A 57671-nucleotide genomic window follows, 5' to 3' on the forward strand; every position below is an offset into this window, starting at 1 on the left:
TGTAATTAAACAAGGGCACACTTCAATTCTAATTACAGATGAAGGTGCAGCAAAACAGTTAACAAAGGGTTTTACCCTTTAATATAATCCCCCAAGGAGGAAATTCAAATGACTAAAATTGGTATTAATGGATTTGGACGTATCGGACGTAACGTATTCCGCGCAGCTCTTAACAACTCTGAGGTAGAAGTAGTAGCAATCAACGACTTAACAGATGCTAAAACATTAGCTCACCTTTTAAAATATGACACAGTTCACGGAACTTTAAATGCAGAAGTATCTGCTAACGAAAACAGCATCGTTGTTAACGGTAAAGAAATTAAAGTTATCGCTGAGCGTGACCCAGCTCAATTACCATGGAGCGACTACGGAGTAGAAGTAGTAGTAGAATCTACTGGCCGTTTCACTAAAAAATCAGATGCTGAGAAACACTTAGGTGGATCAGTTAAGAAAGTTATCATCTCAGCTCCAGCTTCTGACGAAGATATCACTGTAGTTATGGGTGTTAACCACGAACAATACGATGCAGCTAACCACAACGTAGTATCTAACGCTTCTTGTACTACAAACTGTCTAGCTCCATTCGCTAAAGTATTAAACGAAAAATTCGGCGTAAAACGCGGAATGATGACAACAATTCACTCTTACACTAACGACCAACAAATCTTAGACTTACCACACAAAGATTTACGTCGTGCTCGTGCAGCAGCTGAAAACATGATCCCAACATCTACTGGTGCAGCTAAAGCTGTAGCATTAGTATTACCAGAACTTAAAGGTAAATTAAACGGTGGCGCTGTACGTGTTCCAACTGCTAACGTTTCTCTAGTTGACTTAGTTGTTGAACTTGACAAAGAAGTAACAGTTGAAGAAGTAAATGCAGCATTCAAAGCAGCAGCTGAAGGCGAATTAAAAGGTATCCTTGGATACAGCGAAGAGCCATTAGTATCTATCGACTATAACGGATGTACAGCTTCTTCTACAATCGATGCATTATCTACAATGGTAATGGAAGGTAACATGGTTAAAGTACTTTCTTGGTACGATAACGAAACTGGTTACTCTAACCGCGTAGTAGACCTAGCAGCTTACATGACTTCAAAAGGTCTTTAATTCTTAATTATATAAGTTATCAATGACAAAACGAGGGAGAGGGTTTGTTCCCTCTCTCTCTTCTTTCGTTTTAAAAGCAAATGTGTTAAGCTTTTGAGTGGGTTTTGTCAATCCTAACTAGTAGTCGGAGGGAAATCCAATGAACAAAAAATCAATTCGTGACGTAGATTTAAAAGGTAAGCGTGTATTTTGCCGCGTTGATTTCAACGTACCTATGAAAGAAGGCAAAATTACAGATGAAACTCGTATCCGTGCAGCTCTTCCTACAATTCAATATTTAGTAGAGCAAGGTGCGAAAGTTATTTTAGCAAGTCACTTAGGCCGTCCAAAAGGTCAAGTAGTAGAAGAAATGCGTTTAACTCCAGTAGCAGCACGTTTAGGCGAGCTTCTTGGTAAAGACGTTAAAAAAGCGGACGAAGCATTCGGACCAGTTGCACAAGAAATGGTTGCAGCAATGAACGAAGGCGACGTATTAGTTCTTGAAAACGTACGTTTCTATGCGGGCGAAGAAAAGAACGATGCAGAACTTGCGAAAGAATTTGCAGCACTTGCTGACATCTTCGTAAACGATGCATTCGGTGCAGCTCACCGTGCTCACGCTTCTACAGCAGGTATCGCAGACTACCTACCAGCAGTATCTGGTCTATTAATGGAAAAAGAGTTAGATGTACTTGGTAAAGCACTTTCTAACCCAGAACGTCCATTTACAGCTATCATCGGTGGTGCGAAAGTAAAAGATAAAATCGGTGTAATTCGTCATCTATTAGACAAAGTAGATAACTTAATCATCGGTGGTGGACTTGCTTACACATTCGTTAAAGCTTTAGGTCATGAAATTGGTCTATCTCTATGTGAAGACGACAAGATCGAACTAGCTAAAGAATTTATGCAACTTGCAAAAGAAAAAGGCGTAAACTTCTACATGCCAGTTGATGTTGTAATCACTGAGGAATTCTCTGAAACTGCAACAACTAAAATCGTTGGTATCGACTCTATCCCTTCTAACTGGGAAGGCGTGGACATCGGTCCTAAAACACGTGAAATTTATGCAGATGTAATTAAAAATTCTAAGCTTGTTGTATGGAATGGACCAATGGGTGTATTCGAAATGACTCCATTCGCAGAAGGTACAAAAGCAGTAGGACAAGCATTAGCAGATGCAGAAGATACATACTCTGTTATCGGCGGTGGTGACTCTGCAGCAGCTGTTGAAAAATTCGGTATGGCTGATAAAATGAGCCACATTTCTACTGGCGGCGGTGCGTCATTAGAATTCATGGAAGGTAAAGAGCTTCCAGGTGTAGTTTGTCTTAACGACAAATAAGTAGCAGCCAAAGAAAAAGGACGGTGCAAAGCATGCGTAAACCAATTATCGCAGGTAACTGGAAAATGAATAAAACTCTATCTGAAGCAGTTAGCTTCGTAGAGGAAGTTAAAGGTCAAATCCCAGCAGCTTCAGCTGTTGATGCAGTAGTTTGCTCTCCAGCTCTATTCTTAGAGCGCCTTGTAGCAGCAACTGAAGGAACTGACTTACAAGTAGGTGCACAAAACATGCACTTCGAAAAAAATGGTGCATTCACTGGCGAAATTAGCCCAGTAGCACTTAGCGACTTAAAAGTTGGCTATGTAGTACTTGGCCACTCTGAGCGTCGTGAAATGTTTGCTGAAACAGATGAGTCAGTAAACAAAAAGACTATCGCAGCATTTGAACATGGTTTAACACCAATCGTATGTTGTGGTGAGACTTTAGAAGAGCGCGAAAGCGGAAAAACATTTGATCTAGTAGCAGGTCAAGTGACAAAAGCACTTGCAGGTTTAACAGAAGAGCAAGTTAAAGCAACTGTTATCGCTTATGAGCCAATCTGGGCTATCGGTACAGGTAAATCTTCTTCTTCTGCAGATGCAAACGAAGTATGTGCGCACATCCGTAAAGTTGTTGCAGAAGCTGTTTCTCCAGAAGCTGCAGAAGCTGTTCGTATCCAATACGGCGGTAGCGTAAAACCAGAAAACATTAAAGAGTATATGGCACAATCTGACATCGACGGCGCTTTAGTTGGCGGTGCTAGCTTAGAGCCTGCTTCGTTCTTAGGTCTTCTGGGGGCGGTAAAATGAGAAAGCCAACAGCTTTAATCATTCTTGACGGTTTCGGACTTCGTGAAGAAACTTACGGGAATGCTGTAGCACAAGCTAAGAAACCTAATTTTGATGGTTACTGGAACAAATTCCCTCACACAACGCTTACAGCTTGTGGCGAGGCAGTAGGTCTTCCAGAAGGTCAAATGGGTAACTCTGAGGTTGGTCACTTAAATATCGGTGCTGGCCGCGTAGTATATCAAAGCTTAACACGCGTTAACGTTGCAATTCGTGAAGGCGAGTTCGATAAGAACGAAACTTTTCAAAATGCAATTAAAAGCGTAAAAGAAAAAGGTACTGCACTTCATTTATTCGGTTTACTTTCTGACGGTGGTGTGCACAGTCACATGAACCATATGTTTGCTCTTCTTCGCTTAGCAGCAAAAGAAGGCGTGGAGAAAGTTTATATCCATGCATTCTTAGACGGCCGCGATGTTGGACCACAAACAGCAAAAGGTTATATCGATGCAACGAATGAAGTAATTAAAGAAACAGGAGTAGGACAATTCGCGACTATCTCTGGTCGTTATTACTCTATGGACCGTGACAAGCGTTGGGATCGCGTAGAAAAATGTTACAGTGCTATGGTGAATGGTGAAGGCCCTACTTATAAATCAGCAGAAGAGTGTGTAGAAGACTCTTATGCGAACGGTATCTATGATGAATTCGTATTGCCGTCTGTAATTGTTAACGAAGATAACACGCCAGTTGCAACAATCAATGATGATGATGCAGTTATCTTCTATAACTTCCGTCCAGACCGTGCAATTCAAATTGCTCGTGTATTTACAAACGAAGACTTCCGTGAGTTCGATCGTGGTGAAAAAGTACCTCACATTCCAGAATTCGTATGTATGACACACTTCAGTGAAACTGTAGATGGTTACGTGGCATTCAAGCCAATGAACCTTGATAACACTTTAGGTGAAGTTGTTGCGCAAGCGGGATTAAAGCAACTTCGCATCGCGGAAACTGAAAAGTATCCGCACGTTACATTCTTCTTTAGCGGTGGTCGTGAGGCTGAATTCCCAGGAGAAGAGCGTATCTTAATTAACTCACCGAAGGTTGCAACGTATGACTTGAAACCTGAAATGAGCATTTACGAAGTAACGGACGCTTTAGTAAATGAAATCGAAAATGATAAACATGATGTTATCATTCTTAACTTTGCGAACTGTGATATGGTTGGCCATTCTGGGATGATGGAACCAACAATTAAAGCAGTAGAAGCAACTGACGAATGTTTAGGAAAAGTTGTAGAAGCGATTCTTGCAAAAGATGGTGTAGCACTTATTACTGCTGACCATGGTAATGCTGATCAGGAGTTAACTGCTGATGGCGGTCCTATGACAGCTCATACAACTAACCCGGTTCCTTTCATCGTTACAAAAAATGATGTAGAGCTTCGTGAAGGTGGTATTTTAGGAGATATCGCTCCAACAATGCTTACACTTTTAAATGTGGAACAACCGAAAGAAATGACAGGTAAAACAATTATTAAATAATTTGCTTATATAAAAAGGAGAGAATTTATTATGTCAACAATTATTGATGTTTATGCTCGCGAAGTCCTTGACTCTCGTGGTAACCCAACTGTAGAAGTAGAAGTTTACACAGAAAGCGGCGCTTTCGGACGCGCTATCGTACCAAGTGGTGCATCTACTGGTGAGCACGAAGCAGTAGAATTACGTGACGGTGACAAATCTCGTTACCTTGGTAAAGGTGTTGTTAACGCAGTAAACAACGTTAACGAAATTATCGCTCCAGAAATCGCTGGTTTCGATGTAACTGACCAAGCTGGTATCGACCGTGCTATGATCGAATTAGATGGCACTCCAAACAAAGGTAAACTAGGCGCTAACGCTATCCTTGGTGTATCTATGGCAGTAGCTCACGCAGCAGCTGACTTCGTAGGTCTTCCATTATACCGTTACCTTGGTGGATTCAATGCAAAACAATTACCAACTCCAATGATGAACATCATCAACGGTGGTTCTCACGCTGATAACAACGTTGACTTCCAAGAGTTCATGATCTTACCAGTTGGTGCTCCAACATTCAAAGAATCAATCCGTATGGGTGCTGAAGTATTCCATGCACTTAAAGCTGTATTACATGACAAAGGTCTTAACACTGCAGTAGGTGACGAAGGTGGATTCGCTCCAAACCTTGGTTCTAACCGTGAAGCTTTAGAAGTAATCATCGAAGCTATCGAAAAAGCTGGTTACAAAGCTGGCGAGAACGTATTCTTAGGAATGGACGTTGCTTCTTCTGAGTTCTACAACAAAGAAACTGGTAAATATGACCTTGCAGGCGAAGGCCGTACTGGCTTAACTTCTGCAGAAATGGTTGATTTCTATGAAGAGCTTTGCAAAGACTTCCCAATCATCTCTATCGAAGATGGTTTAGACGAAAACGACTGGGATGGTCACAAATTATTAACTGAGCGTATCGGTGATAAAGTACAATTAGTTGGTGATGATTTATTCGTAACTAACACTCAAAAACTTGCTGAAGGTATCGAAAAAGGTATCTCTAACTCAATCTTAATTAAAGTTAACCAAATCGGTACTTTAACTGAGACTTTCGAAGCTATCGAAATGGCTAAACGTGCTGGTTACACAGCAGTTGTATCTCACCGTTCTGGTGAAACTGAAGATGCTACAATCGCTGACATCGCAGTTGCAACTAACGCTGGCCAAATCAAAACTGGTTCTATGAGCCGTACTGACCGTATTGCTAAGTACAACCAATTATTACGCATCGAAGACGAACTAGGCGAAATCGCTGTTTACGATGGTATCAAATCTTTCTATAACATCAAACGATAATTGTAGAAAATAAACGACAGACCGTGAGAAATCACGGTCTGTTTTTTTATGCTAAAATTGTTCACCCGTCATAAGTGACATGAAATGTTTGAAGAAGCGGTTATAGTCAAAATCAATTGCGATTTGATGAACCGGCCAATCAATAAATGGCTTCTGGTTCACTAGAGAACGAAATTCCCCTATGCTTGCTCCTTGTGCAGAGGATTCTGTCATGACAACAATAGGTGATTTATGATACGTGAACATAGAGTTATCAAATAAAGCGAGTATTGGCATTGTGTCATGGAAGGGGCTCCCCTTTAAATGTGGTAGGGCGTCTTTATAATATCCGTAGTAATAATGATCAAATAACGGTTTGACAAGTGGAGCTTTTCCTTTTGCCTCAATGTATTCTGCCATTTCTGGTGTAATGATGGAGTATTGAGTGACGTTTAATGGGTATATGTACATGTTAACTGCGGATTGAAGGACTATATTAGCAGCAGTAGGATCGCCATAAAAGTTTGCTTCGGAAATAGGGGTAACATTACCAGGATGTAAAAAGGCACCGCCCATTACGTAGTAAGATTTAATTTGTTTCATTAACTGTTTGCACATGATAAACAAAATTGCTAGGGAGGTAAGTCTTCCTAAACTCACAATGATTAATTCATCTTTATACTGTTCAATAAGAGGAATGACTTCAAAAAAATTCTCCATTTCTCCGTTAGTCACATTCACCTTTGGAATAATTGGACCGAGCCCCTGTTTCCCATGTACATCCGTAAAAAACGCAGGTGAGGCACCAGTAAGGGGACGTTCTGAACCACCGAATATCTTGATATTTCTATTCTTTGTTTCGTTATTAAAAAAATGAGCATTTTCTACGGCCGTTTTTTTTGGAACATTGCCGTAATCAGCAACGATACCGACGATTTCTATTTCATCGATAAAGAATGCTAAGAGGAGAGCCATCGTATCATCAATCCCAGGATCACAAAAAATGAGAACTTTTTTGGGCATATGTTCACCACCTATCTTGTTTATCCGGTACAAATCCGCTTGGTGAGGGCTAATAATTAATGGGGATGAGGAAAACCTCAATGATTAAAGTTTCACTTTATATATATGTAAGTTTAAGGATAAAAAGATTATTTTATTGAAATAATAGTCTTTTAAATTCAGAAAATAAAAACTTTTTATATTAGGTCAAGGTTTTTGACGTAATTTTCGTTTAGAAATGCAGTCATATCAAGGTTGTAAGCGTATAACATAGGCTGTTTTTGCTGTCAAGTTGATAAATTGCAGCTTTTTACAATTTATACTATGATAAAGATATTAACAGAAGATCGTATAAACATGAGGGATGATGAACATGAAATTTACAAAGATTCTTGTCCAAATTGCTGCTCTTTACGTGTTTTATATGGTTGGAACTTGGGTGCAAGAAATGTTAAATATTCCGATTCCAGGAAGTTTGATTGGAATGTTCCTCTTACTTGTTTTACTTAGTCTAAAAGTTCTTCCAGTGAAATGGTTCGATTTAGGAGCAGAAACACTCGTTGCTATTATGCCGTTTTTATTAATTCCGCCAACGCTTGGCCTAATGAATTACGGTGCTTTTTTTATGAGTAAAGGAATTTCTCTTTTCATTACAGTTGTAGCGAGTACATTTTTAATTATTATTGTCGCAGGACATACAGGACAATATCTTGCGAATAGGAAGGAAAGAGAGTCGCGATGAGCCAAATATTAATCGGAATCGGTTGGGTTCTTTTTACGGTGCTATTATATCAATTATCTAAAAAAATCTATAAATTATTTCCAACACCATTCACCATTCCAATGCTTGTAGCAACTGGATTAATGGCTTTCCTATTTATCGTGCTTGATATACCATATCAACATTATATGGAAAGTGGTGGTGGCTGGATTGCAAAGCTACTTGGACCCGGTGTTGTAGCATTTGCAATTCCTCTTTATAAACAACGTCATGTTCTGCAAAAATATGTTGTACCGATTGCTGGCGGGGTATTAGTAGGTACAACAGTTGCAATCGCTAGTGATTTTGCGATTGCTTCACTTATGGGAACGGATAAAAGCTTAATCTTATCGTCATTACCAAAATCGGTGACAATGCCAGTTGCGATGAGTGTTTCTGAGCAAGTCGGTGGTGTACCTTCCTTAACAGCAGCTTTCGTTGTTATCGCAGGTATTACTGGAACGATTACAGGACCTCTTTTATTAAAATGGAGCCGTGTTACAAACTCAGTTGGTAAAGGTATCGGATTTGGATGTGCTTCTCATATTATGGGTGTTATGAGAGCGATGAAAAATAACGAACATGAAGGTGTTATTGGATCGGTAACAATGACATTAACAGCAATTTTGACATGTTTACTTGGACCGTTATTTGCGATGATGTTTATGTAATAGAAGAAAAGCGAGAGCGCCTCTATAGCTCTCGCTTTTCTATAGAATTTATGCTACAGTTACAATAACTGAATCTTTGTAGGAGGTACGCCAAGTGCATACGTTATTATCAGTTTTACTTATTATTGTATCGATTTTAATGATTGTTATGGTACTTATGCAATCTAGTAATAGCTCAGGCCTTTCAGGTGCAATTTCAGGCGGTGCGGAGCAATTATTTGGTAAGCAAAAGGCACGTGGAATTGAAGCGGTATTAAACCGTATTACAATTGTTTTAGCTGTATTGTTCTTTGTATTAACAATTGGTGTTACGTACTTCAATTTATAGAATTGAAAGAAGAAGCGTTAGTGAATGGTACTAATGGTTCTTCTTTTTTTGTTTTGCTATTTGAAAGATGTTTCTAATTAGATTATAGAAATACAAATATGGTACACTAGATATAGAAAGAATACGACTAGATTACAGAAGAGAAAGAGGAGAAATACATGATGAAATTAGCATCTCCGAAACCATTTACATTTGAGGGTGGAGACCGCGCTGTTTTATTACTACATGGATTCACAGGGAACTCAGCTGATGTACGTATGTTAGGGCGTTTCTTAGAAAAGAAAGGCTATACTTGTCATGCGCCAATTTATAAAGGGCACGGTGTACCACCAGAAGAGCTTGTTCATACAGGGCCTGAAGATTGGTGGCAAGATGTAACGGAGGCATATCAGCTTTTAAAAGATAAAGGTTTTGAGAAAATTGCTGTTGTTGGATTGTCACTTGGCGGCGTATTTTCTTTAAAATTAGGTTATACAGTACCGGTTTTAGGTGTAGTACCAATGTGTGCACCGATGTATATTAAGAGCGAAGAAACGATGTACCAAGGTATATTGGCATATGCCCGCGAATATAAAAAACGTGAGCAAAAATCACCTGAACAAATTGAACAAGAAATGTTGGAATTCCAAAAGACACCGATGAATACATTAAAAGCATTACAACAATTAATTGCTGACGTACGTAACAATGTGGATATGATTTATGCGCCAACATTTGTTGTACAAGCACGTCATGACGAAATGATTAATACAGATAGTGCTAACATTATTTATAACGGTGTAGAATCTACGTTAAAAGACATTAAATGGTATGAAGACTCTACGCATGTCATTACACTTGATAAACAACGTGACGAGCTACATGAGGATGTATATAACTTCTTGGAGCAACTAGATTGGTAAGATCTAGTTGCCTCTTTTTTTCATAAGGAATTTTTTGTGAAAACTGTAAAAATCATAAGGGGAGTATTGAAGTTTCACTTTATACATCCCCTATCTTTCGGATACACTAAATAATATAAGGTTTTAAAGGAGGTATTTTTGCTTGGAAGAAATCATACAAGAACATATTGATAAGTTGTTATTATTTATGAGAGAAGAAGCGTATAAACCGCTAACGATACAAGAGTTAGAAGAGGCATTTGGGATTGAAGGTTCTGAGGGCTTTAAAGATTTCGTAAAGGCACTTGTAACGATGGAAGAAAAGGGACTTGTTATTCGTACTCGTAGCAACCGTTACGGTCTTCCTGAAAAGATGAATTTAGTAAGAGGTAAGTTAATTGGACATGCACGTGGTTTTGCATTCGTTGTACCAGACGAGAAGAAAACGGGAGACGATGATCTTTTCATCCCGCCTACAGAATTAAACGGTGCACTTCATGGCGATACAGTATTAGCACGCCTTAGTTCTCAATCGAGCGGTTCGCGTCAAGAAGGTTCAATTGTACGCATTTTAGAGCGTGGAACGAAAGAACTAGTTGGTACATATACAGAATCGAAAAACTTTGGATTCGTTATACCTGACAATAAGCGCTGGACGAGTGATATCTTTATCTTGAAAAGCGCATCGATGGGTGCTGTAGAAGGTCATAAAGTAGTTGTGAAAATTACGAGCTATCCAGAGAATCGTTTAAGTGCAGAAGGTGAAGTTATTCAAATTCTAGGTCATAAAAATGATCCAGGAGTAGATATTTTATCTGTCATTCATAAACATCATTTACCTTTAGCATTCCCTGAGGAAGTGATGGAGCATGCAAACAGTGTACCAGAAACGATTTCAGAAGAAGATTTAAAAGATCGCCGCGACCTGCGCGATCAAATGATCGTAACGATTGATGGTGCAGATGCGAAAGACTTAGATGATGCTGTTACAGTAACGAAGCTTGAGAACGGTAACTACAAGCTAGGCGTTCACATTGCGGATGTAAGTCATTACGTTCAAGAAGGCTCTCCAATTGATGTTGAAGCAGCGGAAAGAGCGACGAGTGTATATCTTGTTGACCGTGTAATCCCGATGATTCCGCATCGTCTATCTAACGGTATTTGTTCATTAAATCCGAAAGTAGACCGTCTGACGTTATCTTGTGAAATGGAAATCAACAACTTAGGTGATGTTGTTAAACACGAGATTTTCCAAAGTGTGATTAAAACGACAGAGCGTATGACGTATGCTGACGTAAGAAGCATTTTAGAAGATGAGGACGAAGAGTTAATTAAGCGTTATGAGCCGCTCGTACCGATGTTTAAAGAGATGGGTCAATTGGCACAAATTTTACGTGAAAAACGTATGCGCCGTGGTGCAATTGACTTTGACTTTAAAGAAGCGAAAGTATTAGTGGATGAAGAAGGAAAACCGACTGATGTTGTTATGCGTGATCGTTCTGTTTCAGAGAAGTTAATTGAAGAATTTATGCTTGTTGCGAATGAAACAGTAGCAGAGCACTTCCACTGGATGAACGTACCGTTTATGTACCGTGTCCATGAAGATCCGAAAGAAGATAAGCTTGAGCGTTTCTTCGAGTTTGTAACGAACTTCGGATATGCGGTAAAAGGACGTGCGAATGAAGTGCACCCTCGTGCGCTGCAACAAATTCTTGAAATGGTTCAAGGACAGCCAGAAGAAGTAGTTATTTCAACAGTTATGCTTCGTTCTATGAAGCAAGCTCGTTACGATGCGGATAGTTTAGGACATTTCGGTTTATCAACTGAGTTCTACACACACTTCACATCACCAATTCGTCGTTACCCAGATACAATCGTTCATAGATTAATTCGTGAATACATTATTAATGGTAAAGTCGACAATGAAACGCAAGCAAAATGGCGTGAAAAATTACCTGAGATTGCAGAGCACTCTTCTAATATGGAACGCCGTGCTGTTGAAGCAGAGCGTGAAACAGATGAGATGAAAAAAGCAGAGTATATGGTTGATAAGATCGGTGAAGAGTATGACGGTATGATTAGTTCTGTAACAAACTTCGGTTTATTCGTAGAGCTTCCAAATACAATTGAAGGTCTTGTACACGTTAGCTACTTAACGGATGATTACTACCGTTATGACGAGCAACATTTCGCTATGATCGGAGAACGTACAGGAAACGTATTCCGCATCGGTGATGAAATTACAATTCGCGTTATTAACGTAAACAAAGACGAGCGTGCAATCGACTTTGAAATCGTTGGCATGAAAGGCACACCTCGCCGTAAGTTCAAAGATCGTCCAGTCGTTATCGAACAGCCAAGAACAGGCAGAAAGAAACGCGGTGGACGTAGCGAGCGCAGTAATGAGCGCGGCGGTGAACGTGGCACAGGTAGAAAATTTGACCGTGGTGGCAAAGGAAAAGGAAGAGGATCTGCATCTGCATCCGCTTCTGCTAGCCAGCCAGGAAAAAAAGATGGTAACGGTAAGAAGAAAAAAGCATTCTTCGAAAACGTACCAGGATTCAAGAAGAAAAAGAAAAAGCGTAAGTAAGAAAAGAGTGGCTTCGCTTTGATGAAAAGCGGGGCCGTTTTCTTTTTTCTTCGTGGCTTGAGAGCGAGCCACTTTCGCTTTTTGTTGGAATCCAGCTACAGTGGCTAGAATGTTCGGCGGCTTCACTTCTTCCCGAGAGGCAAAGAGCGCCTCAAGGTCAGAAGCTCCATCCACCTCACATTCTGAGCGAGCCACTTTCGCTTTTAATGGAATCCAGCTACAGTGGCTAGAATCTGTTGGCCATTTCACTCCCTCGGCCGAAGCAAAAAGCGCTTCTCTGTCGGGAGTTCCAATGTCCAAAGATTCTGAGCGAGCCACTTTCGCTTTTTATTAACATTTGTTACAATAGTAAAAATAGAGGAGGGACGTTATATGCCAAAGGGTACAGGTAAGGTTATTGCACAGAATAAAAAAGCATTTCATGATTATTTCATCGAAGAAACATACGAAGCAGGGCTTGTCCTTCAAGGAACGGAAATTAAGTCGATTCGCGCTGGACGCGTAAACTTGAAAGATGCGTTTGCACGTGTACATAATGGTGAAGTCTGGGTTCATAATATGCACATTAATACGTACGAACAAGGGAATCGTTTCAACCATGATCCACTTCGTACGAGAAAATTACTTCTGCATAAAAAAGAAATTGATAAACTAGCGGGCGCTGCGAAAGAAACAGGTTACGCATTAGTTCCACTTAGAATTTATTTAAAAAATGGATTTGCAAAGATGGCACTTGGTTTAGCAAAAGGTAAGAAGCAATACGATAAACGTCACGATTTAAAAGAGAAAGAAGCTAAACGTGAAATTGCACGCGCGTTCCGTGATCGCCAAAAGATGTAATACAGATATTTACATTTGTAAAACGACGCGCGTATGTTATAATAACTTATGTAAGGTTGTTGCACATTGAAAAACAGCTCTTAGTAGCTATCACGATATTTTCTTCGTATGCTCCATTTTTATCATGGGGACGTTACGGATTCGACAGGGATAGTTCGAGCTTAGGTTGCGAGTCGAGGGGATCGGCCTCGTTAAAACGTCAAAGCCTATAATTGGCAAACAAAACAATCTTTCTTTAGCTGCTTAATTGCACTAAAGGTTCCTCCCTCCATCGTCCATGTGGTAGGGTAAGGGACTCAAACTAAGTGGACTACGCCGGAGTTCGCCGTCTGAGGACAAAGGAAGAGAATAACCAGACTAGCAACTTGGAAGCCTGTCGATAGGCCGAAGAGTTCGCGAAATGCTAATATATCGACTACACTCGTAGAAGCTTAAGTGCCGATATTTTTGGACGTGGGTTCGACTCCCACCGTCTCCACCAATACATATTTGGTGGTTTTTTATTTTGTATAATATGAACCATAATTTTGCCAGGTTGGTGAGGTTATGGTTCTTTTTGTTTGTGGTTTTATAGAATGCTGAAGTTGATGGGACGGTATCCCTGAAAGAGAGAATAAAAAATGGTTATTGATGATAAGCGGGTAGATACTATAGCAGATTGTAAACGCTCAATTGTTAAGTAGTTATTATTTTTTTACTTTATTCGAATCTCCATATGTTTTGTGTTTTTATCCATACCTATTGTAAGATTATATAGAGTTCTCCTAATAAACTGTTTTAATGGATTATTTAGGGGTTTTAAATTTATAAATCTTAAATTGTTTTTTCGGGATAATTTTTTATCTAAATAATTTATATTGAAGTAGAGGTGAACCATCGGTGAAGCAGGTGTTGGTGATTAAAAATGAACGGTCTTCAGCAAAGAAAATCGTAAGCGGTTTAACGCAAGAGGGCCATTTCATTTTAAAACTTCACAATGAAAACCAAGGTTTAAATATAGCATATGAGCAAGATTGGGATATTATCATATTGGATTGGGATTCATTAAGTATATCGGGACCAGAAATTTGTAGACAAATACGACTTGTTAAAACGACACCAATCATTATTGTGACCAACAATATTTCTAGCGAGGATTGCATAGCAGGGTTACAAGCAGGAGCAGATGATTATATTAGAAAACCATTTGTGAAGGAAGAATTAGTAGCGAGAGTTCAAGCTATTTTAAGAAGAAGTGACTATAACCAGCAAAATGAGACAAACTTTTTTCAGTTTAAAGATCTCTTTGTTGATGCATCTAGCAATATTGTGAAAAAAGGTGGCAAAAATCTCTCGCTTACGAAGCGCGAGTATGATTTACTTGTATTTTTAATTAAGAATAAAAATACGATATTAAGCCGTGAAATGCTTTTGAATCAAGTTTGGGGATATGACGTAGTAGTAAATCCGAATGTAGTAGACTTATATATTGGGTATGTAAGAAAAAAGCTAAAGTGCGAGAAGAAAGATAGATATATTCAAACGATACATGGCAGAGGCTATTCAATGGTTGAATGATAAAAATAAGATAATAAAGTAGTTTCTGTGAAATATTAGCTATTACTGCGCGTATTTTGTAAGGGAAGGTCTCTGTCCCGTATTCGTTGAGAAAGTATTTAATGAAGGTTAATCAACAGTCCTGACCGCACATATTACTTTTTATGCTTGATTTTATGAATTCATACGATTCACAAGATTTTCACAGAATTAATGACTATACTAATTAACAGGATGTTCAAATGAAAATGATTATCAATAGCGATTCAATTGAATAAAAGTTACTTTCTAATTCAATCTATGGATGTCATCATTTTCGAAATAAATCACACTATAAGGAGTATACATATGAAAAAATCTATGCTTTTAAAATTAGTGAGTATTCTAGCAATTTTTACTTTAATGTTAGTGGCTTGCTCAGATTCAAGTAAAGAAACTTCGAAGGCTAATAATAAAGATAATGGTAGTGATAAGCAAAAAACGGTTGAAATCACTGATGCTCATGGAACTGTTAAAGTACCTGTAAACCCAAAGAATGTAGTTGCTTTGGATAACAGAACTTTTGAAACTTTATCTGATTGGGGAATTAAATTAGCGGCTGCTCCAAAGGATATCATGCCTGCTGATTCAGCATATAAAAAGGATGAAAAAGTTCAAAATATTGGGAATCACCGTGAACCAAATCTAGAAATTATTGCAGCGGCAAACCCTGACCTTGTAATCGTTGGTCAAAGATTTGCTGATCATTATGAAGAAATCAAAAAATTAGTGCCAAATGCAGCTGTTATTGATCTTAATTTTGATGTTTCTGAGAAGGCTACTAAGCCTGGAGAAAACTTAGTAAAAGGACTTAAAGATTCTACAACTACTTTAGGTAAAATCTTTGCTAAAGATAAAGAAGCTAAACAATTAGTAGCTGATTTCGATAAATCTATTGAAAAGGCAAAATCTGCTTATAACGGAAAAGATAAAGTTATGAGTGTTATCGTTACTGGTGGAAATATTGGCTTTGCTGCGCCGCACTCTGGTCGCGTTTGGGGACCTATGTATGAAATTTTCGGTTGGACTCCAGCATTAGAAGTTTCGAATTCTACTGCAGGTCATAAAGGTGATGATGTTTCTGTTGAAGCTATCGCACAAACAAATCCTGATTGGCTTTTCGTATTAGATCGTGATGCTGCAACATCTGATGCAGCTAAGTCAACACCTGCTAAGGATGTTATTTCTAAATCACCAGCTCTTCAAAACACAACTGCTGTTTCTAAACAACAAGTTGTTTATGCACCAGAAGATACTTACACAAATGAATCAATTCAAACTTATATAGAGTTATTTGGAAATCTTGCAAAAACTTTAGCTAAGTAGTGTAAAGGGGTACGAAACAGTGTCAAAAAATATGATTTCTAGGGTTGAGAATATTTCTCAACCCCAGTTTTATAATCACAATAAAATATGGACAAAACCTTTTATAATAGCGGTTATAGTTGTTATAATTTTAGGGATTATATCACTGTTTACTGGAGTTTATGATATACGTGGACAAGAGGACGGAATGGAGATGTTTTTCATCACTCGTGTTCCGAGAACAGTTGCATTAATGCTTACTGGAGCTGCAATGGCGATGGCAGGACTCGTAATGCAATTAATTACACAGAATCGTTTTGTTGAACCTACTACAACGGGGACGATTGAATGGTCAGGCTTAGGCCTGCTTTTTGTGTATTTATTATTTCCTGCCCCGACTTTAGTTCAAAGAATGACTGGTGCAATCATTTTTTCTTTTATAGGAACTATGATTTTCTTTCTATTTTTAAGAAGAGTTAAGCTTCGTTCGTCTTTAATTGTTCCGATTATCGGATTGATGCTTGGAGCAGTAATTTCTGCAGTGTCCACTTTTTTAGGACTCCTTTTTCAAAAGACGCAAAGTATTGAAACTTGGTTTGTAGGTTCATTTGCTAACATTCAGGTGGGAAGATATGAATATTTATGGCTGATTGTTATCATTACTTTTCTTATTTTTATGTATGCTAATAGATTGACTTTAGCTGGACTAGGAGAAGATGTCGCAACAAGTCTTGGAGTTAATTACAATAGAATTGTTCTTTTTGGGACTGCTCTGATCTCTGTTGCAGTTGGAATTGTTGCAGCTGTTATTGGACACTTACCTTTCTTAGGATTAATTGTGCCAAATATCGTTTCAATGTTTAGAGGTGATGATCTTAGGAGTAATTTACCTTGGGTTTGTGTGATCGGAATGGGATCAATAACTGCCTGTGACATCATTTCTCGAACAATTATACAGCCTTTTGAATTACCTGTTTCTTTAATACTTGCAACAGTGGGAGCAGTCGTGTTTATTACTATTTTATTGAGACAAAGAAAACCAAGGAGGCTACGATGATCACATTAGAATATAGAAAAAAAGAAAATGTCGAAATCGATTCTAGCCTTCATAATGAAAGTAGATCAGCTAGCGCTTTTCGGTCTAAGAAGGAAGCAAGACGTTATTGGATTTTACTCATAACATTGATTGCTTTAGGTCTTCTTTCTTCATATGGACTTTTAGTTTATAACAATCCAGTTCCGATAGATTCACCTTCTTTTATCCCAGTCGTTAAGAGAAGGATAGTAGCTATTGTTGCAATGATTATTGCTGCGGTTTGCCATAGCTTGTCGACAGTTGCTTTCCAATCTATTACGAATAATAAAATTATTACTCCTTCACTTTTAGGTTTCGAATCACTTTATTCAGCAATTCAAACGAGTACAGTATTCTTCTTTGGTGCTAGTGCGTTAATAAATTTTAATGGAATTGGATCATTTTTATTCCAAGTTGTTGTTATGGTCTTCATGAGTTTGATACTTTATGGATGGTTACTTTCCGGTAAATACGGGAATTTACAACTTATGCTTTTAGTTGGAATTATTATTGGTACCGGGCTAAATTCTGTGTCAACTTTCATGAGAAAACTACTTGCGCCTTCAGAATTTGATATTTTACAAGCAAGATTATTTGGTTCTGTTAATCATGCAGATCCTGCATATTTTCCTATTGTAATTCCGATGATCATAATTGTAGCAGTATTAATTTTTGCTCATTCTAAGAATTTGAATGTTTTGTCACTAGGAAAGGATGTTGCTACTTCTTTTGGAGTTAAATATCAACCTAGTGTAATTTATACACTTGTATTAGTTGCTATTCTGATGTCCATTTCAACCGCTCTAATTGGGCCACTTACTTTCTACGGCTTTTTAGTAGCAACTTTGAGTTATCAGGCAGCGGCAACTTATGATCATAGATATATTTTTCCGATGGCTTTTGCTATAGGATTTTTAATAATGACGAGCGCATACTTTTTAATGTATCATGTATTCCATGCTCAAGGTGTAGTTTCAGTTATTATTGAATTATTTGGTGGAATCATATTCTTAACTATAGTTTTAAGGAAGAGGGCTTTATGATAAAAATTGATAATGTTAAAAAGTTCTATACTGATAAGGTAAAAATAGGACCTTTGGATATTGAAATACCAAAAGCAGGCTTTACTTCTTTAATTGGACCAAATGGTGCTGGAAAGTCAACGACACTTTTGATGATTGGCAGACTTTTAGATATGGATGAAGGCCAAATTCAGGTAGCAAATATGGATGTTTCTGAATCTAAATCGAAAGACTTAGCAAAAGTTTTGACTATATTGCGACAAGAAAATCATTTTGTAACTAGGCTTACAGTTAGACAATTAGTTGGATTTGGGCGCTTTCCTTATTCAAAGGGAAGATTGACTAAAGAAGATGAGGTTATCATTTCTAAATATATCGATTTCTTAGATTTAACTAGTTTAGAGAATAGATATTTAGATGAGCTTTCTGGTGGTCAAAGACAAAGGGCATATGTAGCGATGGTATTGTGCCAAGAGACGGAATATGTACTTTTGGACGAACCTCTGAACAACCTTGATGTTGCTCGTTCTGTTCAAATGATGGAGCATTTAAGACGTGCAGCTAATGAATTTGGAAGAACAATTTTGACTGTTATGCATGACATAAATTTTGCAGCTAAATACTCGGATAAAATTTGTGCTATGAAAGATGGACAAATTGCTGCTTTTGGAACAGTAGAAGAGGTTATGGACTCAACACTTTTGACAGATATTTTTGAAACAAAAATAGAAATTATTAATGGTCCTTATGGGCCAATCGCAGTTTATTAGTTATAAAATGTGAAAAAATACCGTAGCTTGTGTAGATTATGCAAGCTACTCTAGTTGAAGTTGCTGTCTGTATTTTATAGGCAGCAGCTTTTTTATGTGACTACTCATAAAATGCAAAAGAATGCTTCACCTTTTCAAGTATGTACTAAACGAAAAAAATATCCCTGTATAACTTTTTAAAAGAATTCAGCTTGTTTTTTGATATGTAATATTGCATATCAGAGTGTATTGATAAAAGTGTAAGGGGTCACTATAATGAGGGCATAAAGATAAATCACATTTTCGTAGCAATAAAAAGGAGGAAATAATATGGAAATCGCAATGACAGTTTTAAAATTTGTAGGTGGCGTAATCCCGTTAATTCAAGAACTTTTAAAAGCATTTATGTAAGTTTATTAGTTAGCTATCATTTATCGATCATTATCATATTTTACTAAAAAAGAACGGGGTGATTTTTCTGAATATTAAGAAAAACACTAAAAGAAGAAAGTTCCTTGCATGTTTATTAGTTAGTTTATGCACTATTAATTATTCATCTATTTCCTTCGCAGAAACACAAGCAAGTAATGCAACTGATGTAACCAAAAATGCTAGTGGCATTGATACTGGTATAGCAAATCTTAAATATAATAATCAAGAGGTTTTAGCTGTAAATGGTGATAAAGTAGAAAGTTTTGTTCCGAAAGAAAGTATCAATTCAAATGGTAAATTTGTAGTAGTGGAACGCGAGAAAAAATCACTTACAACGTCACCAGTCGATATTTCAATTATTGATTCTGTAGTGAATCGCACGTATCCAGGAGCTGTACAACTTGCAAATAAAGCTTTTGCAGACAATCAACCAAGTTTATTAGTGGCTAAGAGAAAGCCTTTGAATATTAGTATAGACTTACCGGGCATGAGAAAAGAAAATACAATCACTGTCCAAAATCCGACATATGGTAATGTAGCTGGAGCAGTAGACGATTTAGTATCTACTTGGAATGAAAAGTATTCTACAACACATACGTTACCTGCAAGAATGCAGTATACGGAATCTATGGTTTATAGTAAATCACAAATAGCAAGTGCTCTTAATGTTAACGCTAAATATCTTGATAACAGTCTAAACATTGATTTTAATGCGGTTGCAAATGGAGAGAAAAAAGTGATGGTAGCGGCGTATAAGCAAATATTTTATACGGTAAGTGCTGAACTACCTAACAATCCATCCGACCTTTTTGATAATAGCGTTACTTTTGACGAGTTAACTCGAAAAGGCGTAAGTAATTCGGCTCCACCTGTTATGGTTTCAAATGTAGCTTATGGTAGAACGATTTATGTAAAATTAGAAACAACATCTAAGAGCAAAGATGTACAAGCTGCTTTTAAAGCCTTACTTAAGAATAACAGCGTTGAAACAAGTGGACAGTATAAAGATATTTTTGAAGAAAGTACCTTTACTGCTGTAGTATTAGGCGGAGATGCGAAAGAGCATAACAAGGTTGTTACTAAAGATTTCAATGAAATCCGAAATATCATTAAAGATAATGCTGAATTAAGTCTTAAAAATCCAGCATACCCAATTTCATATACAAGCACTTTCTTAAAAGATAATTCAACTGCTGCTGTTCATAACAATACAGATTATATTGAGACGACAACTACAGAATATTCAAGTGCTAAAATGACACTTGATCATTACGGTGCTTACGTTGCTCAATTTGATGTATCTTGGGATGAATTCACATTTGACCAAAAGGGTAACGAAGTACTAACACATAAAACGTGGGATGGTAGCGGAAAAGACAAAACGGCTCATTACTCTACAGTTATCCCACTCCCACCAAATTCAAAAAATATAAAAATTGTAGCAAGAGAATGTACAGGTCTTGCATGGGAATGGTGGAGAACAATTATTAATGAACAAAATGTTCCATTAACAAATGAAATAAAAGTTTCAATTGGAGGAACAACATTATACCCAACAGCTAGTATTAGTCATTAAGTATAAAACAAGCGCCCTATAAGTAGGGCGCTTTTTACTTGGTCACAAATTTTATTTTGTATCGGTATGTTTTTAAGTTTTGTAAATCATCAACTATAAGGTGGGAATATTGTGCAGACGAAAAGCTACATGTTTTTCGTCTTTTTGTTCTCTTGCTTAATAAGAAAGATCCTGTAACTCAGTACAGGATCTTTAATCAAACGTTTTTAAAAGCTAAATTGTGGTTTCATATCACCTTTATAAGGTTCATGTTCAACGAATATAGTTATATCCTTACCAGCTTGGTCTTTACCAGTTCTCTTATACGTAAATTTATTCTTATTTAGTTCAGTAAGTTCAAGAGCAGCACCGTATTTGTTATTTCCAATTGAAACATGGGCTCTTATTTTATTTTCGTGTACAACATCGAAGTAGCCATAATCACCGCGGCTTTGACCTGTTTCGCTATTGAAGAACTCATATTTATTAGATTTGTCATCAAATTTTGCTAGACTTATAAAATTCGAATTAAACTGTGTTACATCGTTACCAGTTTCGTCTAATACCTTTGTTCCGTGCCAAAGGGTACCGCCTAAAATTTTATCTCCATCAACGTTTTTAACAATATCTCCTGTAGTCGTGTTCAGCTGCTTGTCCGGATCAGTGAAAGAAAGTTCTTTTTCTTTATATGGAACATGTTCAACGAAAACTTCTACATCTTTACCGTTAGCGTCTTTCCCTATTCGTTTATAAGTAAATACATTTTTATTTAGTTTTGTCATGTCAACGACAGCTTGATACTTCATTGATTCTGAAATTAATATTCTCTTTTTCCCATCATTTGTGATAAAGAAAGTTCCTTTATCGCCACGACTTGCACCTGTTTTAGCATCAAAAAATTCATATCTGCCGGACTTCGCATCATATTTTGCAAGACCAATGAAGTTTGCATTCTCTTTTGTTAAGTCATTCTTATCTTTGTCATACACTCGTGTACCTTGCCAATTTGTCTCGCTAAGAATATTAGCCATTTTTTGCCCTTTAGTTAATTTATTTTCCTTTTTTGTTTCTTTAGCAACTTGTTCTTGCTTTTGTTTCCCATGATTTTCTTCAGCTTTAGTACCAGCACACCCTGTTAATGCTAATGTGAATCCGAGCAGTACGGATGATAGTGCTTTTGTTTTTTTGTTCATGTTTTATCGTCTCCTTATTTTATGATTTCAAGTAGTACGGTTAGCGATTATAGTAGCAGTGCGTCATATATAAACTTAATTGCTACGTTTCTTATGTTAATCCCCGACTATAAACTGCCTCTAAATAAAACATTAAAAAAAGATAAACTAATTCCTAAATTTTTTTCATACTTATAAAAAGGTCTTTTACATGGGGGGAATGTAAATTTCTTATTTTGAAAATGGCGTAATCACATTGGGGTATACACATTATGCTTACATTGCGATTTTAGATGTGATGTTATACTGTGTATAAGATTTTATGTGTGTATGTTGTGTCGGTTTTTGTCGGTAAGTTGATATATTTCGAAAATCGCTGATATATTTGGAGTTGCGCCGATATATTTCGAAAATCGCCGATATATTTGGAGTTGTGCTGATATATTTGAAAAATCGCTGATATATTTTGGAGGGGGATAAAAATGATTGTGAAAGAGCGGAAAATGCCCGTATATTTGCTGCAATTAGAAGCTTTACTTAGAAGATTGCCTGCTCATCATCCAAAAAGGAATGTGGTGGTTGAAAGTCTAGCGAAATTTATGGCCGGCTATAAAGGAGAGCAGGCGATTGAGTATCCGCTGAGTTTTCTATCCGAAGCAGAATACCATATTTTACATGATATTAGGTTATTTGATCAAAAACATTATTTCCAAATTGATACCCTCATAGTTTCATCTTATTTTCTTCTTTTTTTTGAAATAAAAAATATTATTGGTACATTAATTTTTGATACAAAGTTCAATCAACTTATTCGAATAGTAGATGGTAATACGGAAGAAGGATTCCCAGATCCGCTTTTACAACTGAAACGGCAAGAGATGCAACTGAGAAAATGGCTGAATCTACATGATTTACATAATATTCCGATTGAAGCCCTCGTTGTAATTAGTTCCCCTCGTACAATTATTAAAACTTCAGATGAAATACTGTCTAGTAAAATTATCCACAGTGCAAATTTACCTAATAGAATAAAACAGATTAAAAATCAATATAAAGAAAAAGTGATTGATAATATAAATGGACTTATAGGCCAGATTATGAATGAGCACATTCCGCAACGTCAAAATGTTCTTGCGCAATATAAAATTAAAAAAGAGGAATTGCTAAAGGGTGTACAGTGTGAGGAATGTTTTACAATGGCAATGTTAAAAGAAAGACAGGGATGGCGTTGTTCAAATTGCAATAGTATGTCTAAACATGCTCATTTACGTGCTGTACAAGATTACACACTTCTGTTTAGTGTGATAACTACTAATAGCGAATTGAGGGAATTTCTTAATATGGAATCTAGTTCTGCGGTTAAAAGACTCCTCCAAACAATGAACATCACCTTCACTGGCAATAACAAAGGACGAATATATGATTTAACTTCTTTCCAATCGTAATTTTGCTATAATAAATAAGTACTTATACGAAGGGGAGTCTAAAGAGAGTATGAAGTCATTTAATATCGATCATGTTATAGCTAGTGTTTTGCAATGGATATTAAATATAGCCTTAATTATATTATCCATTGTGTTATCAATTTTCTTAGTGAATGAGACAATTACGTTCGTGCAGTATATTTTTTCGGCAAAAGAGTATACGTCTTATAAATTGGTTGAAAGTATCATCGTCTATTTCTTATACTTCGAGTTCATTGCATTAATTATTAAGTATTTTAAATCGAACTATCATTTCCCGTTACGTTATTTTATTTATATCGGAATTACGGCCTTAATTCGATTAATTATTGTGTCTCATGAGGAACCGATGGAGACGTTATTATACGCAGGAGCAATTCTTGTTTTAGTTATTGCTTTATACATATCAAATATGAGAGATTTGAGAAAAGAGTAGTAGTGCAGACATAAGTCAGCACTACTTTTTTACATCTTGACCTTCAAGTTGCTTGAAAGTTTACAATGAAATTAGGGCGTTTGAAATCGAAAAAAATTGAGAAATTAAGTGAAGAGGTTTCTTTTACTTGGAGGTTATAGGAATGAATCAGGAATTGAAGTTACGTCCATTAGAACGAGAAGATTTAAAGTTTGTACACGAACTGAATAATAATGCGCATATTATGTCGTATTGGTTTGAAGAGCCGTATGAGGCATTTGTGGAGCTGCAAGACTTATATGATAAACATATACATGATCAAAGCGAACGCCGATTTATCGTTGAGAAAGACAATGAAATGGTTGGATTAGTTGAGTTAGTAGAAATCGATTATATTCACCGTAGAACAGAATTCCAAATCATTATTGATCCGAATTATCAAGGATATGGTTATGCAGTGGATGCGACGCGTTTAGCAATGGATTACGCTTTTTCCGTACTAAATATGCATAAGATTTATTTAGTTGTGGATAAGGAAAATGAAAAGGCAGTACATGTTTATAAAAAAGTTGGGTTTATGGTAGAAGGTGAGCTTATCGATGAGTTTTTCGTTGATGGTAACTATCATAATGCAATAAGAATGTGTATGTTTCAGAAGCAATATTTTGAAAACAAGTAGTTGAAAGATTCGGAAGTAATGTTGACGCTTCGTAAAACCGTATGCTAAAATCCTTTTTAAGTATTAAGGAAGGTGCATAATATGCTTTATATAAAATTTGTAAAACTCATTAGAAAACTTTGCTCCGCACAAATGTATACGGTGAAGCGTTGTACGGAGCTTAATCAAGGGGTATAAATCCCCTATATTCATCGGCTGAATAACTTTTCTAAAAAAGTATAGTGTATCTATGCTTATTTCGTTATGGTTTTTCAGCTGGTGTATAAAATAGATTAAGGGGCCATAGACAATGCTTTGTCTATGGCCCTTTGTGTATATTATTCCGATGAGTCTTTACTATAAATTGGAGTAGTATAGGAAAAACCACGAAGCAGAGGGCTAGTGTCGAATGACGCTATCTCTCTGCTTTTTTTAATTTCAGGAAAAGAGGAATAAAAATGAGTTTACTTAAAGTGGAAAGTTTATCACATAGTTTTATAGATAAAGTATTATACGAAAATGCTTCTTTTGATTTGCATAAAGGGGAGCATATGGGAATTGTTGGACAGAATGGTGCAGGAAAAAGCACATTAATGAAAATATTGGTGGGGGAAATTATTCCTGATAAGGGAGACATAAAGTGGCAACCTAATATTCAAATTGGACATCTTGATCAATACGCAGAAATTGATGAGGGTTATACCATTTCACAATATTTAAAGAGAGCCTTTTATGATTTGTATGAAATGGAAAAGAGAATGAACAAGTTATATGAAGAAAGTGTGATGACTGGAGATGAAAATCAACTATTGAAAGCGGCAGAAATTCAAGGACTGCTCGAGGCTCGTGATTTTTATTCAGTAGATAGTATTACGAATAAGGTGGCAGCCGGTTTAGGTATTGATGTGATTGGGATGAATCGTGTGATTGGTGAATTAAGCGGAGGGCAGCGTGCAAAGGTAATTTTAGCGAAGCTCTTATTAGAAGAGCCTAATATTTTATTGCTAGATGAACCGACGAATTTTCTCGATAAGGAGCATGTGGAGTGGCTTGCTAATTATTTAATGAATTTTGAAGGAGCGTTTATTGTCGTATCACATGATTTTGATTTTCTGGAAAAGGTAACTTCTTGCATATGTGATGTAGAGTTCGGAACAGTTAAGAAGTATTACGGCAAATACTCAGATTTTGTAAGACAAAAGGAGCATTTGCGAAAAGATTATATTCGCCAATATTATGCACAGCAAAAGAAAATTGAAAAAACGGAAGAGTATATTCGTAGAAATATTGCTGGGGTAAATTCAAAAATAGCGCAAGGTCGTAGAAAACAATTACAGCGTATGGAAAGAATTGCGCCACCAAGTTTTACTCATAAACCGTCTATTCATTTTCAGGAACTTCCCATTTCAGTTCAGACAGTTCTTGAAGTAAATAATCTTGAAGTTGGTTACGACTTCGCTCTCTTACCAAAGTTGAATTTTTCAGTAATGGGTGGGCAAAAACTTGTCATTACAGGTTTCAATGGAGTAGGGAAATCTACTTTATTAAAAACAATCGTTGGAAATATTGCTAGTATTTCTGGAGAGTTTCACTTTTCAGAGCAAATAAAGATTGGATATTATGAGCAAGATTTAAATTGGAGCAATGATTCTTTAACGCCGCTTCAAATTATTTCAGAACAGTTTCCTAAACTGAATATGAAGGAAATACGCCATCATTTAGCTGCGTGTGGAGTGAAGGATACGCACGTTTCGCAAGAAATTCGTACGTTAAGTGGTGGTGAACAATCGAAGGTGAAACTGTGTGGATTATTACTATCACCTTGTAACTTCTTAATTTTAGATGAGCCGACAAATCATTTGGATGCAGAAGCGAAGGAAGCTTTGCAAAAGGCGTTAATTAAGTTTAAGGGCAGCATTATACTCGTATCTCACGAAGCAAGTTTTTATCTTGATTGGGCAGATAGCATCTTTCATATAGAGACGGGATTAGTTAAGGGGGTGTGAAACATATGAGTGAAAACAATTGGAAAACGAAAATTATATTATTTTTGACCGCTCAAACTATTTCGTTGTTCGGTTCCTCTCTCGTGCAATACGCGATTATATGGTATATCACCCTTACAACATCATCAGGAGCGATGTTGACTATTTCAACTGTTTGCGGTTTTCTACCACAAATTGCGATATCTTTGTTTGCAGGTGTTTGGATTGATCGTTATGACCGTAAAAAGATGATTATGTTATCGGATGGAATTATAGCGATTGCGACGTTAGTCTTAGCAATTTTATTTTTAACAGGATATAAAAGTATTTGGTTACTTTTTATTGTGTTACTCATTCGTTCAGCTGGAACAGGAGTACAAACGCCAGCTGTGAATGCATTAATTCCGCAAATCGTTCCGAAAGAGTATCTTATGAAAGTAAATGGAATAAATAGCAGTATTACATCTTTAATTATGTTTCTTTCTCCAGCAGCAAGTGCTGCGATTCTTTCTATTGCCAGCATTGAAACAACATTTTTTATTGATGTTATTACAGCTATGATTGGAATTAGTATTATGTTTGTCATTCATGTGGAAGGACATGTGAATGTAGAAAGTAAGCAAAAATCTAATCTACAAGGAATTAAAGAAGGGTTCACTTATTTAAAAGAAAATGTATTTATTAAAAGGCTAATCGTTTTATTGATTATCGTCATGATTTTAATAAGTCCAGCTGCTTTTTTAACACCTTTAATGGTAACTCGTTCTTTCGGGGCCGAAATGTGGAGACTTACTGCTAGTGAGATGACCTTTAGTGCGGGTGCGGCAGCTGGTGGCGTATTGATTGCAGCGTGGGGTGGTTTTCGTAATCGTATGCATACAACAGCGCTAGCTTGTGCATTATATGGACTGCTTATGATTGGACTCGGAATAGCACCGATATTTATTATGTATTTAGTCTTTAATTTTTTAATTGGTATAACAATGCCGTGCTTCAATACACCAGTTACTGTGTTATTGCAGGAGAAAGTAGAACCATCAATGCACGGACGGATGTTTAGCCTTGTACAAATTGCGAATTCATGCGCGCTTCCTTTAGGAATGATAATATTTGGTCCGTTGTCGGATATGTTTAGTGTAGAGATTTTGTTAATTTATGCTGGGATATTCGTGCTATTTTGCGCAATGTATATTGTATTAAGCAAGAGGTTTGAAGTGTAAATATTTATAATTTAGAAGGTTTGCGAAGTGATTTAAGATGCTTTGCAAACCTTTTTGTTGTTTGTTTAGTCAATAATTATTTATCGTTTAACAATAAATAATTATTGACTGTTAATTCTTTTTTAGATAATATGATGGTAAGAATCTAAGGAGAATTACATAAGTAGAGGAGAATGTGAAATGAAAAATAAATACGTAGTAGCTATTTCTTTCATGATTTTAGCGATTATTTCTTTAACGATACATGCTTCAAACAGTAAGGTAGGAGCGGATGGATTCCTTGAAGAACCTTTCTTTTTCTTAGTACCGATAAGTTATATATTGTTCCTTAGTGGTATTGGTGTATTACTATTTGGATTTATTACTTCAAAGCTGAAAAAGGGTAATAAATAGGAGCTACCAATAGGGACAAAATACTCACTATGAAATAGAAACATACCATATGGAAGAAAAAGTATAAGTGAGATGAATCATGATGAACCATCATTTTTATAATGGAAGACAAGTAGGAGCAGCTATTACGCTGGCTGGGGCACAGGGGACAATTCATGCTGTGAATCAAGCTATTCAAATGCAGCAACAAGCATATTTTGCACAAATGATGCAAAGTCAGTATATGCCCTATTCACAACTTCCGATGCAAATTGTACATTACGATGTACATCCAGCTGGTTTATTTTCCATTCCATATGGCGGGACATACTTCTTATGAAAGAAAGCGACTCAATAGAGTCGCTTTTTTTATATTCCGCCTAGCTTCATTCCAAGGAAGGCAAAGGCGATACCAATTATGTAAGTAGCACTTAAATATAAAAGGAAGATGTATAGCTTTTTACGATTGAGAAGCTGAACAGATTCTAATTTAAGCGTAGAAAATGTAGTGAATGCGCCCATAAATCCAGTACCTAATAATAGTTGCCAGCCTGTAGTGACTCCGTTGCCGATTATATATCCAAGTAAAAATGCTCCTGTTATATTAATAAGGAATGTAGCAATTGGAAATTGTGTTTTATTTCTTTTCTTAAACCAATTGCTAATTGCAAATCGTGTAATCGCACCGAAAAATCCTCCTGTTGCGACTAATAAAGCTTCTATCATGAGTAATCACCTTCTGTAAGAGATTTCTTAATTAAGAAATCTCCAAGTGTATAGCCAAGGCCAGACATAATGAGGCCACCAAGTATGCTGCATGATACATATAAGAAGGCTATGCTCCACTCAGAATGATTGATCAATTGCACAGTTTCTACACTAAATGTTGAAAAAGTCGTAAAGGAACCGATGAATCCAGTTCCGATGCCTGTGATAACCTCTGAAGGTAAGATGTTTAGCCGAGCGATATAAGTAGTTAGCCACGCTAAGAAAAAGCAACCGATTAAGTTAATGAGTAATGTTGCCAATGGAAATGAATGATGCCAAAATGTGTTGATATTAAGACCTAAATAATAACGAGAAAGAGCTCCTAATATACCAGCAATGCCAACGATAATATAAATCAATTTTCTCACCTCTTTAAATAGCTTGCTCAAAAAAATAGACTCCTACCAGTATCCATACTGGTAGGAGTCATTAGCTAAGCAGCGTTTATGGCGAACTCCATCGCCTATGATTATTACATATAGTGTACTAAATATACCGTTTAATTTCCAGTGAGGAGGAGGGTGTAACTTTTCTTTTTTTGATGTCTGAAGGCTTTTTAAGTAATTAAAATGGGATCGATTACTTATCAACTAAATATAGTGATATACGGTTTTAATTATGATAAAATGTTTCTTATGTGTGTCGTTTTGTTTTATTTGACTGAAAATAAAGAAAAATAAATTTGCGTGAAAAGGAGTCATTTATTTGAAGAAATTTTTAAAAATCGTATTTACATGTGTTTTAGTAGTAGCGGGCATTGTAGGAGGATTTCTAGCTTATATGACACTTACTAAAGAACAGCCTGCTGATGTTATAAGCTTGAAGGTAGAGAATAATAAGGAGCGCGTATTAGCGACTGGAAATGAGTTTAAAGTTACAACATTTAATATTGGATATGCTGGGTTAGATAAGGATCAAGATTTCTTTATGGATGGTGGAAAGGGATCTGGTTCAAGTAGTAAAGAGCAAACGGAAACTAATTTAAAGAATATGCTTTCGTTTTTACAAAATGAGAATAGTGATTTTGCGCTATTACAAGAAGTTGATATAAAGTCACTTCGTTCATTTGATGTAAATGAACATGAATTTTTGAAAAAAGGATTACCTGATTATGTTTCGTCATTTGGCAAGAACTACGATACGAAATGGGTTCCAGTGCCAATAACAAATCCAATGGGATATGCGGAGGCTGGATTAAGTACGTTTTCTAAATACACTGTTCAAGAAGCGAAGAGGTTCCAGCTGCCTGGAATGGAGCCTTGGCCAAAGCGTTTGTTTGATTTAGATCGAGCAATTGTGGAATATAAAATTCCTGTTAATAATGGAAAACATGTTAGACTCGTAAATTTACATTTGTCTGCTTATGATGAAGGTGGGAAAATTAGAAAACAGCAAGTAGAGTATTTAAAAGAATATATGAACAAGCATTATGAAAATGGTGATTACGTAATAATGGGTGGAGATTGGAATCAATTGGTTTCGAACGCTCAATTAAGTGATCCGAAGTTCGTGAAAGAGCGTCCTGAGTGGTTAGTAGAGTTACCGAAGGACTTTACAGACGGTGGCTTTAAATGGGCTGTAGATCCGTCTGTTATGACTGTAAGAGATGATGTAAAGAAATATGTAGAAGGTGAAAATTTCGTCACTATTATTGATGGCTTTATCGTTTCACCGAATGTAGAGATTGTAAATGTACAAGGGAAAGATTTAAAGTTTGAAAATAGCGATCATAACCCAGTAAGTGCGGTATTTAAACTGAAGTAATTGATATGTATAAGTAGAAGGTGGGGCTTCATATGGAGTGGTTAAAGAGGACTTGTTTTTCTAATCTTGAGAAAGAATCACAGAAAAATCATTTATTACTGTTTATAACGATTTGTAGTTTCTTCCTTGGGATAATCGCAATTGGGTATTATGGATATATTTTTACAGAGAGAGCCATAGCATTTTGGATTTGTGGTATTTCTGTCGTTGCATTTGGAACGCTTTTTACTTTTATAAAAAGTATGGAATCAGCGTATAAATATATCATGACATTTATGTTGCTTACAATGTCTTACATTATGGTACAAGCTTTTAATGAAAGCCCGGCTGTATTTCAAATGGTCTATTTTACATTAGCTGTTTCACTTATTTATTTAAGCGAGCGCCTCATTTTAATTATTGGCGGGGTAGCTGTTGTGATCACATTTATCCTTTGTAGCTATTGGCCGGAGCAATTTTTTGCTTATACAGCCTCATCTGAAGCTGCTAATTTCGCAAGTTTGTTAGCGATTGTAACAATCGCTATGTGGGGCGTCACGAAAATCGGTTCTAATCTGCTCCTTCGTTTAAGTGATGAGAAGCAAGAAGTAATGAGAAAAGCTCAGGAGTTAGAAGAGACGCAAAGACTTATTGAAGAAACAGTTGTGAAACTAGATAGTAATTTCAATCATTTAAGACAAAATATGAACACGTCGATGGAATCGATGAGTGAAATTAATTTTGCCTTTGAAGAGGTGGCAGTTGGTACGCAATCACAATCAGAGATGATGTATCGTTCGGTAGAAGTATTGAATGATATGGAGGGAAATATTGAGCAAATCATCTCTCAAGTAAGAACTGCATCGGCTCATGTGGATGAAAGCTTAGAAATTTCAAAAGGTAGTGTACATACTCTAAGAAATTTTGAAACTAACATGAGAAGTTTAAATGATGTTGTTTCACAGTCTGGAATTATATTTAGAGATTTAATGATGCAATCGAAACAAATTAATGAAATTGTAGATGTAATAACGAATATTTCAAGTCAGACGAGTTTGCTAGCTTTAAATGCAAATATTGAAGCTGCGAGGGCAGGCGAGCATGGAAAAGGTTTTGCTATTGTAGCGAGTGAAGTGTTAAAGCTTGCTGAAGAATCAAATCGTTCTGCGGGAAGAATTCAAGGGATTTTGAAGGAGTTTAGTAATCAAGCAAGTAAGGTAGAAGTGCAAGTAGAGAAGTCAGAAAGAGTACAAGAAGAATGTAACGAGATGTTAGCAAGTGTTTTAACAAATGTAACTGATTTAGGAAAGTTTATTGATGCGATTAATAAAGTAATGCGAGAGGTTGTTGTTCATCAAGAAAGTTTCCAAGTTAAAACGACGAATATTGTAAAGGATGTTACGCATGCTTCTAACGTAATTCAGCAAACTTCTACAGCTACAGAAGAAGTGCTAGCGAGTGTGGAAGAAGAAAAACATCGAAATGATACGTCAGTGAAGACGTTACAAACTGTTAGCGAGCAAGTGAAGTTGTTAGAAGATATTTTAGAAAAGTAATATTGCTTAGAAAGAGCACGAGTGATGTGCTCTTTTTTCATTGAAACGAATACTTGATAGGAATTTAATTGCTTTTCTGCGCGTTTTCTGCCAAGCTTAAGGAGATAAAGTGAGACTAGTACATACTGATTATTAGCCCTCACCAATCAAGCTATCCGCAAATAGCGGAATAAAATACTTCAAAGAAAGAATTATATAGGTGACGCATATGATCGAAGTTAAGACTTCTGAACTTAGTGATGGAGAATTTAATAGAGGTGTATTTGCAACTCGTGATATTAAAAAGGGTGAGTTGATACACGCAGCACCAGTTATCTCTTATCCGAATGAACAGCATGAACATATTGAGAAAACGTTACTTGCTGATTACGCATTTGAGTATGGAATCAATCATACGGCAATCCTTTTAGGATATGGTATGTTATTTAATCATTCATATACACCGAATGCAACGTATGACATCGTTTTTGAGAATCATACATTTAACTTCTATGCTTATAAAGATATAAAAGCAGGAGAAGAAATTTTAATCAATTATAATGGTGAAGTTGATAACGATGAGCTGTTATGGTTTGATAAAGAAAAAGAAGAGAACGAAAAGTAATATAAAGAGTATAGAAAGAGCACATTCTGTGGGATGTGCTCTTTTTTATTGATGTAAATAAAGTAAAAAGTACAAAAAAATACCACTTTCTTTTTGTGTGGTATAGTAAGATACTGAGGGATAGTGTTTTGAAAAAGTCATATATTTTACAAATTGTTGTCTTTCTGATGACATGTCAAGTTTAGTAGTCCATTTGGGTTGCTTTATTATGCAATATATATTTTAATATGAGTGGCACCTCTTATAAATTAAGAGGTTTATAGGTGTCTCGAATTGATTTTGGGTACACTGTATCCACCACTTTAGGTTTTTTCATGTACGTGGGGATATTATGGGCCCGTATAACGGGATAAAATGAATATAGAAATAGAGGAATCGTAAAATGAATATGCAAGAGGTTTATAAATATTTAAGTACGGTATTGCCTGAAGGACATGTTAAACAAGATGAAATGTTAAAGAATCATACGCATATTAAAGTTGGCGGAAAAGCAGATGTTTTTGTTGCGCCTACAAATTATGATGAAATTCAAGAAGTTATTAAATATGCGAACGAATATAATATTCCAGTTACGTTTTTAGGAAATGGATCGAATGTCATTATTAAAGATGGTGGAATTCGCGGGATTACAGTAAGTTTAATTCATATTACAGGTGTTACTGTAACAGGAACGACGATTGTAGCACAGTGTGGTGCAGCAATTATTGACGTATCACGTATTGCCTTAGACCATAACTTAACGGGTCTTGAGTTTGCTTGTGGTATTCCAGGTTCAGTTGGCGGAGCATTATATATGAATGCTGGTGCATACGGCGGTGAAATTTCGTTTGTATTAACAGAAGCTGTCGTAATGACAGGTGATGGAGAGCTACGTACTTTGACGAAAGAAGCATTTGAATTTGGATATCGTAAGAGTGTATTTGCGAACAACCATTACATTATTCTTGAAGCGAGATTTGAACTTGAAGAAGGTGTACATGAAGAAATTAAAGCCAAAATGGATGATTTAACGTTTAAACGTGAGTCAAAACAGCCTCTAGAATATCCTTCATGTGGTAGCGTATTTAAGCGCCCACCAAATAACTTTGCTGGTAAGTTAATTCAAGACTCAGGACTACAAGGTAAGCGAATTGGTGGAGTAGAAGTTTCTTTAAAACACGCTGGATTTATGGTGAATGTTGATAACGGAACAGCACAAGATTACATCGATTTAATTCACTTCGTACAAAAGACAGTTGAAGAGAAATTTGGCGTGAAGTTGGAGCGAGAAGTAAGGATTATTGGAGAAGATAAAGAATAACGAAATACGTATGAAGATATGAATTATTTTAAAATAACATTTGGGTATTGTTGACAATTTGTTTTCGATTCAATATAATGGCTAATAATTTAACAAGTAACATACGTTGAAAGAGCCCAGTAGCAGTTTGTCACTGTTAACGAGAGAGCTAGGGGTTGCTGGAACCTAGCACAAACAAACTTGCGAATTACACTCTGGAGTATCTTAGGTAATGCTAAGCGGACTAGCAATCGATATTATTGCTAAGAGTGGTATGAGTAGCTATGCTATTTATGCAAACTGGGTGGTAACACGGTGAATAATCGTCCCTATGTCTATCGTAGACATAGGGGCTTTTTTGTTTTTAAAAAATAAAGGGGATGACAAAAGATGAATATTATTGATGAATTAGAATGGCGCGGCGCCGTTAATCAGCAGACTGACGAAGAAGGCTTACGTAAGCTAGTAGAAGAGAAAAAGATTTCACTATACTGCGGAGTTGATCCAACTGGTGATAGTATGCATATCGGACATTTGATTCCGTTTATGATGATGAAGAGATTCCAATTAGCTGGCCATCATCCTGTTATTTTAATTGGCGGGGCAACAGGAACAATTGGTGATCCGAGTGGACGACAATCAGAGCGTCAGCTTCAAACGTTAGAAGTGGTTCAGCATAATGTAGATGCGTTAACAGCACAAATGAAAAAGCTATTTGATTTTGGTGGAAATAGCGAAGTGAAGATGGTAAATAACTATGATTGGACACATGAAATAAATATTATTGAGTTTTTACGTGATTACGGGAAAAACTTTAGCATCAATAGCATGTTAGCGAAGGATATTGTAGCAAGCCGTTTAGATACAGGTATTTCTTTCACAGAATTCACGTACCAAATTTTGCAAGCGATGGACTTCCACCATTTATACACGAAAGAGGATGTTCAACTTCAAATTGGTGGCAGTGACCAATGGGGAAATATTACGAGTGGTTTAGATTTAATTCGTAAGTTAGAAGGTCATGAGGCGAAAGTATTCGGATTAACGATTCCGTTATTATTAAAATCGGACGGTACGAAGTTTGGTAAATCAGCGGGTGGTGCGGTTTGGCTTGATCCTGAAAAAACGACACCGTTTGAATTTTACCAGTTCTGGGTAAATACAGATGACCGTGACGTAATTAAATACTTGAAATACTTTACGTTCTTAACGAAAGAGCGTATTGATGAATTAGCAACGAAGGTAGAAACAGAGCCTCATAAACGTGAAGCGCAAAAAGTGTTAGCGGAAGAAATGACGAAATTTGTTCATGGAGAAGAGGCGTTCCTGCAAGCTGAGAAAATTACAGCAGCGTTATTTAGCGGAGATATTAAATCGTTAACAGCTGATGAAATTGAACAAGGCTTTAAAGAAATGCCAACATTCCAGTCTTCAAAAGAGACGAAAAACATCGTAGAGTGGCTAGTCGATTTAGGGATTGAACCATCTAGACGACAAGCACGCGAGGACATTAATAATGGTGCGATTTCTATGAATGGTGAGAAAGTAACAGATGTGGGTACAGATGTTACTGTAGAAAATTCATTTGATGGAAGATTTATTATTATTCGTAAAGGGAAGAAGAACTACAGTCTTGTGAAATTAGGATAATAAGTAAGGCTGGAAAATATATCGGCGATTTTTCGAATATATCGACCGTAACTCAAATTATATCGGCGATTTTCGAAATATATCAGCGCAAATCCGAATATATCAGCGATTTTCCCAATATATCGATTTACCGACAAAAAGCGACAATAAGAACTGTTCCGAACGGGACAGCTTTCATTATAAAAAGTCAGTATATTTAGATAAATTTAAAGGGTATATAATTTTTTTGACGAATAAATAAGTTAGAGAAAATTACGGATAAAAAATAGCCCGAACCATGCAGGGCATGATTCGGGCTTATATTCAGATTAGTAAGCTAAGCTGAATAGACCTTTAATGTGTGATAAGTAACGAACGTTACTTGCTTCTTTCATTAATGATGCTGGTAAGCCTTTAAGTGGAGTATTACTTGCTCCAATTGTAGCAACCGCATCTTTACGTCCTAGACTAGCAAGTGTTCCAGAGTTTACAGGTGCGAACTCTTCCAATGCTTTGCCTTCTAGTGCTGCGTATAAGTTGTATCCAATTAACTCACCCATTTGCCAAGCGATTTGTGCAGTTGGTGGGTATGGACGTCCGTCTGGAGCGAAGACAACAGCGCTGTCTCCAGCAACGAATACGTCTTTGTGAGAAGTAGATTGTAGGTATGCATCAACTGTTGCACGTCCACGGTTAACTTCAAGACCTGATTCACCGATTAATGGGTTACCTTGTACGCCGCCTGTCCAAACGAATGTGTTAGCAACAAGTTTTTGACCGTCTTTTAAGTCGATTTCATTGCCAGCAACGTTTGTTACAGGAAGACCAGTTAAGAATGTAACACCGCGTGCTTCTAGGCTAGTAGTTGCACGTTCGATTAAGTGGTCTGGTAATACTGGAAGGATTTTTGGACCTGCTTCAACAAGAAGAAGTTTCACTTCTTTTGGATTTACGCCGTGGCTTTTTGCAAGTTTAGGCATAATGTCAGCAAGCTCACCAACTAGCTCAACGCCAGTTAATCCGCCACCACCGATTACGATTGTAGCATCAGCTTCGTTTTTCGTTTTCGCGTATTCACGAATACGGTCTTCAACGTGTTTGTAGATTTTGTTTGCATCAGCAGCCGATTTTAATACCATGCTGTTTTCTTCTAGTCCTGGAATACCGAAGTAAGCAGTTTTACTTCCTAAAGCAACTACAAGTGCATCGTAAGATAAAGTAGTGCCACCAGCTAGTTTGATTTCTTTGCTATCAACTGAGAATGACTCAACTGTTGCGATTTTAAGATCGATGTCTTTCCCTTTGAAAAGCTTTGTAAGTGGCATTGCAACTGCTTGCTCAGACATGTTACCAGCTGCAAGGCGGTGTAGTTCAGTGATGATTTGGTGTGTTGGGTATTGGTTAATCACTGTAACTTGTGCTTCTGATTTGCTGTAATATTTACGTACGTTTAAAGCGGCAAGAAGACCGCCATAACCAGCGCCTAAGATGACAATTTGTTTTGACATAGTATGATATCCCCCGTCTTTACTAATTGTTGTTATAAGTTAAATTATTTATTGTTACGTTCTGCACTAATTTGAAGATATGCGTTCACAAAGCGGAACATTTTTTGTGCTTGTGGATCTTTTAGTAATTTTAACAGGCCGAATAGGCCGATAACTTCGTTGCTTTCTTCAGCACGATCTTTCGCTTCGATTGCAGTTGCAGCCATGCTTTTCACTGTATCTTTTACAGGTTCTACAAGCTCTGTAATTGCACCAACAGTGTCGCTTTTTAATACTTCATCAGTAGCAACAGTTTGAGCGAAGTCATAAGACTTAGTTAAAATGTTAACAAGCTCAGTTAATTTTGGAAGCTGTTCTACTAGTGTTGTTAATGATTCTTGTACCTCAGGTTTTAACAACTGATCAAGTACATCAAGTTGTCCTTGGCTAGCAGAAATTTGTACAGTTTCTTGTTCTGGCTTTGTTTGAGTCATAGTTTCTGGCATCTCCAATTCTCCTTTACGATAGCAATACTCTTATTTTTTATAAGTAAGATAGTAAACGTTTACGAAACTTTATACAAAGTTTCACAAAACACAATAAAATGCCTTTAAATTTATGACAGCAAGTAAGCTGCAAACATAAATCTAAAACCATAACGTCTTACTTATTATTTATGAACTGTCCGATACATGGCTTGTCCGCATAATGGAAAAGCTCCGTTACCGGAAAGTGTATATAATATATATCCTATATTATATACTATATACACCTATGTTAACATAAAAATGATTCCTAATTATTTGATATTGAGTGTATAACGTAGTGCTGACAAGGTATGAAAGCGTATAAAATATTTTGTTCCAGTTAGAAATGTATATACATATAAAGAAAAAAAGGAAAAAATGAACAAATTCATGTTCGTTTTTTCCTTTTTCCTATTATTCACCTTCTACAATTAGCATCGATGTGTTACCGCTTTTTTCAAGATGGCATTCGCCCCAAGTACAAAGAGAATCAAGAATGGACTCTAAAGACCAACCGTATTCTGTAAGTGAATATTCTACTTTTGGTGGTACTTGATTGTATACTTTTCTTTGAATAACCCCATCGTCTTCTAATTCACGTAATTGCTGAGTTAACATTTTTTGTGTAATCCCAGGCATTAAACGTTTTAGTTCACTCGTTCTTTTTGTGCCTTTCGTTAGATGACAAAGGATAACAACCTTCCATTTTCCACCGATAACCTCTAAAGTCGCTTCAACGGGAATATTATATTTCTTCATATAAAAATCTCCTTTGATGAATGTAGATTTAAGTTCTCCAACAAAAGAAGCTAAATAATTAAATGTTACTAAAAAGTGCCTATAGCACTTTAAAGTACGTACTTTTTATCATGTTGAATATGTTCCATAATAGCATACGTAAGAGGGAAATGAGTAGTACGGTACTAAAAAGTGCCTATGTTACTTTTAGGTACCTATCGTACTTTTAAGTGCGTTCTTCAAAAAAAGAGTAAAGCCATTCATAATAGCGTATATCAACAGTAAAGTTATTTTTGTAGAAGATAAAAAGGCCTTTTTATCATACTATTATGATTGGATTTCTCGCATTAAGGAGGAGTTCAATTGAATTCATATACAGTATCTTCTTCGGTTATGCAGACGAATCGGAGAAGTATGTTTGCTTTATTAGCACTAGCAATTAGTGCGTTTGGAATTGGTACAACTGAATTTATTAGTGTCGGCTTATTACCATCTATCTCAGAGGATTTACATGTTTCTGTTACAACAGCGGGGTTAACTGTTTCTTTATATGCATTAGGAGTAGCGTTTGGTGCTCCAGTATTAACGTCATTAACAGCTAGTATGTCGCGAAAGACGTTATTAATGTGGATTATGATTATTTTCATTATTGGTAATGGAATTGCGGCGGTAGCAACAAGTTTTACTGTGTTACTTATTGCGAGGGTTGTATCTGCATTTGCGCATGGTGTTTTTATGTCAATTGGATCTACAATTGCGGCTGCGCTTGTACCTGAGAATAAACGTGCAAGTGCAATAGCATTTATGTTTACTGGTTTAACTGTTGCGACTATTACAGGTGTACCAATTGGAACATTTATCGGTCAACAATTTGGCTGGAGGGCCTCGTTTATTGTTATTGTGGCCATTGGAATCGTTGCTTTAATCGCCAATAGTATGCTAATTCCTCCTAATTTAAAAAAAGGTACGTCTGTATCATTTCGCGATCAATTTAAGCTGATTACGAATGGAAGACTGTTACTTTTATTTATTATTACTGCATTAGGATACGGGGGAACGTTCGTAACATTTACGTATTTATCTCCGTTATTACAAGAAGTAACAGGATTTAAAGCAAGTACCGTTACAATTATTTTGTTAGTATACGGAATTGCAATTGCGATTGGGAATATGGTCGGGGGAAAATTATCAAACCATAATCCGATTCGAGCGTTATTTTACATGTTCTTTATTCAAGCGATTGTATTATTTGTTTTAACATTTACAGCGCCATTTAAAGTCGCTGGATTCATCACAATTATTTTCATGGGACTATTCGCATTTATGAATGTTCCAGGGCTACAAGTGTATGTTGTTATATTAGCTGAGAGGTTTGTACCTAGCGCTGTTGATGTAGCATCGGCGATTAACATTGCAGCATTTAACGCAGGAATTGCTCTTGGTGCTTACTTGGGCGGTATTGTAACGAACTCGTTAGGATTAATTCATACGGCTTGGGTAGGTGGAATTATGGTAGTAGGTGCTGTTGTTTTAACTGCGTGGAGTATGACATTAGAAAAAAGAGATCAAGTAAAATAAAAGGAGAGAAAATAAAATGAAAAACTTACAAAGTAAAACAGTATTAAATAATGGTGTAGAAATGCCTTGGTTCGGTTTAGGTGTATTTAAAGTAGAGGATGGACCAGAACTTGTAGAAGCAGTGAAATCGGCGATTAAAGCAGGATACCGCAGCATTGATACAGCTGCAATTTACGGAAATGAAAAAGCTGTAGGTGAAGGAATTCGCGCGGGTATAAAAGAAGCAGGCATTTCTCGTGAAGATTTATTCATTACTTCAAAAGTGTGGAATTCGGATCAAGGATATGAAACGACACTTGCTGCATATGAAGAAAGCTTAAAAAAATTAGAGCTGGAGTATTTAGATTTATACCTTGTTCATTGGCCTGTAGAAGGGAAATACAAAGATACGTGGAGAGCGTTAGAAACACTTTATAAAGAAAAACGCGTACGTGCAATTGGGGTAAGTAATTTCCAAATTCATCACTTACAAGATGTAATGAAAGAGGCAGAAATTAAACCAATGATTAACCAAGTAGAATACCACCCTCGTTTAACACAAAAAGAATTACAAGCTTTCTGTAAAGAACAAGGTATTCAAATGGAAGCATGGTCACCACTTATGCAAGGTCAATTATTAGATAACGAAAAATTACAAGAAATTGCTGAGAAACACGGTAAAACAACAGCGCAAGTTATTTTACGTTGGGATCTTCAAAATGGAGTAATCACTATTCCAAAATCAACGAAAGAACACCGCATTATTGCAAATGCCGATATATTTAATTTCGAATTAACGAAAGAGGATATGGAAAAAATCGATGCGTTAAATCAAAATCACCGCGTTGGTCCAGATCCTGATAACTTCGATTTCTAAGATTAAAGTAAGAAAGAAGAGTGCGTAAAAGCACTCTTTTTTTGTGCATAAAAATAGTTTCTAAATAAATACTACTTAGTATTAAGTTTGTGATAAGGGGCTGTAAACATGAATATAAAGCAATCGTTCAAGATTTTAGCTATGTTTTTAAGTGTTTTATTTGTGTTATTCCCGCTTCAAAAAGCATTTGCAGAAGTTATGGACCATACAAAGTATGAAATGAATTGGAGTTATAGTAAGTCAAAGAAGAAACCAATTCGAACAGAGCTTATTAAAACCGCAGATGGCAAAATTGCTTTTTGCTTAAATGTAGATTTGAAATCTCCAAGTGGTCAAGATTTACCGGAAATGGGGAAAGTGGATATTAACGTATACCGTGTACTATTGAATGGATATCCACAAAAGAGTCCACAAGAATTAGGTGTTTCTGATTGGAGAGAAGCACATTACGCAACGCAGCTTGCAGTGTGGAATGCGTTAAAACAAATCGATATTAATGATTTAGATTTCCGCAATAAAAATGTAGAGAAAGTAACGAAAGACATTGTTGCAAAAGCAAGCGCTAGTGAAGAGTTACAAGAAATTACGATGAGTGTAACTCCTACAGAAGAACAAGAAGCAGTATTAAAAAATGATTTCTTTGAAACAGGTTTATATACAGTAGAAACAAATGCAAAAAGCGGAACGTATAAAGTACAAGCAACAGGTGCACCAGCGGGCGTGAAATTTGCAAATGAAAAAGGCGAAACAAAAACAGAATTTAATGTAGGAGAAAAGTTCCGCATTTTAATTCCAAAACAAACACCAGCTGGTGGATTTAGCTTTAAAGTATCAGGAAATTTAACGAAATTACAAGGGATTGCGCATAAAGGTACATCGACTATTCAAAATGCAGTAGTATTACTTGAGCGTAGTGAAGAAAAAACAAGTCCAGAGTTAGCGGTAAGTTGGAAAAAGGCTGAGGCTCCAAATAAACCAAATAAGCCATATACTCCAAATGAACCGCATAAACCGAATCAAAAGAGATAATGAAAAAGCATTGGCGTATGCCAATGCTTTTTCATATGAATTCTTTAAAGGTATATCGAGATAATAATTAATCGAGTGAAACACTATTTTAACGTTTTAAAAAGTATTTAAAAATAATAAAATGTGACAAAATCCAAACGTTACAATAAATAGATTTTATTCACGAAATTGTAACATTATTCTAATTAGAGAGGCTATCAAACAAAGTGTAAAGCGTGTAAAATTCATTTGGAAAAACTACCTATAGATGGTCATATATGAAGAAAATGTAAGTTTTTATTGTTATTTTTATTTTTAGATGTATAGATGACAATACTGAAAAATATCTTTTACTATTCTCTTTTTTATGTAGCAAGAGAACTCATCACAAATAGAGAGAAGTGAGGAGGGCATATTACATATAAATTTTACAATGTAAGAAAGCGAATGCATGGAGAGAAATGCGGTAGTAATATATACAGGTGCGCGAGGTGTTAGTCCATTCATTAAATGTTTTTATAGAAATAATAGGATTACTTATTAGATGAATATATAGGGTAGTTTATCTAAATAAAGGAACAGGGGACACAGATTATGTCGAAGAAAAAGACGATTAGGGTATTAGTAGCTGGAATATGTATATCTACATTATTATCGCCAGTAGCTTTCGAAGCATCGAAAGGATATGCAGCACCTTTGGAAGAAAATAAAGGTGGGAAATTAGAAGAGGTAAAAGAGAATAAGTTTGAGCAGAGAGTATTTCAGTTGCCGGGGAAAGGTAGCGTAGAAGAAGAAAATAATCGTTTAAGAGTTACTTGGAAACTTTCCGCTAATGAACCGACTGGAATTTATGCAGAGCCAAATGAAGAGATTACAATTGACATAAAAGGAACGCAGTCTATCCAAGCTTTTATTGGAACGAGATCTTATGATGAAAAGGACCCAGAGGAGTTTGATTTAAAACCAGGGAAAAATGTTATTTCATCTTCAAGAGGCGGTATTTTATATTTTTATAATATGAATAACGAAGGAGAAGTAACAGCTTCCGTTACAAATGGTGGTAGTCACTTTCCTTTATTTATTTTAGGTAAGCATACAAAAAAAGATTGGGATGAAATGTTAAAAAAATATAAGGATCCTTATGCAGTTGAATTAAAAGGTGAGAGAAGCTTAATTACTACTACTTATGATTCTGTGCAGAAATATATGAAGAATACGGATCCAACAGATTTAATGAAATTGCATGATAAGATTATCCGTTTAGAAAACACAGTGGCAGGATTATCTGAGGACAGTGTTGGGTTTGCAAAATCTCCAACTCATTATGTTCAGTTTGTTGAAAAACGGAAGCCTGCTAAAGGGGACTTTATGTTTGCAAAACATTATCATACAGGATATATTCCAACTGCAATGAATAGAGTTTTAGATATAGAGGTACTTGAGAAGGATGGATGGGGACCGTGGCATGAAGTTGGTCATTTACATCAGCAAGAACCGTGGAAGTGGTCTAAAGTAAGGGAAGTAACAGTAAATATTTACTCATTAGCTGTTCAAAAGGCGTTAGGGAATCAATTAGAAATGGATGAGCACTATAAAAACTCATTTGAGTATTTAGAGAAGCCTAAAGCAGAAAGATTCATTGATGACATTAATCCTCTTACAATGTTTTGGCAATTAAATGTAGTGTATGGAGAACATTTTTATCCTAGGTTACATCAAGCTTATCGTTTGTTACCTCAGAGTGAAATGCCTCATTCTGATGAAGAGAAAAAGCAGCTATTTATTTATATGACATCGCAAGTGACAGGGCAAAATTTAATTCCTTTCTTTGAGGAATGGGGATTAACACCAAATGATGATATTAGAGAGAAAATAGAAAAATCAAAGTTACCTAAATTAGAAAAGGAAATCTGGAAAGCTACAGATAGTAATGATATTCGTGAGAAGCAAGTTGAACCGTATAAGGTTCCATATGGTGAACCTGCTAATGAAGTACAAAATCTTTTAGTTGGTACAGATTCTGACGAGAATGAAGCAAGTAAACTTGTTCGAAATTTAGGTGAGAATGTAAAAGTAACAGGAAAGATTGTATGGCCTAAACTAGAGAATGGTAAACAGGAAGTGTTAGTAGAAATTGGGGATGAGAAAGGAAATAAAAATTCAATTCCTGTCCAAGTTAACGGATTTTATGATGACAGTATAGTTTTTCAAGGACTTTCAGATGATGTAATGTCGACAGTGACACTTCACCACAATAAGAAGAAATTAAATGTAAACTTTACTAATAATGAAATACATTACCGTTTTGAAAAAGAAGAATATATGGGCTTAACGCTATATGATCGAAATGGGATTGAAAAGAAACGCGTATCTGCAGAAGGACAAGAAACGGGAAAAAGATTTGCGATGGAACTAAATGAATTGGATTTTGAATATGGTGATGTAGTAAAAGTATTCCATGCAGAACCGGATCGTCTGAAGTGGTACCAAAATAATACACTTGTAGATCAAGGGAAGGCTAAAAATAAAAAAGAGAAATTATTCCAAATCACTGAGCAAGGGTTCGAATTAAAAGATAGTTTACAAGAAGTGACGGCGAAACCGCAAAAAGTAGTAGTCGGAATGGGTGTAGACAAACTAGATCCGAAAGAATTTGTACAAGTAAAAAATGGAGAAGTGGTTGGTTTTGCAGAAAAACCAAATACATCAAAAATCGGAGAACAAAAAGTAAAAGTAGAAACGAAAGATCGATTTGGAAATAAGAAAGTGACAGAAGTTCCTCTAACAGTAACATATGGAGATAGCCTACTTGTATATGGGCTAAGCTATAGAGATGGTGACTTAAAATCAATTGTAACTTTGCATCATGATACGAAAAAACTGAGTGCGACAGATACAAAGAACCTAATTCATGATTACTTTAAAGATGAAAAGTATTTTGAATTCACATTGTACGATAAAGAAGGAAGAGTGAAGAAAAATATAGCAGTAAAAGGTTTAGAGAATACGCAAGAATTTGCTAAGGAAGTAAATGGAATTGCATTTGAGTATGGAGATGTAGTGAAAGTATATCATGCGGAATCTTCTCGTTTACATTGGTATCAAAAAGATGTATATGTGGGCGAAGGAAAAAGTAAAGAGATAAAGGAATTAGTCTTCAAAATAACTGAAAATGGATTTGAAAGATTAGACGATGAGCAAACAGTAAAAGCAAATCCGCAGCAAGTAGTAATCGGAACAAATAGCGAAACGCTAGACGTGAAGAACTTTGTTGAAGTACAGGGTGGAGAAGTAGTAGATTTTGTAGGGAAAATAGATATGACAAAAATTGGTCAGCAAACAGTGAAAGTAGAAACGAAAGATCGTTTTGGAAATAAGAAAGTGACGGAAGTTCCTGTAGAAGTGACATATGGGGATAGTCTAGTCTATCAAGGTGTGTCCGATGTTACACGTTCAATTATTACGTTAAACCACGCTGAAAAGAAATTACATGCAACATTTACAAATGATGAGATTCATTATCGCTTTGTAAATGAACAGTATATAGGCCTTACGATTTATGATCAAAATGGAACTGAGAAAAAGCATGTAACCGCAGAAGGACAAGAAACTTCGCAGAATTTTGCAGAACAAGTAAATGGTATGGCGTTCGAGTATGGTGACGTATTGAAAGTGTATCATGCCGAGTCAGATCGTTTAAGTTGGTATAAAAAGAGTGAGTTAGTTGGAAAAGGAGATAAGAAAAAGTTTAAAGAAATTTCCTTTAAGGTTACTCCAAATGGTTTAGAACAAGTGTAATAATAAAAAAAGCTCGTAAAACATTATGTTTTACGAGCTTTTTCTATTATTCAGCTTCAGAAACTACTGTGAAGCGTTCGTTTACATGTTTTGGGTTTTCAATCTCATCAAGTGCTGCAACTGCGAAGTCTTCGTAACTTACGTAGCTATCACCTTTTGAGTTAACAAGAAGATTGTCTTTGCCAGCTTTGTAAGAACCAGTGCGTTTTCCTAATGCGAATAGTGCAGAAGGGCTGATGAATGTCCAAGTGATATCATTTGTTTGTTGTAAAATTTCTAAGTTTTTACCTTGGTTTTGAGCTGTTGCAAGATATTCTTTCGGGAAACCTGGTGTCTCAAATACACGTGTTGTTTTCTCTTCGTCTACAAATAAGCTTCCAGCGCCTCCAACTACAAGTAATTTTGTATTTGGTGCGCCTTTCATAGCTTCAATAAGTACGTTTCCTGCATCTACGTGAAGGTGTTCTTCGCCTGCTGGAGCACCGAATGCATTTACAACTACGTCAAATGCCTGCAGGTCGTTAGATGTAAGAGAGAATACATCTTTCTCTAAAACTTTTACGTTTTCTTCTGTAATTTTTGCAGCGTTTCTTACGATTGCAGTTACTTCATGTCCGCGATCCAATGCTTCTTTTAAAATACGACTTCCTGCTTTACCAGTTGCTCCGATAATTCCGATTTTCATAATAAATCCCTCCAAAGTGTTTTGTTAAAGTGTATATCTGAAAGTAAATGAATTTGTTGTAATTAGGTTTGTTACAACCTGTTGTAATAATTATAGTTACAGGTTGGTATTTTTGTCAATAGGGTTGTTTGTGAATTTATTTTTTGTTTTAGTATGCACAGTTAGAGGGAGGGTAGTCAGTCATAAAGATATTGTTACTGTGAACCTGGCTAATATTTGGAAATTGCAAATTGTCGAAAAATGTTGATTTTTGAATGTTTTTTAAATATAATTCGTTTTATGGAGAAAAGGAGGGGTTAATTGTATGAATATTTTAGAGCAATTTATTTCATCAACAAATACAATTCTTTGGTCATATATTCTTATTGCAATGTTAATTGGTTTAGGTCTTTATTTTTCTATTAAATTGAAATTCGTACAAATTACTCATTTAGGGGAAATGGTTCGTTTAATGAGTGATGGACTAACTGGAAAGACACGTAAAAAGGGCAGCGTATCATCGTTCCAAGCATTTTGTATGAGTTCTGCAGCTCGTATTGGTATCGGGAACTTAGCTGGTGTAGCGTTAGCTATTTCTATGGGAGGACCTGGAGCTGTATTTTGGATGTGGGTTATTGCGATTATCGGGGCTTCTTCAAGTTTCGTAGAAAGTACGCTTGCACAAATTTATAAAATAAAAGATGGCAGTGGCTTCCGTGGTGGTCCTGCTTATTATATGGAAAAAGGTTTAAATAAACGTTGGATGGGGATTTGGTTCTCTATTCTGATTACAATTAGTTACGGTTTAATTTTCAACTCAGTACAAGCAAACACAGTTACATTAGCGTTTAAAAATGCATTTGGTATTGAGCGTTACGTTGTTGGGATTGTATTAGCAGTATTAGTTGCGGTTATTATTTTTGGTGGTGTAAAAAGTATTGCACGTATGTCGGAAATGATTGTTCCGCCAATGGCAATTCTTTATATTGCAGTAGCGATTTTCGTTGTTATTAAAAACTTCTATTTACTACCAGATGTGTTTACAGAAATCTTTAAAGGTGCATTCGGTTTAGATTCAGCTGTAGGCGGTGGTATCGGTGCTGCGATGAAATATGGTATTCAGCGCGGATTATTTGCGAATGAAGCAGGTATGGGTAGTGCACCAAACGCGGCAGCGACGGCTGATGTAACGCATCCAGCTAAACAAGGTTTTATTCAAACAATTGGTGTTTTAGTAGATACATTCTTAGTATGTACATCAACAGCATTTATCGTACTATGTTCTGGTGCATATAAAGCAACGAACTTAGAAGGTATTGAATTAACGCAAAATGCATTAAGTTCACAAATTGGTCCATGGGCGAGCAGTTTCTTAGCGATTATTATTTTCTTATTCGCTTTCAGTTCACTTCTAGGAAACTACTACTATGGTGAAACAAATATTGAATTTATTAAGCAAAGTAAAACGTGGTTAACAATTTACCGTATTGCGGTAGTTGGAATGGTATTATTCGGTTCTGTTGCGACGCTTCAAGTTGTATGGAATATGGCAGACTTATTTATGGGTCTAATGGTAATAACGAACTTAATTGCGATTACACTTCTTGGCCGATTTGCGTACGCGGCATTAACAGACTATGTAAGGCAAAAGAAACAAGGGAAAGATCCAGTCTTCAGTGCAGATTCTATTCCTGGTTTAACGAATACAGAGTGCTGGGATAAGCCAGTGGTAACAGATAAAGAAAAAGCAGTGTAATTGAAAAGGCGAGCATCGAGGTAAATTTGATGCTCGCCTTTTTTGTTGTAGTAAATGATGAAAAGGGTGAGGGGTAATTATTAATATAACTTTTTTGTTTGTTCCTCTCGTTATTTGTGGGGAACGTACTGTTTTAAAAGTATGGCTGGGCGAAGAGGATAAGAGATTGAGTATTGGATAAATGCATGTAATAGCTATATTTTTATGGAAAAACACGTATGTTAATATAGTTAACGTATTCATGTCATGAAACCTAACATAAAGTTCTTGATTACTAAAAGTTTTTAGAATATAATTTTCTTATTGTTAGGAAGAGGGGGCAATGCAAATATGGATTTTTTAGCTAGGGTAATTGGGGATGTAAATAATATCCTTTGGTCATATGTCATTATTGCGATGTTAATTGGGTTAGGGCTCTATTTTTCATTTCGTGTGAAATTTGTCCAAGTTCGTTACTTCGGTGAAATGATTCGATTACTTGGGGATGGAGCAAGCTCGAAAACGAGGAAAGCGCAAAAAGAGAAGAGCGGCGTATCATCATTCCAAGCATTTTGTATGAGTACAGCTTCTCGTGTAGGTACTGGTAACTTAGCTGGTGTAGCTATCGCAATTTCAGCGGGTGGTCCAGGAGCAGTATTTTGGATGTGGTTAATCGCGGTAATTGGGGGTGCTTCTGCATTTGTAGAGAGCACATTAGCGCAAATTTATAAAGTGAAAGATGGGAATGCATTCCGTGGGGGCCCAGCGTATTATATGGAAAAGGGTTTAAATAAACGCTGGTTAGGTGTTGTGTTCTCTGTTCTAATAACAGTAAGTTTCGGATTGATTTTTAATGCTGTACAGTCTAATACTGTAGCGGCAGCTTTTGATGGGGCATTCAAAACAGATAGTAGATTAGTCGGTCTTGTTATGGCTGGTTTACTTGCAGTTATTATTTTCGGCGGAGTAAAACGAATTGCACGCGCGGTTGAAATGATTGTTCCAGTAATGGCAATTATTTATGTAGCAGTGGCATTATTCGTTGTCGTAACAAACATTACGTCAATTCCATATGTATTTAAAGAAATTTTCTTACATGCTTTCGGAATTAAAGAAGTAGTAGGCGGAGGATTAGGAGCTGCGATTTTATTAGGGGTAAAACGTGGGTTATTCTCAAATGAAGCAGGTATGGGTAGTGCGCCGAACGCAGCAGCGACTGCAAACGTAACGCATCCAGTTAAACAAGGTTTTATTCAAACTTTAGGGGTATTTACAGATACATTATTAATTTGTAGTTGTACAGCATTTATTATTCTTTTATCAGATGTGCATAATGCAGCTGATTTAAATGGAATTCAATTAACGCAGCAGGCGTTAAGTCAACATATCGGTCCATGGGCTTCTATATTTGTAGCAGTTGCAATCTTCTTGTTTGCATTTAGTTCATTAGTAGGTAACTACTACTATGGTGAAACAAATATTGAATTCTTAAATGGAAGTAAAGTGCTATTAACAGCGTACCGCATTGCTGTACTTGGTATGGTTATGTTAGGATCTGTAGCGACAATTCAAATCGTTTGGGATGTAGCAGATTTATTCATGGGTATTATGGCTGTTATTAACTTAGTGGCGATTGTATTCCTCTCTAAGTATGCTTTTGCGGCATTATCAGATTACGTAAATCAAAAGAAACAAGGGAAAGATCCGGTATTCTATGCGGGTTCTATTCCAGGTTTGAAAAATACAGAGTGCTGGGATAAGTCAGCAGTAGCTGATAAAGAAAAAGCAGTATAATGAGGTGAGCATCAAGTGAAACTTGATGCTCATTTTTTGTTTTATCCAGTTGTTTATAGATGGTAAAAGACGAACATTTATGAGTATTTCATAATTAAATGTAATTTTTTAAAGAAAAGTGCGGATATGAGTTGTGATTTATGTTAGAATGGAAAATGCCTTTGAAACAAGAGTTTTTATGACATTTCCTATCCAATCGAAGGTTACGGAGGAGAAATGGAAAGTTCGGATTATTTCTTGTTTTGAATGGTCAGACGTTCAACGTTAATGAAGAGTTAAATGGAGGATTTTATTAATGAAGTTTGTTATGTTCCTTGTAGGATTACTCGTTGTATTTGTACTCGGTTTTCTTATAAGTGCCGATCGAAAGAAGATTAAGTATAAACCAATCGCAATTATGCTTATTATTCAGCTAGCATTATCTTATTTCTTATTAAATACGCAAGTTGGTTATATTTTAGTAAAAGGAATTTCAGATGGATTTGGCGCACTTCTTGGATATGCGGAAGCTGGAATCGTTTTCGTATTTGGTGGTCTTGTTAATAAAGGAGAGGTTTCATTCTTCTTAACAGCGCTATTACCAATCGTATTCTTTGCGGTTTTAATCGGAATTCTGCAACACTTTAAAATTTTACCGATATTTATTCGTGCTATTGGTACGTTGTTAAGTAAAGTAAATGGTCTAGGAAAACTAGAATCATATAATGCAGTAGCAGCTGCCATTGTTGGACAAGCAGAAGTATTTATTACAGTAAAAGATCAATTAAGTAAAATCCCAAAACATCGTTTATATACATTATGTGCATCTTCTATGTCGACAGTGTCGATGTCAATCGTTGGTTCTTATATGAAAATGATCGAACCGAAATATGTAGTAACAGCACTTGTATTAAATTTATTTAGTGGTTTCATTATCATTCATATTATTAACCCGTACGATATTACAGAAGAGGAAGATACACTGAAATTAGAAAATAAGAAAAAACAATCATTCTTTGAAATGCTAAGCGAGTACATTATGCTTGGTTTCACGATTGCGATTACAGTAGCAGCTATGTTACTTGGTTTCGTAGCATTAATTACAGCAATTAATAGCTTGTTTGATTCAATGTTCGGTATTACATTCCAAGCTATTTTAGGATATATTTTCTCACCATTAGCATTCGTAATGGGTATCCCGCAAGCTGAGATGGTAACAGCGGGACAAATTATGGCAACAAAATTAGTATCAAACGAGTTTGTTGCAATGCTTGATCTTGGAAAAGTAGCTGGTGATTTATCGGCTCGTACAGTTGGTATCCTTTCTGTATTCCTTGTATCATTTGCGAACTTCTCATCTATCGGAATTATCGCAGGTGCAACGAAAGGTATCGATGAAAATCAATCAAATGTTGTATCATCATTTGGTCTACGCCTTGTGTACGGTGCGACATTAGTAAGTATTCTATCAGCGATTATCGTTGGTGTTATGTTATAAAAAAGATGGCTCTAGCTCATAGCTAGGGCTATTTTTATGGTAAATTTGCATGAAAAAACCAATTAATTAGGAATATATTAACATATAAAAATCTTTTAAAATTTATATTGCATTTCGTCTAGATAACGCTTACAATTTGATTTGTAGGTGGTATCAATTTCAGACTTTCAATTATGGTAGGAGAGAAGAAGCTACCTTTTATAAATTGCAATTTATGTAAACGCTTACTGATTTTAGATGACAGTTGAATAGTTTTAGGGGTTTTAAATTTTTTTAACAACAATGGTCAGACGTCATTCGTTATACGTTATACGACCAATAACTCGTGGGAGAAGTGGAGGATTCACATATGAAGTTCGTAATGTTTCTAGTCGGTTTACTTGTAGTGTTTGTACTAGGTTTCCTTATCAGTTCAGATCGTAAGAAAATTAAATATAAACCAATTGCACTTATGCTTGTCATTCAATTGGTACTTGCGTATTTCTTACTAAATACAAAGGTCGGATTCGTATTAGTAAAAGGAATCGCAGATGGATTTGGCGCTATTTTAAAATTTGCGGAAGCTGGGGTTAATTTCGTATTTGGTGGTCTAGCAAACGATGGACAAGCACCATTCTTCTTAACAGTATTATTACCGATTATTTTCTTAGCAGTATTAATCGGGATTCTGCAACATATTAAAGTTTTACCGATTATCATTCGTGCAGTCGGTTTTCTATTAAGTAAAGTTAACGGTTTAGGAAAACTAGAATCATATAATGCGGTAGCAGCTGCAATCGTTGGTCAAGGGGAAGTATTCATTACAGTAAAAGATCAACTAAGCAAATTACCGAAAAATCGCTTATACACACTTTGTGCATCTTCAATGTCTACAGTATCGATGTCAATCGTCGGTTCTTATATGAAAATGATTGATCCAAAATATGTAGTAACGGCACTTGTATTAAACTTATTCAGTGGATTCATTATCGTTCATATCATTAATCCATATGAAGTAAAAGAAGAAGACGATATTTTAGAATTACAAGAAGACAAGAAACAAACATTCTTTGAAATGTTAGGCGAATATATTATGCTTGGTTTCTCAATCGCTGTAACAGTAGCGGCGATGTTAATCGGTTTCGTAGCATTAATTACAGCAATTAACGGTGTATTCGATTCAATTTTCGGAATCACATTCCAAAGCATTTTAGGATACATCTTCTCACCATTAGCATTCGTAATGGGTATTCCAACATCAGAGATGCTACAAGCAGGACAAATTATGGCAACAAAATTAGTAACGAACGAATTCGTTGCAATGCTTGACCTTGGAAAAGTAGCTGGTGATTTATCAGCTCGTACAGTAGGTATCTTATCTATCTTCCTTGTATCATTTGCGAACTTCTCGTCTATCGGAATTATCGCAGGTGCAACGAAGAGTATCGATGGCAAACAAGCAAACGTTGTATCATCATTCGGTTTAAAACTTGTATACGGTGCAACATTAGTAAGTATATTATCAGCGATTATCGTTGGGGTTATGCTTTAATAAATTAAGAAAAGCAATGAGCGTAGGCTCATTGCTTTTTTTGTTTAACTTGCTTTATCCAAGTCTCTTTTAAAACGTGGTTTCTCTAAATAAGTTCCCAGTCTCCACACATATTCCACTGGCCCCATTCGGTATTTCTGGAGCCAATAGGTGCTAACGAATAATTGAATCGTATAAATTCCGATGGTTAAAAGAATACCGAAGAAATAGCCGATTTTCCCGTATAAGCCAAATCCATATGCGTAAAAAATAGTTGTTGCGATAATAGATTGCGCTAAGTAATTACTAACGGACATTTTCCCCATGTTCGCCATGTATATTAGTAGACGGGTTGCTTTTTTGTAATAGAATAATAAAATGATTGTGCTTCCGTAAAAGAAGGTCATAGTTACTGGTGTAAGGCCATCTTGTAACATAATTAAAAGCGGGTGCTTTACGAACATAGCTAAGATTTTAATTGTAAAAGAGAAGAGACCGGTGGCAAACCATATTTTTTTGACAGCAGGTATATGTTTATTGACCTCAAATAGCCAGCCTTTTTTCCCTACATACATTCCGAGTAGGAACAGTGGAGACATAAAAATTATTGCGAAAACTGATATGAAAAATAATCCGAATGCACCGTCAATTCCCATGTAATCAAAAGGATTTTCAGTCAATCTAAAGTTGACGTGATCCATATAGCTTCCAGTTTGATGGACTTTATGTTCTTTTTCAGTATAAGGTGCAAAATCATTTATATTTGTAGATGGATCAGTTTGATAAGACATAAGTGTAATAAGTGCGAGTAGAATAATCGCCCAAATGAGCAAAGTTTTCGGTTTTCGATTGATGAACATCATTAAGAAAATCCCAATTATTCCGTATGCAAATAAAATATCTCCCTCCCAAACAAAAGTGCCGTGAATGTAGCCGAGTAGTAAAAGAATGATAATACGTCTTATGTATGTGGGGAAGAATTTTTTTCCTTTTGCGATAATACTTTTTTGTAACAAAATAATGCTAAGTCCAAATAGAAAAGAAAATAGGGATATAAAGTTATGTGTGCCGAAGAATTGAATAAACCAATTAGCGCCTTTATCAAGATCGCCGAATAGATAAGTTGGTTTTTCACTGGTGAAGAACCCGAATTGAATTAATGTCATATTGACTAGTAAAATGCCAAACAAAGCGAAACCACGAATTGCATCAACAGCTTCTACACGTTGATTCATTTTTCCTCTCCTCGTATATTCGTTTTTATATTGAAAATAATACCATTTTATAGCTGGCACTATGTCAAATATGAGGAAATTTAAGGTGATTTTAAGATAGAGAGCAAACAAAAAAATCACCTTAATTCATGTATTAAGGTGATTGAAATATTATTCAGCTGGAGGCGTAAATGTACGTTTCTCTAATTCAGCATCTAGCATAAACAGTGCGTTTGAATCGCTTGTAATACGTTTTAATTTTTGAATGATGCTATCGAATGAAGCTTCTTCTTCAACTTGTTCGTCAACGAACCATTTTAAGAATGTAATTGTTGCATGTTCACGCTCGTCCCAAGCGATATCAGATAAGTTGTAAATACGTTTCGTTACTTCACGCTCGTGCTCAAGTGCGACTTCAAAAGCGTTTAATACAGATTCGTATTCGTTATTCGGATTATCAAATCCAGTAATAATAGCGCGTTCTCCGCGGTCATTAATATAGTTGTAAAGCTTCATTGCGTGGAAACGTTCTTCTTCAGCTTGTACAAGGAAAAAGTTAGCGAATCCATCATAGCTCTCAGCTGTACAGTAAGCAGCCATTGCCATATAAGCATGGGCAGAGTAAAATTCAAAGTTCATTTGTTCATTTAATGCGTCGTGCAATTTTTTTGATAACATAAAATCCCCCTTAGTATTGTGACAAGAATATTATAACATAATTGATAATATTCTCATTTAGATGCTTCGAACCTTTTCGAAAGCTTTGTGACGTGTGCATCCATAATGTCTTGTAAGTCTAAATCATATTTTTGCGAAAGAATAATAAGGTTAGATAGTACATCGCCAAGTTCTTCTTTTAGTTCTTGTTTTAGCTCTTCTTCTGTTTTCGCATCTTCATCAGGGCGATCGCGGCCAATTTCAATAGCACGAACGACTCGTGAAACTTCCCCAACTTCCTCGGTTAAGAAATTTAAGCGAATAAAGGCATTATACTGTGACCAGCTTCGTTTTTCGTAAAATTCCTCAACCCATCTTTGAAATGCAACGATATCCATTTCTTCCTCATCTCCTCAATATGTTGTACAATGTTCATTGTATCATAACAATATATAGTTTCGGGGTGTAGGGATGAGAAAGATTTGTGTGTTTGCAGGTTCTAATTTAGGGGAGAGACCAGAATTTAAAGAGCAGGCAATTCAGTTAGGTAAAATGTTTGTTGAGAACGACTATGAGCTCGTATACGGTGGTTCATGTGTCGGATTAATGGGAGAAGTAGCAAACGAAGTTCTTCGTTTAGGTGGACGTGTAACAGGTGTTATGCCGCGCGGTCTATTCCGAGGAGAAATTGTGCATACAGGATTAACAGAATTAATTGAAGTAGAGACGATGCACGAACGTAAAGCTAAAATGGCAGAGCTTGCGGATGCTTTTATTGCGCTTCCAGGCGGATACGGAACGTTTGAAGAACTATTTGAAGTTGTATGTTGGTCACAAATTGGTATACATAATAAGCCGGTTGGTTTATTAAACATAAAAGGTTTTTACGGACCAATTTTGCAAATGGTTGAACGTGCAGCGGAAGAAGGATTTATGAATCCATCAAATAAAGAATTGATCGTTTCAGCAGAGACAGCAGATAAACTGATTCATGCAATCCAAAATTATGAGCGTCCTGTTTTGGGAACGAAGTGGAAGCAACTATCATAGCAAATACGGAAACACATGTCGTTTTAATTTAAGATGGCATGTGTTTTAATTTGGTTAAATATGTTAATTTTAGATGTAATGTTTTTGGAAAAGGAGAAAGAGATGGAGGAGTTTGTGTATTTAAGACCGGTCTTTAAAAGTATTTTAGCAGCATCTATTCTTGTTATGCTAATTGTTTTGAGACAGAAGAAAGAGTTGATTAATGAATTTTCGCTTTGGTTTATCTCGGTATTGTGTATCGGTGTTTCCGCGATAACGTTGTTTATGTCTGGGTTTATCGTTGATGAGTATAATCTAGGTGGAGATCCACAATCGTTTTGTATGTTTATTGCGATTGGTTGTATTAGTGGTCTGAATTTCATTATTTATTACAGAAGGCAATAAAAGAGGCATTCCATATTACTTTGGAATGCCTTTATCATTTTGATTGCTTTGTTTTTTATACAGGTACCAGCCACCCCAGCCGCCACCAATTGCTACGACAACGAGGAAAGCATAGTCCTTAACCTCGACACGTATATTGAAAATATTAGCTATAAGTAAGAGAATCCCAACTGTTATTAACGCAAAAAATGCTCTAATTAAGTAGTCTTTCAACTGAACCACTCCCGTCATTTAAGTAGTAAATGATGAATTTGGAAAAGCCTTTTGGATCTATGATGCTAAAGGGTGTTTCCTATATTTTAACATAGATGAGATTGTAATATATTGATAAAAGTAGGGGAGAGGTGTTTGTTAATATTGTCGTGATTTGTCGATAAGTCGATATAATTGAAAAATCGCTGATATATTGGAGGGAATCGCCGATATAATTGGAAAATCGCTGATATGTTGGGGGGAATCGCCGATATATTGGAAAAATCGCTGATATAAATTTCATGTACCAGCATGCGCGATCAATCTATAGAAAAAAGCGACTCTGAACGAGCCGCTTCCGCTTTAAAGTAATATCTAGCTCCGGTAGCTAGAATGTTCGGTGGCTTCGCTTTTTCCTGCGAGGCAAAGAGCGCCTCTACGTCGAAAGCTCCATCCCCCTCACATTCTGAGCAAGCTACCTCCGCTTTTAGGTGATATCCAGCTCCAGCGGCTAGAATCTCCGGTCATTTCGCTCTCTCGCTCGAAGCAAAAAGCGCTTCAAGGTCGAGAGCTCCAATGCCCTGCGATTCTGAGCAAGCCGCTTCCGCTTTTAATTATTATTGATTCAAGAACGCACGTAGCATCCAAGCGTGTTTTTCTAGTTCTGTGTAGATGCCTAGTAGTAGGTCAGATGTCATTTCATCGTCAGAGTCTTGAGCGATTTCCATGCCTTTTTTCAGTTCGACTAGCATCATTTCGTAGTCTTTCATGATTGCTTCGACCATCCCTTCTGCAGTTTCTCCGTATGCTGCTTCTTGAATAGAAGATAGTTCTAAGTATTCTTTCATTGTTGCTACTGGTTTGCCGCCAATTGCTAAAATACGTTCTGCAATTTCATCGATGTGAGTAGCTGATTCTGTGTAAAGTTCTTCGAATTTCTCGTGTAATGTGAAGAATTGAGGTCCTTTTACGTACCAATGGAAGTTGTGAAGTTTTGTGAATAAAACGCTCCAGTCTGCTACTTGTTTGTTTAATACTTCGATTACTTGTTTGTTCATTATGATCAATCTCCTTTTGAGTTGTTATGTGATATCAATTACTAATTTATAATCCTTATAATCTAGTAATCTCTATAAATCAACCCTTTTGCTGGAATTAATTTGAACAAATTATGAACTGTTGTAAATAAAAGGCCCTATTACGGTGAAGTAATAGGGACTTTGTTTGAGATATGGCTCTTGTTCTGAACGAGCCGCTTGTGCTTTTAATGATATCCAGCTCCGGTGACTAGACCAGT

General features: G+C 36.2%; 53 protein-coding genes, 1 other RNA gene, 1 riboswitch and 1 other annotated feature (1 of these 56 cut by a window edge). Of the genes, 41 read left to right on the forward strand and 13 right to left on the reverse strand.

Annotated elements, in window-relative coordinates; genetic code table 11:
• The 6 genes from cggR to eno form a co-directional block, all read left to right on the forward strand.
• Positions 1-82: the final stretch of a gapA transcriptional regulator CggR gene (cggR, locus tag ACS2CR_RS06395; protein WP_001258185.1), read on the forward strand. The gene continues 947 nt to the left of window position 1, outside the view; 82 of the gene's 1029 nt are visible here — the last part of the coding sequence; its start codon lies off the left edge, out of view; its stop codon occupies positions 80-82.
• 26 nt (positions 83-108) lie between these two features.
• A complete protein-coding gene (gene gap / locus ACS2CR_RS06400; RefSeq protein ID WP_000161236.1) occupies positions 109-1113 on the forward strand; it encodes a type I glyceraldehyde-3-phosphate dehydrogenase in 1005 nt (334 codons plus the stop codon).
• A 139-nt stretch (positions 1114-1252) separates the two neighbouring features.
• Positions 1253-2437 (forward strand): phosphoglycerate kinase, encoded by a 1185-nt coding sequence (locus tag ACS2CR_RS06405; RefSeq protein WP_001036350.1) that lies wholly within the window; start codon positions 1253-1255, stop codon positions 2435-2437.
• A gap of 32 nt (positions 2438-2469) precedes the next feature.
• Positions 2470-3225, forward strand: coding sequence for a triose-phosphate isomerase (tpiA, locus tag ACS2CR_RS06410; RefSeq protein WP_001231038.1), 756 nt, complete (start codon positions 2470-2472; stop codon positions 3223-3225).
• Complete coding sequence (gene gpmI, locus ACS2CR_RS06415; RefSeq protein WP_001231158.1) at positions 3222-4751, forward strand: 2,3-bisphosphoglycerate-independent phosphoglycerate mutase; 1530 nt, start codon at positions 3222-3224, stop codon at positions 4749-4751. The genes tpiA and gpmI overlap by 4 nt, the downstream gene beginning before the upstream one ends.
• A gap of 30 nt (positions 4752-4781) precedes the next feature.
• Positions 4782-6077, forward strand: a complete 1296-nt coding sequence (gene eno, locus ACS2CR_RS06420) for a phosphopyruvate hydratase (RefSeq protein ID WP_000103951.1) — start codon at positions 4782-4784, stop codon at positions 6075-6077.
• A gap of 51 nt (positions 6078-6128) precedes the next feature.
• Here the strand turns inward: eno and ACS2CR_RS06425 are convergent, their stop codons facing one another.
• Complete coding sequence (locus ACS2CR_RS06425) at positions 6129-7079, reverse strand: nucleoside hydrolase (protein ID WP_001125064.1); 951 nt, start codon at positions 7077-7079, stop codon at positions 6129-6131.
• A 352-nt stretch (positions 7080-7431) separates the two neighbouring features.
• Here ACS2CR_RS06425 and ACS2CR_RS06430 point away from each other — a divergent pair, with 352 nt between their 5' ends.
• From ACS2CR_RS06430 to alo, 13 genes are all read left to right on the forward strand, one after another.
• Positions 7432-7800, forward strand: coding sequence for a CidA/LrgA family holin-like protein (locus tag ACS2CR_RS06430; protein ID WP_000673222.1), 369 nt, complete (start codon positions 7432-7434; stop codon positions 7798-7800).
• Positions 7797-8489, forward strand: a complete 693-nt coding sequence (locus tag ACS2CR_RS06435; protein WP_000078304.1) for an LrgB family protein — start codon at positions 7797-7799, stop codon at positions 8487-8489. Before ACS2CR_RS06430 ends, ACS2CR_RS06435 begins: the two co-directional genes overlap by 4 nt.
• 94 nt (positions 8490-8583) lie before the next feature.
• Entirely contained in the window at positions 8584-8817 is a 234-nt protein-coding gene (gene secG, locus ACS2CR_RS06440) for a preprotein translocase subunit SecG (protein ID WP_000557264.1), read from the forward strand.
• A 161-nt stretch (positions 8818-8978) separates the two neighbouring features.
• Entirely contained in the window at positions 8979-9719 is a 741-nt protein-coding gene (gene estA, locus ACS2CR_RS06445; protein ID WP_000761976.1) for a carboxylesterase, read from the forward strand.
• Between the two features lie 142 nt (positions 9720-9861).
• Complete coding sequence (gene rnr / locus ACS2CR_RS06450) at positions 9862-12288, forward strand: ribonuclease R (protein WP_000391096.1); 2427 nt, start codon at positions 9862-9864, stop codon at positions 12286-12288.
• A gap of 372 nt (positions 12289-12660) precedes the next feature.
• Positions 12661-13128, forward strand: a complete 468-nt coding sequence (gene smpB, locus ACS2CR_RS06455) for an SsrA-binding protein (RefSeq protein ID WP_001123919.1) — start codon at positions 12661-12663, stop codon at positions 13126-13128.
• Between the two features lie 126 nt (positions 13129-13254).
• Positions 13255-13609, forward strand: a transfer-messenger RNA (tmRNA) gene (ssrA, locus tag ACS2CR_RS06460).
• A gap of 398 nt (positions 13610-14007) precedes the next feature.
• Positions 14008-14685 carry a response regulator transcription factor gene (locus ACS2CR_RS06465; protein ID WP_000815809.1) on the forward strand — a complete coding sequence of 226 codons (678 nt, stop codon included), beginning with the start codon at positions 14008-14010 and terminating at the stop codon, positions 14683-14685.
• Positions 14686-15012: 327 nt separating this feature from the next.
• Positions 15013-16029, forward strand: coding sequence for a siderophore ABC transporter substrate-binding protein (locus tag ACS2CR_RS06470; protein ID WP_153602636.1), 1017 nt, complete (start codon positions 15013-15015; stop codon positions 16027-16029).
• Between the two features lie 19 nt (positions 16030-16048).
• The gene (locus tag ACS2CR_RS06475) at positions 16049-17065 is read left to right on the forward strand and encodes an ABC transporter permease (RefSeq protein WP_000042063.1); all 1017 of its coding nucleotides are present in this window, start codon (positions 16049-16051) and stop codon (positions 17063-17065) included.
• Entirely contained in the window at positions 17062-18126 is a 1065-nt protein-coding gene (locus ACS2CR_RS06480) for an iron chelate uptake ABC transporter family permease subunit (protein WP_000631244.1), read from the forward strand. Before ACS2CR_RS06475 ends, ACS2CR_RS06480 begins: the two co-directional genes overlap by 4 nt.
• Positions 18123-18875, forward strand: coding sequence for an iron ABC transporter ATP-binding protein (locus ACS2CR_RS06485; protein WP_000590071.1), 753 nt, complete (start codon positions 18123-18125; stop codon positions 18873-18875). Before ACS2CR_RS06480 ends, ACS2CR_RS06485 begins: the two co-directional genes overlap by 4 nt.
• 448 nt (positions 18876-19323) lie before the next feature.
• The gene (gene alo / locus ACS2CR_RS06490; protein ID WP_000576729.1) at positions 19324-20862 is read left to right on the forward strand and encodes an anthrolysin O/cereolysin O family cholesterol-dependent cytolysin Alo; all 1539 of its coding nucleotides are present in this window, start codon (positions 19324-19326) and stop codon (positions 20860-20862) included.
• 206 nt (positions 20863-21068) lie between these two features.
• Here the strand turns inward: alo and ACS2CR_RS06495 are convergent, their stop codons facing one another.
• On the reverse strand, positions 21069-22034 hold the full coding sequence (locus ACS2CR_RS06495) for a DUF4822 domain-containing protein (RefSeq protein WP_001036620.1): 966 nt from the start codon (positions 22032-22034) through the stop codon (positions 21069-21071).
• 461 nt (positions 22035-22495) lie between these two features.
• Here ACS2CR_RS06495 and ACS2CR_RS06500 point away from each other — a divergent pair, with 461 nt between their 5' ends.
• The 7 genes from ACS2CR_RS06500 (at position 22496) to ACS2CR_RS06530 (ending at position 28466) form a co-directional block, all read left to right on the forward strand.
• Positions 22496-23458, forward strand: a complete 963-nt coding sequence (locus ACS2CR_RS06500; RefSeq protein ID WP_000635745.1) for a nuclease-related domain-containing protein — start codon at positions 22496-22498, stop codon at positions 23456-23458.
• 49 nt (positions 23459-23507) lie between these two features.
• On the forward strand, positions 23508-23912 hold the full coding sequence (gene psiE / locus ACS2CR_RS06505) for a phosphate-starvation-inducible protein PsiE (RefSeq protein WP_000834708.1): 405 nt from the start codon (positions 23508-23510) through the stop codon (positions 23910-23912).
• Between the two features lie 142 nt (positions 23913-24054).
• Complete coding sequence (gene speG, locus ACS2CR_RS06510; RefSeq protein ID WP_001071092.1) at positions 24055-24570, forward strand: spermidine N1-acetyltransferase; 516 nt, start codon at positions 24055-24057, stop codon at positions 24568-24570.
• A 437-nt stretch (positions 24571-25007) separates the two neighbouring features.
• Positions 25008-26555 (forward strand): ABC-F family ATP-binding cassette domain-containing protein, encoded by a 1548-nt coding sequence (locus ACS2CR_RS06515; RefSeq protein WP_053514356.1) that lies wholly within the window; start codon positions 25008-25010, stop codon positions 26553-26555.
• 5 nt (positions 26556-26560) lie between these two features.
• Positions 26561-27754, forward strand: a complete 1194-nt coding sequence (locus ACS2CR_RS06520) for an MFS transporter (RefSeq protein WP_053514357.1) — start codon at positions 26561-26563, stop codon at positions 27752-27754.
• 180 nt (positions 27755-27934) lie between these two features.
• Complete coding sequence (locus ACS2CR_RS06525) at positions 27935-28147, forward strand: DUF3955 domain-containing protein (RefSeq protein ID WP_053514358.1); 213 nt, start codon at positions 27935-27937, stop codon at positions 28145-28147.
• 79 nt (positions 28148-28226) lie between these two features.
• Positions 28227-28466 (forward strand): DUF3947 family protein, encoded by a 240-nt coding sequence (locus ACS2CR_RS06530; RefSeq protein WP_000980932.1) that lies wholly within the window; start codon positions 28227-28229, stop codon positions 28464-28466.
• Positions 28467-28495: 29 nt separating this feature from the next.
• Here the strand turns inward: ACS2CR_RS06530 and crcB (ACS2CR_RS06535) are convergent, their stop codons facing one another.
• Positions 28496-28852, reverse strand: a complete 357-nt coding sequence (gene crcB / locus ACS2CR_RS06535; protein WP_000568584.1) for a fluoride efflux transporter CrcB — start codon at positions 28850-28852, stop codon at positions 28496-28498.
• The gene (crcB, locus tag ACS2CR_RS06540; protein WP_000639312.1) at positions 28849-29253 is read right to left on the reverse strand and encodes a fluoride efflux transporter CrcB; all 405 of its coding nucleotides are present in this window, start codon (positions 29251-29253) and stop codon (positions 28849-28851) included. Before crcB (ACS2CR_RS06540) ends, crcB (ACS2CR_RS06535) begins: the two co-directional genes overlap by 4 nt.
• Before the next feature lie 54 nt (positions 29254-29307).
• Positions 29308-29367, reverse strand: a riboswitch (Fluoride riboswitch).
• Between the two features lie 232 nt (positions 29368-29599).
• On the opposite strand from crcB (ACS2CR_RS06540), the gene ACS2CR_RS06545 reads away from it, so the two are divergent.
• From ACS2CR_RS06545 to tyrS, 5 genes are all read left to right on the forward strand, one after another.
• Positions 29600-30658 (forward strand): endonuclease/exonuclease/phosphatase family protein, encoded by a 1059-nt coding sequence (locus ACS2CR_RS06545; protein ID WP_000714051.1) that lies wholly within the window; start codon positions 29600-29602, stop codon positions 30656-30658.
• A gap of 32 nt (positions 30659-30690) precedes the next feature.
• Positions 30691-32193 carry a DUF4077 domain-containing protein gene (locus ACS2CR_RS06550; RefSeq protein ID WP_000455078.1) on the forward strand — a complete coding sequence of 501 codons (1503 nt, stop codon included), beginning with the start codon at positions 30691-30693 and terminating at the stop codon, positions 32191-32193.
• 208 nt (positions 32194-32401) lie between these two features.
• Complete coding sequence (locus tag ACS2CR_RS06555) at positions 32402-32797, forward strand: SET domain-containing protein (protein ID WP_000573649.1); 396 nt, start codon at positions 32402-32404, stop codon at positions 32795-32797.
• A gap of 382 nt (positions 32798-33179) precedes the next feature.
• Entirely contained in the window at positions 33180-34097 is a 918-nt protein-coding gene (gene murB / locus ACS2CR_RS06560) for a UDP-N-acetylmuramate dehydrogenase (RefSeq protein ID WP_001057102.1), read from the forward strand.
• A 97-nt stretch (positions 34098-34194) separates the two neighbouring features.
• Positions 34195-34410 (forward strand) — a binding site (T-box leader).
• Positions 34411-34466: 56 nt separating this feature from the next.
• Positions 34467-35726: a tyrosine--tRNA ligase gene (gene tyrS / locus ACS2CR_RS06565; protein WP_001021098.1), complete on the forward strand. Its 1260-nt coding sequence runs from the start codon at positions 34467-34469 to the stop codon at positions 35724-35726.
• 308 nt (positions 35727-36034) lie between these two features.
• Here the strand turns inward: tyrS and ACS2CR_RS06570 are convergent, their stop codons facing one another.
• The 3 genes from ACS2CR_RS06570 to ACS2CR_RS06580 all read right to left on the reverse strand — a co-directional run bounded on the left by ACS2CR_RS06570 (position 36035) and on the right by ACS2CR_RS06580 (position 38478).
• On the reverse strand, positions 36035-37213 hold the full coding sequence (locus ACS2CR_RS06570; RefSeq protein ID WP_153602638.1) for an NAD(P)/FAD-dependent oxidoreductase: 1179 nt from the start codon (positions 37211-37213) through the stop codon (positions 36035-36037).
• A 44-nt stretch (positions 37214-37257) separates the two neighbouring features.
• The gene (locus tag ACS2CR_RS06575; protein ID WP_001115311.1) at positions 37258-37698 is read right to left on the reverse strand and encodes a DUF1641 domain-containing protein; all 441 of its coding nucleotides are present in this window, start codon (positions 37696-37698) and stop codon (positions 37258-37260) included.
• A 435-nt stretch (positions 37699-38133) separates the two neighbouring features.
• Positions 38134-38478: a winged helix-turn-helix transcriptional regulator gene (locus tag ACS2CR_RS06580; RefSeq protein ID WP_000760475.1), complete on the reverse strand. Its 345-nt coding sequence runs from the start codon at positions 38476-38478 to the stop codon at positions 38134-38136.
• A 372-nt stretch (positions 38479-38850) separates the two neighbouring features.
• Here ACS2CR_RS06580 and ACS2CR_RS06585 point away from each other — a divergent pair, with 372 nt between their 5' ends.
• The 4 genes from ACS2CR_RS06585 (at position 38851) to ACS2CR_RS06600 (ending at position 45697) form a co-directional block, all read left to right on the forward strand.
• Positions 38851-40035, forward strand: coding sequence for an MFS transporter (locus tag ACS2CR_RS06585; protein WP_167091631.1), 1185 nt, complete (start codon positions 38851-38853; stop codon positions 40033-40035).
• Between the two features lie 16 nt (positions 40036-40051).
• Positions 40052-40891, forward strand: a complete 840-nt coding sequence (locus ACS2CR_RS06590) for an aldo/keto reductase (RefSeq protein WP_016110917.1) — start codon at positions 40052-40054, stop codon at positions 40889-40891.
• Between the two features lie 108 nt (positions 40892-40999).
• Positions 41000-41920: a thioester domain-containing protein gene (locus ACS2CR_RS06595; RefSeq protein WP_001022515.1), complete on the forward strand. Its 921-nt coding sequence runs from the start codon at positions 41000-41002 to the stop codon at positions 41918-41920.
• Positions 41921-42493: 573 nt separating this feature from the next.
• Entirely contained in the window at positions 42494-45697 is a 3204-nt protein-coding gene (locus tag ACS2CR_RS06600; RefSeq protein ID WP_153602639.1) for a putative mucin/carbohydrate-binding domain-containing protein, read from the forward strand.
• A 46-nt stretch (positions 45698-45743) separates the two neighbouring features.
• Here the strand turns inward: ACS2CR_RS06600 and ACS2CR_RS06605 are convergent, their stop codons facing one another.
• Positions 45744-46382 carry an NAD(P)-dependent oxidoreductase gene (locus tag ACS2CR_RS06605; protein WP_000689896.1) on the reverse strand — a complete coding sequence of 213 codons (639 nt, stop codon included), beginning with the start codon at positions 46380-46382 and terminating at the stop codon, positions 45744-45746.
• Positions 46383-46686: 304 nt separating this feature from the next.
• Here ACS2CR_RS06605 and ACS2CR_RS06610 point away from each other — a divergent pair, with 304 nt between their 5' ends.
• The 4 genes from ACS2CR_RS06610 (at position 46687) to ACS2CR_RS06625 (ending at position 52898) form a co-directional block, all read left to right on the forward strand.
• On the forward strand, positions 46687-48117 hold the full coding sequence (locus tag ACS2CR_RS06610) for an alanine/glycine:cation symporter family protein (protein WP_001022922.1): 1431 nt from the start codon (positions 46687-46689) through the stop codon (positions 48115-48117).
• Positions 48118-48447: 330 nt separating this feature from the next.
• Positions 48448-49890, forward strand: a complete 1443-nt coding sequence (locus ACS2CR_RS06615) for an alanine/glycine:cation symporter family protein (protein WP_309567870.1) — start codon at positions 48448-48450, stop codon at positions 49888-49890.
• A 295-nt stretch (positions 49891-50185) separates the two neighbouring features.
• Positions 50186-51367, forward strand: a complete 1182-nt coding sequence (locus tag ACS2CR_RS06620) for a NupC/NupG family nucleoside CNT transporter (RefSeq protein ID WP_000673839.1) — start codon at positions 50186-50188, stop codon at positions 51365-51367.
• Between the two features lie 349 nt (positions 51368-51716).
• Positions 51717-52898: a NupC/NupG family nucleoside CNT transporter gene (locus ACS2CR_RS06625; protein WP_000673874.1), complete on the forward strand. Its 1182-nt coding sequence runs from the start codon at positions 51717-51719 to the stop codon at positions 52896-52898.
• Positions 52899-52942: 44 nt separating this feature from the next.
• On the opposite strand, the gene ACS2CR_RS06630 is transcribed toward ACS2CR_RS06625, so the two are convergent.
• From ACS2CR_RS06630 to ACS2CR_RS06640, 3 genes are all read right to left on the reverse strand, one after another.
• Positions 52943-54112 carry a DUF418 domain-containing protein gene (locus ACS2CR_RS06630; RefSeq protein WP_153602753.1) on the reverse strand — a complete coding sequence of 390 codons (1170 nt, stop codon included), beginning with the start codon at positions 54110-54112 and terminating at the stop codon, positions 52943-52945.
• Positions 54113-54262: 150 nt separating this feature from the next.
• Positions 54263-54769, reverse strand: coding sequence for a ferritin (locus tag ACS2CR_RS06635; protein WP_000949403.1), 507 nt, complete (start codon positions 54767-54769; stop codon positions 54263-54265).
• 53 nt (positions 54770-54822) lie between these two features.
• On the reverse strand, positions 54823-55146 hold the full coding sequence (locus tag ACS2CR_RS06640) for a MazG nucleotide pyrophosphohydrolase domain-containing protein (RefSeq protein WP_000355746.1): 324 nt from the start codon (positions 55144-55146) through the stop codon (positions 54823-54825).
• Positions 55147-55234: 88 nt separating this feature from the next.
• Between ACS2CR_RS06640 and ACS2CR_RS06645 the strand changes: the two genes are divergently transcribed.
• Together ACS2CR_RS06645 and ACS2CR_RS06650 are read left to right on the forward strand one after the other, a co-directional pair.
• Positions 55235-55798 (forward strand): TIGR00730 family Rossman fold protein, encoded by a 564-nt coding sequence (locus tag ACS2CR_RS06645; RefSeq protein ID WP_002062664.1) that lies wholly within the window; start codon positions 55235-55237, stop codon positions 55796-55798.
• A gap of 102 nt (positions 55799-55900) precedes the next feature.
• On the forward strand, positions 55901-56182 hold the full coding sequence (locus ACS2CR_RS06650) for a hypothetical protein (protein ID WP_000390910.1): 282 nt from the start codon (positions 55901-55903) through the stop codon (positions 56180-56182).
• Positions 56183-56197: 15 nt separating this feature from the next.
• On the opposite strand, the gene ACS2CR_RS06655 is transcribed toward ACS2CR_RS06650, so the two are convergent.
• Together ACS2CR_RS06655 and ACS2CR_RS06660 are read right to left on the reverse strand one after the other, a co-directional pair.
• Positions 56198-56395, reverse strand: coding sequence for a hypothetical protein (locus ACS2CR_RS06655; RefSeq protein WP_000656312.1), 198 nt, complete (start codon positions 56393-56395; stop codon positions 56198-56200).
• A 596-nt stretch (positions 56396-56991) separates the two neighbouring features.
• Positions 56992-57432, reverse strand: a complete 441-nt coding sequence (locus ACS2CR_RS06660; RefSeq protein WP_001041895.1) for a Dps family protein — start codon at positions 57430-57432, stop codon at positions 56992-56994.
• Between the last annotated feature and the right edge of the window lie 239 nt (positions 57433-57671).

The organism is Bacillus cereus group sp. BceL291, from assembly GCF_051776705.1.
GTDB classification, from domain to species: domain Bacteria; phylum Bacillota; class Bacilli; order Bacillales; family Bacillaceae_G; genus Bacillus_A; species Bacillus_A cereus.

What these genes read in the sequence shown, in the direction of transcription:
- gap (WP_000161236.1), top strand. Translation starts at nt 109, where the DNA reads ATGACTAAAATTGGTATTAATGGATTTGGACGTATCGGACGTAACGTA.
- ACS2CR_RS06405 (WP_001036350.1), top strand. Translation starts at nt 1,253, where the DNA reads ATGAACAAAAAATCAATTCGTGACGTAGATTTAAAAGGTAAGCGTGTA.
- tpiA (WP_001231038.1), top strand. Translation starts at nt 2,470, where the DNA reads ATGCGTAAACCAATTATCGCAGGTAACTGGAAAATGAATAAAACTCTA.
- gpmI (WP_001231158.1), top strand. Translation starts at nt 3,222, where the DNA reads ATGAGAAAGCCAACAGCTTTAATCATTCTTGACGGTTTCGGACTTCGT.
- eno (WP_000103951.1), top strand. Translation starts at nt 4,782, where the DNA reads ATGTCAACAATTATTGATGTTTATGCTCGCGAAGTCCTTGACTCTCGT.
- ACS2CR_RS06425 (WP_001125064.1), bottom strand. Translation starts at nt 7,079, where the DNA reads ATGCCCAAAAAAGTTCTCATTTTTTGTGATCCTGGGATTGATGATACG.
- ACS2CR_RS06430 (WP_000673222.1), top strand. Translation starts at nt 7,432, where the DNA reads ATGAAATTTACAAAGATTCTTGTCCAAATTGCTGCTCTTTACGTGTTT.
- ACS2CR_RS06435 (WP_000078304.1), top strand. Translation starts at nt 7,797, where the DNA reads ATGAGCCAAATATTAATCGGAATCGGTTGGGTTCTTTTTACGGTGCTA.
- estA (WP_000761976.1), top strand. Translation starts at nt 8,979, where the DNA reads ATGAAATTAGCATCTCCGAAACCATTTACATTTGAGGGTGGAGACCGC.
- smpB (WP_001123919.1), top strand. Translation starts at nt 12,661, where the DNA reads ATGCCAAAGGGTACAGGTAAGGTTATTGCACAGAATAAAAAAGCATTT.
- ACS2CR_RS06470 (WP_153602636.1), top strand. Translation starts at nt 15,013, where the DNA reads ATGAAAAAATCTATGCTTTTAAAATTAGTGAGTATTCTAGCAATTTTT.
- ACS2CR_RS06480 (WP_000631244.1), top strand. Translation starts at nt 17,062, where the DNA reads ATGATCACATTAGAATATAGAAAAAAAGAAAATGTCGAAATCGATTCT.
- ACS2CR_RS06485 (WP_000590071.1), top strand. Translation starts at nt 18,123, where the DNA reads ATGATAAAAATTGATAATGTTAAAAAGTTCTATACTGATAAGGTAAAA.
- ACS2CR_RS06495 (WP_001036620.1), bottom strand. Translation starts at nt 22,034, where the DNA reads ATGAACAAAAAAACAAAAGCACTATCATCCGTACTGCTCGGATTCACA.
- ACS2CR_RS06500 (WP_000635745.1), top strand. Translation starts at nt 22,496, where the DNA reads ATGATTGTGAAAGAGCGGAAAATGCCCGTATATTTGCTGCAATTAGAA.
- psiE (WP_000834708.1), top strand. Translation starts at nt 23,508, where the DNA reads ATGAAGTCATTTAATATCGATCATGTTATAGCTAGTGTTTTGCAATGG.
- speG (WP_001071092.1), top strand. Translation starts at nt 24,055, where the DNA reads ATGAATCAGGAATTGAAGTTACGTCCATTAGAACGAGAAGATTTAAAG.
- ACS2CR_RS06515 (WP_053514356.1), top strand. Translation starts at nt 25,008, where the DNA reads ATGAGTTTACTTAAAGTGGAAAGTTTATCACATAGTTTTATAGATAAA.
- ACS2CR_RS06520 (WP_053514357.1), top strand. Translation starts at nt 26,561, where the DNA reads ATGAGTGAAAACAATTGGAAAACGAAAATTATATTATTTTTGACCGCT.
- ACS2CR_RS06525 (WP_053514358.1), top strand. Translation starts at nt 27,935, where the DNA reads ATGAAAAATAAATACGTAGTAGCTATTTCTTTCATGATTTTAGCGATT.
- ACS2CR_RS06530 (WP_000980932.1), top strand. Translation starts at nt 28,227, where the DNA reads ATGATGAACCATCATTTTTATAATGGAAGACAAGTAGGAGCAGCTATT.
- crcB (WP_000568584.1), bottom strand. Translation starts at nt 28,852, where the DNA reads ATGATAGAAGCTTTATTAGTCGCAACAGGAGGATTTTTCGGTGCGATT.
- ACS2CR_RS06550 (WP_000455078.1), top strand. Translation starts at nt 30,691, where the DNA reads ATGGAGTGGTTAAAGAGGACTTGTTTTTCTAATCTTGAGAAAGAATCA.
- ACS2CR_RS06555 (WP_000573649.1), top strand. Translation starts at nt 32,402, where the DNA reads ATGATCGAAGTTAAGACTTCTGAACTTAGTGATGGAGAATTTAATAGA.
- murB (WP_001057102.1), top strand. Translation starts at nt 33,180, where the DNA reads ATGAATATGCAAGAGGTTTATAAATATTTAAGTACGGTATTGCCTGAA.
- tyrS (WP_001021098.1), top strand. Translation starts at nt 34,467, where the DNA reads ATGAATATTATTGATGAATTAGAATGGCGCGGCGCCGTTAATCAGCAG.
- ACS2CR_RS06570 (WP_153602638.1), bottom strand. Translation starts at nt 37,213, where the DNA reads ATGTCAAAACAAATTGTCATCTTAGGCGCTGGTTATGGCGGTCTTCTT.
- ACS2CR_RS06575 (WP_001115311.1), bottom strand. Translation starts at nt 37,698, where the DNA reads ATGCCAGAAACTATGACTCAAACAAAGCCAGAACAAGAAACTGTACAA.
- ACS2CR_RS06580 (WP_000760475.1), bottom strand. Translation starts at nt 38,478, where the DNA reads ATGAAGAAATATAATATTCCCGTTGAAGCGACTTTAGAGGTTATCGGT.
- ACS2CR_RS06585 (WP_167091631.1), top strand. Translation starts at nt 38,851, where the DNA reads ATGCAGACGAATCGGAGAAGTATGTTTGCTTTATTAGCACTAGCAATT.
- ACS2CR_RS06590 (WP_016110917.1), top strand. Translation starts at nt 40,052, where the DNA reads ATGAAAAACTTACAAAGTAAAACAGTATTAAATAATGGTGTAGAAATG.
- ACS2CR_RS06595 (WP_001022515.1), top strand. Translation starts at nt 41,000, where the DNA reads ATGAATATAAAGCAATCGTTCAAGATTTTAGCTATGTTTTTAAGTGTT.
- ACS2CR_RS06600 (WP_153602639.1), top strand. Translation starts at nt 42,494, where the DNA reads ATGTCGAAGAAAAAGACGATTAGGGTATTAGTAGCTGGAATATGTATA.
- ACS2CR_RS06605 (WP_000689896.1), bottom strand. Translation starts at nt 46,382, where the DNA reads ATGAAAATCGGAATTATCGGAGCAACTGGTAAAGCAGGAAGTCGTATT.
- ACS2CR_RS06610 (WP_001022922.1), top strand. Translation starts at nt 46,687, where the DNA reads ATGAATATTTTAGAGCAATTTATTTCATCAACAAATACAATTCTTTGG.
- ACS2CR_RS06615 (WP_309567870.1), top strand. Translation starts at nt 48,448, where the DNA reads ATGGATTTTTTAGCTAGGGTAATTGGGGATGTAAATAATATCCTTTGG.
- ACS2CR_RS06620 (WP_000673839.1), top strand. Translation starts at nt 50,186, where the DNA reads ATGAAGTTTGTTATGTTCCTTGTAGGATTACTCGTTGTATTTGTACTC.
- ACS2CR_RS06625 (WP_000673874.1), top strand. Translation starts at nt 51,717, where the DNA reads ATGAAGTTCGTAATGTTTCTAGTCGGTTTACTTGTAGTGTTTGTACTA.
- ACS2CR_RS06630 (WP_153602753.1), bottom strand. Translation starts at nt 54,112, where the DNA reads ATGAATCAACGTGTAGAAGCTGTTGATGCAATTCGTGGTTTCGCTTTG.
- ACS2CR_RS06635 (WP_000949403.1), bottom strand. Translation starts at nt 54,769, where the DNA reads ATGTTATCAAAAAAATTGCACGACGCATTAAATGAACAAATGAACTTT.
- ACS2CR_RS06640 (WP_000355746.1), bottom strand. Translation starts at nt 55,146, where the DNA reads ATGGATATCGTTGCATTTCAAAGATGGGTTGAGGAATTTTACGAAAAA.
- ACS2CR_RS06650 (WP_000390910.1), top strand. Translation starts at nt 55,901, where the DNA reads ATGGAGGAGTTTGTGTATTTAAGACCGGTCTTTAAAAGTATTTTAGCA.
- ACS2CR_RS06660 (WP_001041895.1), bottom strand. Translation starts at nt 57,432, where the DNA reads ATGAACAAACAAGTAATCGAAGTATTAAACAAACAAGTAGCAGACTGG.